Annotated in this window: 46 protein-coding genes and 1 other RNA gene (1 of these 47 running past the window's edge); 36 read left to right on the forward strand and 11 right to left on the reverse strand. The window is 67.2% G+C overall.

Translation table 11 applies throughout. The features are described 5' to 3' along the window. Window positions 1–331: 331 nt before the first annotated feature. The 5 genes from H8S61_RS15955 (at window position 332) to H8S61_RS15975 (ending at window position 5,998) form a co-directional block, all read left to right on the forward strand. On the forward strand, window positions 332–745 hold the full coding sequence (locus H8S61_RS15955) for a PadR family transcriptional regulator (protein WP_186939681.1): 414 nt from the start codon (window positions 332–334) through the stop codon (window positions 743–745). A 43-nt stretch (window positions 746–788) separates the two neighbouring features. Continuing rightward, window positions 789–1,169: a NifB/NifX family molybdenum-iron cluster-binding protein gene (locus tag H8S61_RS15960; protein WP_186939682.1), complete on the forward strand. Its 381-nt coding sequence runs from the start codon at window positions 789–791 to the stop codon at window positions 1,167–1,169. A gap of 114 nt (window positions 1,170–1,283) precedes the next feature. Further along, window positions 1,284–3,983: a hypothetical protein gene (locus tag H8S61_RS15965; RefSeq protein WP_186939683.1), complete on the forward strand. Its 2,700-nt coding sequence runs from the start codon at window positions 1,284–1,286 to the stop codon at window positions 3,981–3,983. Between the two features lie 66 nt (window positions 3,984–4,049). Next, entirely contained in the window at window positions 4,050–5,420 is a 1,371-nt protein-coding gene (gene hisS, locus H8S61_RS15970) for a histidine--tRNA ligase (RefSeq protein WP_186939684.1), read from the forward strand. An 8-nt stretch (window positions 5,421–5,428) separates the two neighbouring features. After that, the gene (locus tag H8S61_RS15975; RefSeq protein WP_186939685.1) at window positions 5,429–5,998 is read left to right on the forward strand and encodes a hypothetical protein; all 570 of its coding nucleotides are present in this window, start codon (window positions 5,429–5,431) and stop codon (window positions 5,996–5,998) included. Between the two features lie 78 nt (window positions 5,999–6,076). Here the strand turns inward: H8S61_RS15975 and H8S61_RS15980 are convergent, their stop codons facing one another. Beyond that, entirely contained in the window at window positions 6,077–7,849 is a 1,773-nt protein-coding gene (locus H8S61_RS15980) for an FAD-dependent oxidoreductase (RefSeq protein ID WP_186939686.1), read from the reverse strand. Between the two features lie 187 nt (window positions 7,850–8,036). Between H8S61_RS15980 and H8S61_RS15985 the strand changes: the two genes are divergently transcribed. Next, a complete protein-coding gene (locus H8S61_RS15985) occupies window positions 8,037–9,536 on the forward strand; it encodes a helix-turn-helix transcriptional regulator (protein ID WP_186939687.1) in 1,500 nt (499 codons plus the stop codon). Window positions 9,537–9,638: 102 nt separating this feature from the next. Here H8S61_RS15985 and H8S61_RS15990 read toward each other — a convergent pair whose 3' ends face one another. After that, a complete protein-coding gene (locus H8S61_RS15990) occupies window positions 9,639–11,378 on the reverse strand; it encodes an FAD-dependent oxidoreductase (RefSeq protein ID WP_160943470.1) in 1,740 nt (579 codons plus the stop codon). Window positions 11,379–11,655: 277 nt separating this feature from the next. Between H8S61_RS15990 and H8S61_RS17800 the strand changes: the two genes are divergently transcribed. The 6 genes from H8S61_RS17800 to H8S61_RS17290 all read left to right on the forward strand — a co-directional run bounded on the left by H8S61_RS17800 (window position 11,656) and on the right by H8S61_RS17290 (window position 18,410). Further along, on the forward strand, window positions 11,656–13,131 hold the full coding sequence (locus H8S61_RS17800; RefSeq protein ID WP_160943469.1) for a response regulator transcription factor: 1,476 nt from the start codon (window positions 11,656–11,658) through the stop codon (window positions 13,129–13,131). A gap of 85 nt (window positions 13,132–13,216) precedes the next feature. After that, window positions 13,217–13,603, forward strand: coding sequence for a ribbon-helix-helix domain-containing protein (locus H8S61_RS16000; RefSeq protein ID WP_186939688.1), 387 nt, complete (start codon window positions 13,217–13,219; stop codon window positions 13,601–13,603). Between the two features lies 1 nt (window position 13,604). Beyond that, window positions 13,605–14,015: a type II toxin-antitoxin system VapC family toxin gene (locus H8S61_RS16005; RefSeq protein WP_366458616.1), complete on the forward strand. Its 411-nt coding sequence runs from the start codon at window positions 13,605–13,607 to the stop codon at window positions 14,013–14,015. Between the two features lie 166 nt (window positions 14,016–14,181). Next, window positions 14,182–15,960, forward strand: coding sequence for an aspartate--tRNA ligase (gene aspS / locus H8S61_RS16010; protein ID WP_160943466.1), 1,779 nt, complete (start codon window positions 14,182–14,184; stop codon window positions 15,958–15,960). 260 nt (window positions 15,961–16,220) lie between these two features. After that, window positions 16,221–17,618 carry an MATE family efflux transporter gene (locus H8S61_RS16015; RefSeq protein ID WP_186939690.1) on the forward strand — a complete coding sequence of 466 codons (1,398 nt, stop codon included), beginning with the start codon at window positions 16,221–16,223 and terminating at the stop codon, window positions 17,616–17,618. Between the two features lie 81 nt (window positions 17,619–17,699). Further along, window positions 17,700–18,410: a MarR family winged helix-turn-helix transcriptional regulator gene (locus H8S61_RS17290; RefSeq protein ID WP_222617758.1), complete on the forward strand. Its 711-nt coding sequence runs from the start codon at window positions 17,700–17,702 to the stop codon at window positions 18,408–18,410. Window positions 18,411–18,421: 11 nt separating this feature from the next. On the opposite strand, the gene H8S61_RS17805 is transcribed toward H8S61_RS17290, so the two are convergent. Both H8S61_RS17805 and H8S61_RS16030 read right to left on the reverse strand, forming a co-directional pair. After that, window positions 18,422–19,573, reverse strand: a complete 1,152-nt coding sequence (locus H8S61_RS17805) for a serine hydrolase (protein ID WP_186939691.1) — start codon at window positions 19,571–19,573, stop codon at window positions 18,422–18,424. An 88-nt stretch (window positions 19,574–19,661) separates the two neighbouring features. Beyond that, complete coding sequence (locus H8S61_RS16030) at window positions 19,662–21,080, reverse strand: helix-turn-helix transcriptional regulator (protein WP_160943463.1); 1,419 nt, start codon at window positions 21,078–21,080, stop codon at window positions 19,662–19,664. Window positions 21,081–21,361: 281 nt separating this feature from the next. On the opposite strand from H8S61_RS16030, the gene H8S61_RS16035 reads away from it, so the two are divergent. Together H8S61_RS16035 and H8S61_RS16040 are read left to right on the forward strand one after the other, a co-directional pair. Beyond that, window positions 21,362–21,985 carry a cytochrome c3 family protein gene (locus H8S61_RS16035; RefSeq protein ID WP_222617759.1) on the forward strand — a complete coding sequence of 208 codons (624 nt, stop codon included), beginning with the start codon at window positions 21,362–21,364 and terminating at the stop codon, window positions 21,983–21,985. A 17-nt stretch (window positions 21,986–22,002) separates the two neighbouring features. Then, entirely contained in the window at window positions 22,003–23,697 is a 1,695-nt protein-coding gene (locus H8S61_RS16040; protein WP_186939692.1) for an FAD-binding protein, read from the forward strand. Window positions 23,698–23,805: 108 nt separating this feature from the next. Here the strand turns inward: H8S61_RS16040 and nrfD are convergent, their stop codons facing one another. The 4 genes from nrfD to H8S61_RS16060 are packed head-to-tail and all read right to left on the reverse strand — an operon-like array spanning window position 23,806 to window position 28,078. After that, window positions 23,806–24,690, reverse strand: coding sequence for an NrfD/PsrC family molybdoenzyme membrane anchor subunit (nrfD, locus tag H8S61_RS16045; RefSeq protein WP_186939693.1), 885 nt, complete (start codon window positions 24,688–24,690; stop codon window positions 23,806–23,808). Window positions 24,691–24,696: 6 nt separating this feature from the next. Beyond that, window positions 24,697–25,236 (reverse strand): 4Fe-4S dicluster domain-containing protein, encoded by a 540-nt coding sequence (locus H8S61_RS16050; protein WP_154334899.1) that lies wholly within the window; start codon window positions 25,234–25,236, stop codon window positions 24,697–24,699. After that, window positions 25,233–27,362 (reverse strand): molybdopterin-containing oxidoreductase family protein, encoded by a 2,130-nt coding sequence (locus H8S61_RS16055; protein ID WP_186939694.1) that lies wholly within the window; start codon window positions 27,360–27,362, stop codon window positions 25,233–25,235. Before H8S61_RS16055 ends, H8S61_RS16050 begins: the two co-directional genes overlap by 4 nt. A gap of 17 nt (window positions 27,363–27,379) precedes the next feature. Continuing rightward, the gene (locus H8S61_RS16060; protein WP_101721639.1) at window positions 27,380–28,078 is read right to left on the reverse strand and encodes a 4Fe-4S binding protein; all 699 of its coding nucleotides are present in this window, start codon (window positions 28,076–28,078) and stop codon (window positions 27,380–27,382) included. A 262-nt stretch (window positions 28,079–28,340) separates the two neighbouring features. Between H8S61_RS16060 and H8S61_RS16065 the strand changes: the two genes are divergently transcribed. Continuing rightward, on the forward strand, window positions 28,341–30,446 hold the full coding sequence (locus H8S61_RS16065) for an aldehyde ferredoxin oxidoreductase (RefSeq protein ID WP_101721640.1): 2,106 nt from the start codon (window positions 28,341–28,343) through the stop codon (window positions 30,444–30,446). Between the two features lie 61 nt (window positions 30,447–30,507). Here the strand turns inward: H8S61_RS16065 and H8S61_RS16070 are convergent, their stop codons facing one another. Together H8S61_RS16070 and H8S61_RS17810 are read right to left on the reverse strand one after the other, a co-directional pair. Then, complete coding sequence (locus H8S61_RS16070; protein WP_186939695.1) at window positions 30,508–31,215, reverse strand: YdhW C-terminal domain-containing protein; 708 nt, start codon at window positions 31,213–31,215, stop codon at window positions 30,508–30,510. A gap of 114 nt (window positions 31,216–31,329) precedes the next feature. Further along, complete coding sequence (locus H8S61_RS17810) at window positions 31,330–32,934, reverse strand: helix-turn-helix transcriptional regulator (protein WP_186939696.1); 1,605 nt, start codon at window positions 32,932–32,934, stop codon at window positions 31,330–31,332. Between the two features lie 184 nt (window positions 32,935–33,118). Here H8S61_RS17810 and ffs point away from each other — a divergent pair. From ffs to H8S61_RS16140, 13 genes are all read left to right on the forward strand, one after another. Next, window positions 33,119–33,212: signal recognition particle sRNA small type (gene ffs / locus H8S61_RS16080), an RNA gene on the forward strand. Between the two features lie 208 nt (window positions 33,213–33,420). Then, window positions 33,421–34,095, forward strand: a complete 675-nt coding sequence (locus tag H8S61_RS16085; protein WP_160943461.1) for a VTT domain-containing protein — start codon at window positions 33,421–33,423, stop codon at window positions 34,093–34,095. Window positions 34,096–34,151: 56 nt separating this feature from the next. Then, a complete protein-coding gene (gene dnaX / locus H8S61_RS16090; protein ID WP_186939697.1) occupies window positions 34,152–36,296 on the forward strand; it encodes a DNA polymerase III subunit gamma/tau in 2,145 nt (714 codons plus the stop codon). Between the two features lie 65 nt (window positions 36,297–36,361). Then, the gene (locus tag H8S61_RS16095) at window positions 36,362–36,706 is read left to right on the forward strand and encodes a YbaB/EbfC family nucleoid-associated protein (protein WP_154334907.1); all 345 of its coding nucleotides are present in this window, start codon (window positions 36,362–36,364) and stop codon (window positions 36,704–36,706) included. Window positions 36,707–36,728: 22 nt separating this feature from the next. Beyond that, window positions 36,729–37,325 (forward strand): recombination mediator RecR, encoded by a 597-nt coding sequence (recR, locus tag H8S61_RS16100; RefSeq protein WP_160943459.1) that lies wholly within the window; start codon window positions 36,729–36,731, stop codon window positions 37,323–37,325. 144 nt (window positions 37,326–37,469) lie between these two features. Further along, the gene (locus H8S61_RS16105; RefSeq protein WP_186939698.1) at window positions 37,470–38,993 is read left to right on the forward strand and encodes a helix-turn-helix transcriptional regulator; all 1,524 of its coding nucleotides are present in this window, start codon (window positions 37,470–37,472) and stop codon (window positions 38,991–38,993) included. A 207-nt stretch (window positions 38,994–39,200) separates the two neighbouring features. After that, window positions 39,201–41,930, forward strand: coding sequence for a molybdopterin-containing oxidoreductase family protein (locus tag H8S61_RS16110; protein WP_186939699.1), 2,730 nt, complete (start codon window positions 39,201–39,203; stop codon window positions 41,928–41,930). After that, window positions 41,930–42,517 (forward strand): 4Fe-4S dicluster domain-containing protein, encoded by a 588-nt coding sequence (locus H8S61_RS16115; RefSeq protein ID WP_160943456.1) that lies wholly within the window; start codon window positions 41,930–41,932, stop codon window positions 42,515–42,517. The genes H8S61_RS16110 and H8S61_RS16115 overlap by 1 nt, the downstream gene beginning before the upstream one ends. Continuing rightward, entirely contained in the window at window positions 42,514–43,329 is an 816-nt protein-coding gene (locus tag H8S61_RS16120; RefSeq protein WP_186939700.1) for a dimethyl sulfoxide reductase anchor subunit family protein, read from the forward strand. The genes H8S61_RS16115 and H8S61_RS16120 overlap by 4 nt, the downstream gene beginning before the upstream one ends. 60 nt (window positions 43,330–43,389) lie before the next feature. Beyond that, entirely contained in the window at window positions 43,390–44,019 is a 630-nt protein-coding gene (locus H8S61_RS16125) for a 4Fe-4S dicluster domain-containing protein (RefSeq protein WP_186939701.1), read from the forward strand. Then, window positions 44,016–44,876 carry a 4Fe-4S binding protein gene (locus H8S61_RS16130; protein ID WP_186939702.1) on the forward strand — a complete coding sequence of 287 codons (861 nt, stop codon included), beginning with the start codon at window positions 44,016–44,018 and terminating at the stop codon, window positions 44,874–44,876. Before H8S61_RS16125 ends, H8S61_RS16130 begins: the two co-directional genes overlap by 4 nt. Then, window positions 44,873–45,529 carry a hypothetical protein gene (locus tag H8S61_RS16135; RefSeq protein ID WP_186939703.1) on the forward strand — a complete coding sequence of 219 codons (657 nt, stop codon included), beginning with the start codon at window positions 44,873–44,875 and terminating at the stop codon, window positions 45,527–45,529. Before H8S61_RS16130 ends, H8S61_RS16135 begins: the two co-directional genes overlap by 4 nt. Beyond that, the gene (locus H8S61_RS16140) at window positions 45,526–46,206 is read left to right on the forward strand and encodes a TorD/DmsD family molecular chaperone (RefSeq protein ID WP_255466669.1); all 681 of its coding nucleotides are present in this window, start codon (window positions 45,526–45,528) and stop codon (window positions 46,204–46,206) included. Before H8S61_RS16135 ends, H8S61_RS16140 begins: the two co-directional genes overlap by 4 nt. 209 nt (window positions 46,207–46,415) lie before the next feature. Here the strand turns inward: H8S61_RS16140 and H8S61_RS16145 are convergent, their stop codons facing one another. Then, window positions 46,416–47,714, reverse strand: coding sequence for a helix-turn-helix transcriptional regulator (locus H8S61_RS16145; protein WP_255466670.1), 1,299 nt, complete (start codon window positions 47,712–47,714; stop codon window positions 46,416–46,418). A 401-nt stretch (window positions 47,715–48,115) separates the two neighbouring features. Here H8S61_RS16145 and H8S61_RS16150 point away from each other — a divergent pair, with 401 nt between their 5' ends. The 8 genes from H8S61_RS16150 to H8S61_RS16185 all read left to right on the forward strand — a co-directional run. Beyond that, complete coding sequence (locus tag H8S61_RS16150) at window positions 48,116–49,972, forward strand: FAD-binding protein (protein ID WP_154334909.1); 1,857 nt, start codon at window positions 48,116–48,118, stop codon at window positions 49,970–49,972. A gap of 139 nt (window positions 49,973–50,111) precedes the next feature. Continuing rightward, window positions 50,112–51,446, forward strand: coding sequence for a molybdopterin-guanine dinucleotide biosynthesis protein B (gene mobB / locus H8S61_RS16155; protein ID WP_186939704.1), 1,335 nt, complete (start codon window positions 50,112–50,114; stop codon window positions 51,444–51,446). 24 nt (window positions 51,447–51,470) lie between these two features. Then, window positions 51,471–52,616 (forward strand): 4Fe-4S binding protein, encoded by a 1,146-nt coding sequence (locus H8S61_RS16160; RefSeq protein WP_186939705.1) that lies wholly within the window; start codon window positions 51,471–51,473, stop codon window positions 52,614–52,616. Window positions 52,617–52,822: 206 nt separating this feature from the next. Beyond that, entirely contained in the window at window positions 52,823–53,287 is a 465-nt protein-coding gene (locus H8S61_RS16165) for an RrF2 family transcriptional regulator (RefSeq protein WP_160943433.1), read from the forward strand. Between the two features lie 9 nt (window positions 53,288–53,296). Next, a complete protein-coding gene (locus H8S61_RS16170; protein ID WP_186939706.1) occupies window positions 53,297–54,637 on the forward strand; it encodes a redoxin domain-containing protein in 1,341 nt (446 codons plus the stop codon). Window positions 54,638–54,845: 208 nt separating this feature from the next. Continuing rightward, complete coding sequence (locus H8S61_RS16175) at window positions 54,846–56,540, forward strand: FAD-dependent oxidoreductase (RefSeq protein ID WP_186939707.1); 1,695 nt, start codon at window positions 54,846–54,848, stop codon at window positions 56,538–56,540. 3 nt (window positions 56,541–56,543) lie between these two features. Then, on the forward strand, window positions 56,544–56,921 hold the full coding sequence (locus H8S61_RS16180; protein ID WP_186939708.1) for a cytochrome c3 family protein: 378 nt from the start codon (window positions 56,544–56,546) through the stop codon (window positions 56,919–56,921). Between the two features lie 145 nt (window positions 56,922–57,066). Beyond that, window positions 57,067–57,671: the 5' portion of a TetR/AcrR family transcriptional regulator gene (locus H8S61_RS16185; RefSeq protein ID WP_186939709.1), read on the forward strand. Its footprint extends 52 nt past the window's final position; only the first 605 of its 657 coding nucleotides appear in the window; it begins with the start codon at window positions 57,067–57,069; its stop codon lies off the right edge, out of view.

A 57,671-nucleotide genomic window follows, 5' to 3' on the forward strand; every position in this document is an offset into this window, starting at 1 on the left:
CCATTCCGAACCCGGCAGTTAAGCCTGCCATCGCCGAAAGTACTGCGGGGTCAGCCCGTGGGAGGACAGGACGTCGCGCTCGCCCAGGGCGTTTCCGTTTCCGCCGAGAGGCCCGAGGGGCCCCCGATCCTGGCCGGATCGGGGGCCCTTTTCCTTTGCCCCGGGCCCCTCAGGGGGCGCGCCGCGCCCGGAGGGCGCGGGCGGCGACCGACCGATGCGGTTCCACCTTCGGCACGATTCTTGTCTGATATATGTTGACAACATACATGCTAGAGGAGTATAGATGTTGTTAGCATATAGAGGTAGGCGATTGCGAAGGGACGTGAGGCCTATGCCGCGGGGCGATTGCGGCGGCGAGGGCGAGGCACGCCAACCGTGCTGTCGACGCCGCGGCGGCGGTGGCGGGGCGTTGGTGGAGCCGGCTGCGCTGGCGGCGCTGCTGTACGCGGGCGGGTACGGTTACGACATGCGCAAGACCATCCTCGACCGAACGGACGGCGAGGTGGACGTCGACGTGGGCGGATTGTACCGGTCGTTGCGGCGCCTCGAGGACGAAGGCGCGGTGGTCTCCCGCTGGTGCGACGAGGAATCGGGGCCGCGCCGTCGCGAGTACGAATTGACTCAGCAAGGTGTTGAACTGGCCGAACAGTGGCTCGACGCGCTTCGGGCACGCCGTCACCTCGATGACCTGCTGGTCGATCTGCTCGAAGGCGGCTTGGCTGAGCTGGAGCGGAACAACGCTTAGATGCGTAGGCAGAGAAAACGGACACGAGCGAAAGAAGGACGAGATGAGCGAAACGATGAAACTGGCGGTGCCGACGATGGGCGAAGCGGGCCTCGACTCCCAGCGTGCCGGACACTTCGGCCACTGCGACTGCTTCACCGTGGTGGAGATCACGGACGGCGAGATCGCGGGCACGAGCACGGTGGCGAACCCTCCGCACGAAGAGGGCGGCTGCCTGCGCCCGGTCGGGCTGCTGGCCGATGCCGGGGTGGATGCCATCGTGGCGGCGGGTATGGGCATGCGCCCGCTCATGGGCTTCAACCAGGCGGGCATCACGGTGTATTTCGAGAACCAGACGCCGATCGTGGGCGATGCGGCGAAGTTGGTGGCCGCTGGCAGCGTGCCGGTGATGAGCGCCGACAACGCATGCAACCATCATCACTGATCGCCGGATCGCAGGTGGTTAGCGAGCACTCCCGTGGCCTGGCCCGGGAGTGTTTTTCTTTGTTCGATCATGCGGTCATGCTATGCTGCAAGGAGACGACGGAAGGATGAAGCGGTGCAGCAACTCGATGAACAAGGCAGGTATCGTCTCGGCGCGGCGGAGTTGCTGCTGGGGGTGAAGCGCTGCGTGCTGGAAGGCGCGGTGCCCCCGATTTCCGGGAAGCAGGAGGGGCTTGCCGGCGCATACGGCTGGGTGGCCAAAGGGTTGCCGATGCCGGCTGCGGGCGGTTCGTACGTCGTCGAATTCATCGAGAAGAACGACCTCGTCATCTTGGCGTACGTCGATCCGTTCGGACGCGCATTCTCCCTCCGGGAGCCGTCTGCCGTGCCGCCTGCGCGCGTTCCCGACCTGTCGTTCGCGAAGCTGCCGAGCCAAACGACGGCGGGCGAGGAGCTGGGGTGCGTGTACGTGCGCGGAGGCGACGGGTCGCAGCGCGAGGTGGCGCAGTACCGGTGCGCGCGCGGGCGCTACGCCCTGTTCGATTCCTGGTACGATTTCGGGCCCTATGGCGCGAACCTTTCGTACGACGATGCGATGGCGCGGGCCTACTTGGCGTTCGTGCATCGGCCTTCGCTCGGCGCGTCGGAGGTGCCCGAGCGCGGTTTGGAGGGCGTGCACGAGCGGCTGCGCGGCGACAAGCCCCTCACGGCGATGCGGTCGATCGTGGCCGATGCGCGTTGCGCGGAGAACGATCCGGTGTGCCGTCCCCCGGCGCTCGTCAGCTGCTTGGCGCGCTGGTTGGCGGACGCGGGGTTGGACGAGCTAGCGGGGGTGAAGGACGAGGCGCTGCGTTTGGTGCGCACGGCTCGCTACGCCAACACGTACTACCTGGGCGTCGAGGACGAGGATGCCCCCCTCCCCGTCGAGACGGTTTGGGCGCTTGAAGCGGCGCTCAACCGGTTCCTTCTGGTGGGCGAGGCGTTCGGCGATCGCGCCTCGCTGGCAACCGAGGCGGACTGCGCCCGCTGGGACGCCTACTTGTTGGAGACGGTGGCCGCGCAGCATCCTGGTGCGGGCGACCTCGCGGATGCACCCGGGGCGACGGATGCGAGCGCGGGCGAATGGGACGTGCGCTGCGCATTGGGCGCGACGCTGGAGCGTCTGCGTCTTCCGGTGCGCATCGATGCGGCGATACGCTGCGATGCGGCGGCGGGCGCGGCGGCGGTCGAACTGACCGTGCCGGGCGCGTCGCTCATGCCTGTGCACTTGTGGCGAGAAGGAGCCGGCTGGGAGCGGGCGACGGACGAGGAGCGCGATGCTCAAGCGCATCGCTACGCGCTGCATCTGGGACTGGTGTTGGCTGCCGCGGCGTTCGACGCCTCGTCGGCGATGCGTCGCGTCGACGTTGCAGCGCGTCCGCAGGCGGGCGTGGCGGCTGCTTCGTCGAGCGAGAATGCGGGCGAGTTCCCGCAGGAATCGCGCGAGCGAGCGTTCGTGCAGGCGACGTTCAACAGGGAAACCTACGAGGCGTTCGGCCGTTTCGAAGAGGCGCGCGCGGGCGATCCAATGCCGCCGTACCTGGCGAGCGATGCGCGCTTCGACGTTGAAGAAGCGGAAGCGTTCTCGTTCGTGGAGGGGCTGGAGTCCTTCGAACTGCGGCGGCGCATGCCGGAGGTCGTGGACGGCGAGCTGGCGGAGGCCGCGCGGGTCGCGCTGGGCGCCGATCGCTGCAGGGACGTGCGCATCACGTTCGATGCCGCGCGGCGGCGCATGGCCGAGGAGCTGGCCGACCGCATCGTGCGCGCTTCGAGCGCGACGGATGCCATCCGCATCGTGCGCGCGGCGCAAGAGGAGGCGGCGGCGAAAGACGATGATCGGGCGGTTGCCGCTTGCACGCGGCTCATGGCGGCGCTCGCCGAGGGCGAGATCGACATGGGCGACCAGAACGCCGTGGTGGGACGCTTCCTCGGGGACGATCGCTGCCTGGTGGCGCTGGGCCGTGCGCGCACGCTGGCGACCAACGATCCGGAAGCGGCGGTGCAGGTGCTCATCGACGCCGTGGGCGAGGCGGCGGCGCTCGATGGGTTCGTGGACGGTGCGACCACCGTGTACCGCGCGTTCGATTCGTATGCGTCGCGCGTGCTGTACAACCGCGCGCGGCGCGGCGCGGGCGCTCCGGCGCGTGCGTCCGCGGACGTGGACAAGCGCGTTGAGCTGGTTCCCGATTCCTACTACCTGTGCCATCTGGAGATCACGCAGCTTCTGGAGCACTCGTTCGAGCGTACCGAGGAGGCGCTGCGGTTCGGGCAGCGGGCCATCGAGATAGGGCCGGCGACGGCTGCCGGGTACCGGCAGCTCGGGCGCGCGTACATGCTGGTGGGCGACATGGAGAATGCGGCCGAGGTGCTGCAGGAAGGGCTGCTGATCGCCGTGCAGCCGAACGACATCGCCATGGCCTACTACCAGCTGGCGTACGTGCTGTGGAAGGCGGGGCGACCTCAGGCGGGCGCGGCGTGCTACCTCAAATCGCTCATGACCTCGTCGTCGATGGCGTTGCAGGCCACGGCTGAGCTGCAGGAGCTCGTCGAGGAGACGGGTGTCGTGCTGCCGGGGAAGGAGATCGTCGACGAGGCGTTGGCGGAGCATGCGGTGCCGGTGGCGCCGACCGCCGAGGTGCTTGACACGCTGGGCTCGGACGCGGCGGCGGCCGTCGATGCCGGTCTGTTCCCCGTGGCCCGCAACCTGTTGGCGCTGCGTCTGCGTTACCGTCCGGACGACGCGCTCGTGAACGTGCTCCGTTCGTTGGGCGAGTGATGGCGGTCGCGTTGCAGTTTGCGCTACAATAGACCGATTCAGAACGCGCGAGACGAAGGATACGCCATGGCTTTGCAAGCTCCCGAAGGAACGAAAGACCTCCTGCCCGACGAGGCGAAATTCTGGGCGTATTTCAAGGCGACGGCAGCCGATTTGTTCGGCCGCTACGGATACGTGACCATCGAGACGCCCATCTTCGAGCAGACGGAGCTGTTCGTGCGCGGTATTGGCGAGGCGACCGACGTCGTGTCGAAGGAGATGTTCACGGCCATCTCGGGCGAGAACCTCAACAAGCTGGTGGCCGGCGGAACCATCAAGGGGAAGAGCCGCCTGTCGCTGCGCCCCGAAGGCACGGCCGGCGTGGTGCGCGCGGTCGCGCAGCACGACCTCGTGCCGCAGGGTGCGGCTCCTGCGAAGCTCATGTACGCCGGTCCGATGTTTCGTGCCGAGCGTCCTCAGAAGGGCCGCCAGCGTCAGTTCAACCAGGTGGGCATCGAGTGCCTGGGTGCTGAGGATCCCAGCGTGGACGCCGAGGGCATCATCATGCTCATGCGCTTCTTCGCGACCATCGGCATCCCCGTGGAATCCACGCGGCTGCTGGTGAACTCGATGGGGTGCGAGCAATGCCGCCCCGCCTACCGCGATGCGGTGAAGGCGTACATGGACGCGCACGCCGACGAGCTGTGCGACGAGTGCAAGCGCCGTGCCGAGATCAACCCCCTGCGTGCGTTCGACTGCAAGAACCCCGGATGCGCCGCGGTGATGGCCGATGCGCCGAAGATCACCGATCATCTGTGCGATGACTGCCGCGAGCACTACGAGACGGTGAAGGGGTACCTCGCGGGCGCCGATCTGGCGTTCGAGGAGGACCCGAAGCTCGTGCGCGGTTTGGACTACTACACGCGCACGGTGTTCGAGGTGCAGGTGACCGAGGGCATGGGCAGCCAGAACGCCATCGGCGGCGGCGGTCGCTACGACAAGCTGGTGGAGGAAGTGGGCGGCCGTCCCACGCCCGGCTTCGGCTTCGCGTTGGGCTACGAGCGCTGCGCGCTGGCGCTGCAGGCGACGGGCTACGAGTTCCCGACGGCGCATCGCTGCGATTTCTTCGTGGCGTGCGTCGACGACTCGGTGCGCGGCGAGGCGTTCTCGCTCATGCAGGCATCTCGCGACGCCGGCCTGATCTGCGAGATGGACCACCAACACCGCAGCTTGAAGAGCCAGTTCAAGCTGGCCGACAAGCTGGGGGTTTCCATCGTGGCGGTGTTGGGTCCCGACGAGCTGGCCGCCGGGCAGGTGAAGGTGCGCAACATGCGGACGCACGAGGAGCGCACGGCGGACATCGCTGCGGTGAAGACGTTGCTGGCGCATTTCGGCGGCGAGGCGTTCGGCGGCGCGGATGCGTTCGAGGCGGCGTTGGGTAAGCTGGACGCTGAATGAGGATGCCGATGATGCGCGGCGCGAGGGCGGCCGTACTGTCGGTCGCGCTCGTCGCGGCGCTGGGCCTTGCCGGCTGTGCGACGGGCGAGCCGGCGACGGATGCCGGCGAGGACGCGGAAGCGCCGGTTGAGCAGCCGACGGTTGAGCAGCCGGCAGTGGAGCAGCCGACGGAGGAGGACCGGTCGCTTGTCGAGCGCACCATTGACACGCCGTACTACACGGTGGTGGTGCCCGAATCGTGGCGCGGCGTGCTCGCGTACGACTACGATGACGCCTACACCATCGACGAGCAGAGCAAAGGTACCGACACCGAGCTGGGCGTAGGCTACACCACCACGGTCAGGAACACCGAGACGGATGAGGTGTTCGGCGTGACGATGTACACCGACGCATGGGGCCCGCAAGGGCACTTCATGTGCGAGAAAGCGGGCTCGTCAACGGTGATGCCCGGCAACTACGTCGCGGTGGTCAAGGGGCTGACGCAGCCGTTCGACGGCTGGGGTTCGATTCCTCAGGACGACAAAGATGCCATGACGGCGCAGATGGCGGAGTACGCAAGCTGGGTCGCCGTGAAGTAACCGCGCCGCGTGCGCAATGCGGCGGAAACCGACGAAGGCGGCCAAGGGGCCGCCTTCGTCGTAGGGGGAGGGAAGGTCCTACCAGGTTCCGTCGCTCAGGTTCTTGCCGAGCAGGTAGCCGAACGTGGTGCAGGCGCCGCCCAGGTTGATGCCGGGCACCTTGTAGTCGTACACGTCGCCGTACATGTCGCCCACGACCGTGCCCACGCCGTACAGGCCGGGGATGGGATCGTTGTTCGAATCGCACACGTGCATCTGGATGTCGGTGTTGAGACCTCCCGTGATGCACAGCGTGTAGGGCTCGTTCTTGATGCCGTAGAACGGCGGCTGCTTCACCGGCAGCAGGAAGCGCTTGTCCTTGTGGAACTCGTCGTCGAGGCCCGTCTCGCAGTACGAGTTGTACCGCTCCACCTGAGCGAGGAACTCCTCGCGGGGGAGGCCCAGACCGTCGGCCAGCTCCTCGAGCGTGTCGGCCTTGACGGCGTTCTCGGCCATGGTGGCGTCGAAGCCGGCGTACTCGTCGGTGGTGGTCCAATCGGTGTTCGGATCGAACAGCGCGGCGATGGCGTCGTAGACCTCTTGCGTGTCGCGCGCCTCACCGCCCACGCGGTCGCTCTGCCAGGGGGCGGAGTCGCGCACCCAGTTCTCGTCCCAGATGAGGAACGCGCATCCGTCGGGCTGCACGCGCTGCGGGTAGGGCATGTAGCCGTACGTGCAGTTCTCGTTGGAGTAGCGCACGCCCTTCTTGTTCACGAGCAGGCCGGGGAACGTGGTGAGCGCACCTTCCGCCCACCAGCGGCACGGGAGCACCTCGTCGCCCATCGTGGCCAGCATGGGGGCGTTCGGCGTGTACTTCTGCCAGGATGCGCCGATCCACAGCGCCAGCTTGAGGCCGCTGCCGTCGTAGACGCCGCCGTAGCCGAAGGGCAGCGCCATGGGGCAGTACTTCGCCACCATGTCTTTGTCCTGCGAGAAATCGCCCGTGGCCAGCACGACGCCCTTCGTTGCCGTGTAACGCGTGTACTCGCTGTTGTGCTTCGCGACGCAGCCGGTGACGCGTCCGGTGTTGTCGCCTTCGCGGTCGAGCTGCACGGCGGTGGTGCTGTAGAAGATCTGGCCGCCGCCTTTCTGGATCTCCTCGGCCAGGGCCTCGACGACGATCTGCTGCGACGCGCCGGCGGCCTGGGCGCCCTCGGCGACAAAGGAGTGCGACACGTTGAGCGTTTTGAGCGGACCGCCGTCCCACCAGTCGGTGCCGCCGTCGCGCTGGTTGTTCTCGATGACGGTGGAGATGCCGTAGGGTTCCATCTTGTCCATGAGCCAGTTCATGGCGTTGCCCGACTCGTCGTAGACGAGCCACCACTTCTCCTGGTCGAGGCGGAAGCTGTTCGACGCGAATATCTCCTGGAAGATGGGCTCGATTTGCTCGCGGGTGAAGTCGAGGCCCAGCTCGTGGGTCAGGCGCGTGTTGAAGGCCGCGTTGGAGCCGCCGCGCGACACAGGGCCGTCGCTCGAGGCGATGAGCACGACGTCGGCGCCTTCCTCGACGGCGGACGCGGCGGTGACGAGGCCGCCCACGCCGGCGCCGATGACGAGGATCTCGCACTCCACGGTGTTCGTGATCTTGCTCTCGTCCACGGGCTCGGGCGGGATCTCGAAGTTCCATTTCGCGCTCTGGAACTTCTCGGCATCGAGGACGAGGTCGCCCGACGCGGCGGCAACGCTTTCCTTATCCTGCGGCGCGCACCCGGCCAGGCCGAACGTGCCGGCTGCAGCGGCCGCTCCGGCCACCCCGGCCACTGTGGCGCCTTTGAGGAAGCTTCGACGGTCCATTGATCTTGCTGTTCCCATGGTTCCCTCCTTGATCGGTGGTTCGATGGGGACAGCTTAGGCGCAGGGGCGTCGGCGCGCGTCACTCAAAGTGTGGCATTGGGCTGGTCTGCGCCCAAGGGCTGCGGTATCACTCGAAATGCGTTATTTCTTCCTGGCCCCATCCTCTATACTGGGGCCACGGGATCGCGCCCATGGAAGGGGAGTCATGGATAAAGGGATTGCCGCTGACGAGGGGAGCCCGGTGCTCTTCGTGCGCCCGACGATACTCGACGTGGGTATCGGGGTGCTGTATTTCTTCACGTCGCATATGGTCATTCGGGCGCTGTACTTCATCGGGGTCGATCGCACCGCCGACGAGCTGTCGACGTTCTTTCTCGTGGTTATCGCGTCGACCATCCTGGCCCACTTGCTGGCCCGGCCGCTGCTGAAGGTGCGGCGGTTCGCGGAATCGGCGTTGGGCGTTCCGGCGGTCAGCGTGGCGGCGGCGCTGGGAGCGACGCTCGCGCTTGTGTCGATGCTGCCGGTGGTGGGCGTGCTGCTGTTCTACGTGGCGGGGGCGTTGCTGGGGTTGGCGTGCGGGTGGATCATCGTCATCTGGACGTCGACGATCCATGCATCGCGGCCCGAGGGAGATTCGTTCTACCTCGACCCTGCGTTGGCGGTGGCCGTCGTGTGCTACTTTGCCTTCCGGTGCGTCAGCTCGTTCTCCGAAACCATCAGCCAAGGCTTTCTGCTGGCGTTGCCGCTGGTGACCATCGCGTGCATCATCCGCGCCAGCCAGCCGACGGACGAGGGCGAGACGATGGGATTGGGCGAGGGCGCGCGTGCGTTGCAGGTGCTCGTGGTGGTGGCCGCCGCGTTCGCCATTGGGTGCGCCGCGTGCGTGTACCTGTCGGGCCGCGAGAACGACGTGCTGTCGTCGGGACTCAACTACATGGTGCTGTTCGAGGTGCTCGCGGTGATCCTCATGGTGTTCTGCTGCTGGCTCATGAGCCGGTTCGCTCAGCATCGCTCGACGCTGACGCCGCGCGGATCCGCCGTGCTCACGTTCTGCGTGTGCTATATCCCGCTGTTCTCCATCGGCCTCGTGATGGGAGGCGCCGCCATCCCCGCGAACGCGCCGGACGCGCTGTGGGAGAGCAACATGTGGGTGCTGCTCATCGCCATCTTCGCCTATGACATCCGCGAATCGGTGTACGCCATTCGCGGGCTGGCGGTGGGGCTCATGTTCGAGGCGATGTGCATCGGCCAGCTGATCGCGCGCGTGTCGACGCTCGGCCTTTCGTCGTACGCGATGGCGGCGGCGGGCGGGCTGACGGCGCTGTACTTCTTCAGCGTGGGGCGGCAGCTTGCCCGCTCGATGCCGAAGCGGAAGCCGAAGCGCGCCGAGGAGGCGAAGGACGAGGAGCCGAAGCGGGAGCTTGCCGAGGCGGGCGAGGATCGCGGCGGGGCGGGGAGCGAGGAGTTGCCCTCGGAGCTGCTGGCGTACTGCCAGAAGCTGGCGCTGGAGAACGGGCTGACGCCGCGGGAGGTGGAGATCTTGGGGCTCATCGCGATGGGGCGCAGCGCGAAGTACATCGCCGAGGAGCTGCTGATCTCGCACAACACGACGCGCACCCACATCAAGCACGTGTACGAGAAGCTCAACATCCACTCCAAGCAGGAGCTGCTCGACCTCGTGCTGTTCGGCTCGGGCATGATGTGAGACGCGCCCGCGTCGCCGGGGAGGGGGTGCGGCGACGCGGGCGCAGGGACATCGCCGGAACGCCCCGAGGGGGACTCGGGGCGTTCCGGGAGGGATGGCGGGTTAGCCGAGGAACGCGCCCACGGCTTTGCCGCATTCGCGGCCGAGCGTGATGGCGAGGCCCAGGCTGACGCCGGGGATGGGCGTGATGTACTCGTAGCCGAAGCGACGGCCGCAGTCGTTGCCCGACACGTACAGGCCGGGGATGGGTTCGAAGTTCTCATCGAGGGCGTTCTGGTCGCCGTCGGTGATGATGCCGCCGCAGGTGACCATCGTCTCGCCCAGCTCGGGCTCGAACGTGCAGGCGTAGTAGGGCGCCGTGTCGACGGGGAACAGCACGGCTTCGTCGCGGCCGAACTCCTGATCGGCGCCGGCGGCGCAGTAGCTGTTGTAGTTCTCGATGGTCTCGACGAAGGCGGTGACGGCGTCGCCTTCGAGCCCCATCTGCTTCGCGAGGCCCTCGAGCGTGTCGTCGGCGATGAACTCGATGGTGGTCACCGGTCCCATGCCGCCCTTGTCGTCCTCGGCCTTCGCGGGCTCCTCGTAGGTGCCCTTGAAGATGGCGTACGCCTTGTCGAGCGACTCCTGCAGCGAGGCGATGTTCTCGTCCGTGGCCGTGAAGCCGGCATGCTGCGGGATGGTGTACTGGCGGTACGTGGGGAAGTTCGCGTCGCATACGGCGTACTTCGCCTTGCGCGTCTTGTAGATGGTGGAGAGGCCGCGCTGCTCGGACGTGGGGTAGTACTCGTTGCAGAAGCGCTTGCCGTTCTCGTCGATCCACACGGCCTGGGGCAGGCAGTTCATCTTGCCCGGCACCGAGAGGCCCTTCATGTTCATGCCGGGGATGGGGCAGGTTTCCAGGTGCGCGCCGGCCCAGTGGGCCATCTGCACGCCGCGGCCGTCGTTCGCCGACATCGAGGAGAGCTGCTCGTCGCCCACGAGCGCGCCGGCCATGTCGGGGATGAGGTCGGCCATCATCTCGGGGTTGCCGCCGAAGCCGCCGCACGCGATGACCACGGCCTTGCAGGTGAACTTCAGGTTGCCGTCGCTGTTGGTGGCCACGAGGCCGGCCACCTTGCCGTCGTCCATGATGACGTACTGGGCCTCGGTGCCGAACAGGAACTCGGCTCCGGCGGCCTTCGCGGCGGCGCGGTTGTACTCGTGGATCTTCGTCTGGTTGCAGTCGCCGTAGAAGCTGCACACGCTGGGCCAGAACTTGATGGGGCCCAGGTGGTCCATCTGGTGCTCGGTGGGCGGGAAGAAGGCGGTGGTCATGGTGGCGAGGTCGTCGTCGGTGAGGTCCGAGAGGTACCAGTCCATGTTCGCGCCGGAGTTCTGCGCGTACTTCATGACGAGCTCCTGGTTCGGGTAGTTCCCCGTGATGGTCATCCAGTTCTGGAAGAACTCGACCGGGTCGATCTCGGGCACGCCGCGCTCTTTGAGGATGCTCGCGTTGAGCGTGCCGGCCTCGTTGCCCACGGCGGCGAAGGTGTCCTCGGGCTGCTTCTCGACGAGGATGACCTTCTTGCCCTCTTCGGCCAGCTCGCGGCAGGCGGTGATGCCCGCGAAGCCGTGGCCGCAGACGACGACGTCGCAGTCGTACTCCTTCGCGAAGTCGGTGATCTCGGCCGGCGGCGTCTTCCAGCTCGACGCGTTTGCGGCGGAGGCGTTCGCGGAGCCTTCTTCGGCTCCGGCGCTGCTTGCCTGCGGTGCGCAGCCGGCAAGCCCCGCTCCGGCGGCGACGGCGGCGGTGGCGCCGAGGCCCAAGAATGCGCGGCGCGATAGTCCGGTGGTGCTCTTCATGGTGGTTCCTCCCTTGCTCCTTGTGCGGTTCTCTTTGGTTCTTGGTTCGTTCCGCCCGGCCGGGTTCGTGCCGGGTGGATGTCGAGCATGCTAGGCGCTGCGGGCGACGGGCGTAATCGCGGCGTTGGGGGATTCCGTCTCGCGGCCCCTCGCGGAAATGGGGTATATGTGCAAACCCGCAGGTAGGAGGTTCGCTGTTGGGGACGGCTGAGGCGGGTGCTTGCGCTATACTTGAGCGAACGAAGGCATCGCACGACAGAGCGAAGGGAGGGCTCGAGTGCGTTTTTCGCAGGACTTCAAGCTGGAATCGCTGCTGTTCGTCGCGTTTTTCGCCACGCTGCCGCTCTATTCTCCGAACCTCGTGATGTTCCACGATCTGCTGAGCGGGTCGGAGGCGTTCATGCCGCCGTTCGTGAACACGATGATGGTGAGCGCGGTGGCGGCAGGGCTGGGCGTGGCCCTCGTCTCGACGCGTCGAGGCGTTGCGACGTTCGTGCGGTTTCCCGTCGTGCTGGCGAGCACGGTGTGCTATCTCGCGGGATTCGGCCTGTTCGCGCTCACGCTCGGCGTCGAGGGGCTCGGCTCCGAGGGGCTTGCCATGGCGGCCGGTATCGCGGTCTCGCTGGGCGTGGTGCCGCTGTGCGTGGCGTGGGGGACGTACTTGTCCGTGCTCGACCTGCGCCAGGCGCTGCTGTCGTTCTCGCTGATGATCGGCGTGGCGTCGCTGGCGGAGCTGTTGCTGTCGGCGGTGGAGATCCGCGTGGGGCTCGTGGCGTACGGCCTGCTGCTGGTGCTGGGATGCGTACTGCCGTGCTGGAAGGCGGCGCGCGGGTCGCTCGCGCGCGTGGCCGGCGGGGCGGGCGGCGAGGATCGCGAGCTCGAGCGCTTCGCCACCGAGGCTGCGGGGGCGATCGGCGGTCGCGAAGGGCTGTTGCGCGGCGTGCGCGGCATGGCGTCGGTGCTGGCGATGCCGTTCGCGGGGCTGCTCGTGTTCGCGTTCGTCATGGGCGTGCGCAAGTTCCTCGTGTTCGACCTGTTCTACGTCGAGGCGCTCGGCGGCATCGTGGCGGCGCTCGTGGTGCTGCCGCTGTGCCTGGTGAAGACGGAGCGGCCGCTGCTGTCGCTGATCTACCAGGTGCTGCTGCCGCTGTTCGCGCTCGTGCTCGTGGTGCTGAACAGCTTCCCGGTGGGCACGGTGTTCCAGTGGCTCGCGGCGACGTTCTCGTACGTGTTCTACGGCGTGGTGGGCATCCTGGCGCTGGCCAGCCTGTGCGCGATGGCCCATGCGCGCGAGTTCCCGCCGACGCTCATCTACGGGCTGACCGTGTCGGGCTTCGCGCTGGCGTCGCTCGGGGGCATCATGTGCGGGGCACTGCCTCCGTTCGAGGATCAGCAGGGCGGGCCCATCCTGCTGGTGGTGAGCACGATCTACTTCGCGGTGCTCGTGGCCGCGCCACTGCTGATGGCGTGGCGGCGCGAGGGGCGCGACGGCGGCGATGTCGTGCTGGGTCGGGCGGGCGAGGGTGCGCCGACGCAGCTGCAGCAACGATGCGAGCGGATCGCGGGTGATCGCGGCCTGTCGCCCCGGGAGACGGAGGTGCTGGCGTACCTGGGGCGCGGCCACGGCATCGTGTTCGTGGCGAGCACGCTGGTCATTTCCGAGAGCACCGTGCGCACGCACGTGAAGAGCATCTACCGCAAGCTCGAGGTCTCGTCGCGCGAGGAGCTGCTGCAGCTGATCGACGAGGGGTGAGCGGGGCGTCGGGGCGTGAGCGGTGGCGTTTCGACGCTGTTTCATGTATACTGCATGTAAAACGCAGGACATGAAAGGAGTCGCTATGCCCGCTTTGCAGGTACGAGATTTCCCCGACGAGCTGTACGAGCAGCTGAAAGCGTACGCCGCGAGCCAGCATCGCAGCGTGGCGCAGCAGACCATCGTGGCGGTCGAGCAGATGCTCGAGGCGGCCGACGCGCAGCACTATTGGGACGGCCGGGAGCTGCATCGCCTGGAACGCCGCCCGCGCTACCTCGATTTCGACACCGAGACCGAGCGAGCCGCCCGCATCGAGAAGCGCAAGGCGCTGTTCGCGGAGATTCGGCGATTCGAGTGGAGCGGGCCGAAGCAGACTGCGGACGAGATCGTCGAGTTCGTGCACGAAGGTCGTCGAGAGCGCGATCGCCAGATGAGCGATGTCCTCGGCTTGCCGTATGACGAGGAGGTGTGACGTGATCGTTCTCGACTGCAATGCCGCCATCAATATCGTGACCGAGACTCCTGACGGAAGGGGCCTAGAGGCGTTGCTGCTCAAGGGCGAGGGCGTTGTCTCCCCTGCGTTTTTTTGCGCGGAGATTACGCACGTGTTGGAAAAGCGAGTGCGTGGAGGCTACTCGAACGACAGGGAAGCTCAAGAAATGGGGCGCATGTGCTTGTCGCTCGTGGACGAGTTCGTTCCCGATACGGACTTGTGGGAAGAAGCGCTGTCGGAGTCTCTTCGTTTGCGGCATTCGTCATACGATTTGCTGTATCTCGTGCTCGCGCGACGCAATGCGGCTACGCTGTTCACGCTCGATCGCACGCTGCAGCAGCTGTGCCTGGACAACGGGGTGAACTGCGTGCTGACGGATACGGAGTTCTAGCGGGGCGTTCGCGCGCATTTTGCATGAAGGTAGCTGCTCGGATGCGTGCATCGCACGCACTTTGCACACGCGATGCAGTACAATGACTAGGTTTGAGTAACGTCTGCCGCGTCCTGGACGGACGGCAGATGCAGATAGCAGTGCTGAGGAGCAAGGAACCAACGTTATGACGGACTTCATGAACGAATACTGCATGCACACCGCCACGTGCGGCGAGCTGCGCAAGGGCGACGTCGGCCGCGAGGTCGTGCTGACGGGCTGGGCGTGGCACAACCGCGACCACGGCGGCCTCATCTTCATCGACCTGCGCGATCGCGCGGGCTACACGCAGGTGGTCGTCGACCCCGACTGCGTGAGCGCCGACGACTTCGCGAAGGCCGAGCACCTGGGTCGCGAGTACGTGCTGAAGATCGCGGGCACGGTGCGCGATCGCGGTGCGGAAGCCGTCAACCCGAACATGGCCACGGGTGAGATCGAGGTGCTGGCGAAGTCCGTCGAGGTCCTGAACACGAGCGTCACCCCGCCGTTCTCCATCGAAGACGGCATCGAGACGGACGAGATTACGCGCATGAAGTGGCGCTACCTCGACATCCGCCGTCCCGAGATGTTCGAGGCCCTGCACCTGCGCCACAAGGTGGCCCAGGCCATGCGCGGCGCGCTGAACGAGCGCGGTTTCCTCGAGGTGGAGACGCCCATCCTGGCGAACTCCACGCCCGAGGGCGCGCGCGACTACATCGTGCCGAGCCGTCCGAACCCGGGCCGCTTCTACGCGCTGCCGCAGAGCCCGCAGCAGTTCAAGCAGATGCTCATGGTGGGAGGCGTCGAGCGCTACTACCAGATCGCCCGGTGCTTCCGCGACGAGGACCTGCGCGCCGACCGTCAGCCCGAGTTCACGCAGGTGGACATCGAGATGGGCTTCGTGCAGGGCGAGGACGTGATGAACCTCATGGAGGACGTCATGGCCGAGACGCTGCAGGCCGTGGGCGTCGACCACGCGTTCCCGCTGCAGCGCATGCAGTACCGCGAGTCCATGGACCGCTTCGGCAACGACCGTCCCGACACGCGCTTCGGCATGGAGCTGAAGGACATCACCGACATCGTGAAGGACACGGGCTTCAAGGTGTTCTCGAGCGTGGCGCAGTCCGGCGGCGTGGTGAAGGCCATCAACGCGAAGGGCGCGGGCGACTGGAGCCGCGGCGACGTGGAGAAGCTGGCCGACATCGCGGCCGAGAACGGCGCAAAGGGCATGGCCTGGATCGCGTTCACGACCGACGGCAAGGAGAAGAGCCCCATCATCAAGTTCTTCAGCGATGAGGAGTTCGCCGCGCTCAAGGAGGCCATGGACGTGGAGCCGGGCGACCTGCTGCTGTTCGCCGCCGACACCTACGAGGTGGCGAGCGCCGTGCTGAGCGCGCTGCGCCTGCACATGGCCGAGGCGCTGAACGTGCCGCGCGAGGGCCATCAGCTGCTGTGGGTGGTGAACTTCCCCATGTTCAAGTACGACGAGGACGAGAAGAAGTACGCCGCCGAGCACCATCCGTTCACCCACGTGTTGGACGAGGACGTGGACAAGATCGAGAGCGACCCGCTGGCGTGCGGCAGCTACAGCTACGACCTCGTGATGGACGGCTTCGAAGTGGGCGGCGGCACCATCCGTATCCACAACGCCGACGAGCAGCGCGCCGTGCTGCGCACGTGCGGCCTGAGCGATGAGGAGATCGAGGAGAAGTTCGGCCACCTCATCCACGCGCTCGAGCTGGGCGCGCCGCCGCACGGCGGCATCGCGCTGGGCCTCGACCGCCTGGTCATGCTGCTGGGCGGCAAGGCGTCCATCCGCGACGTCATCGCCTTCCCGAAGACGAGCTCCGCGAGCGACCCGATGACGGGCGCCCCGAGCGCCGTGACGGGCCGCCAGCTCAAGGAAGTCAACCTGCGCACGCTGTAGGGGAGCGGCTTCGGCCAATCTGGAACGCATCGAAACGACCTGCCGAACGGCGGGTCGTTTTTTGTTCGGGGGCAGGCGACCGTCGCGCTCCATCGATGCGAAGCGGCGTCCGTGAAAAAATAAAGGCACCTGTGAAATAGGTCTTGCATTGATGTGAAGGTACCTGTATGATGCCAATCGACAGGTACCTTAGAAACTGCATCGACCTGAGAATCCAGCGCAGGGTTCTCAGGTCAAAGATCTCTCGACAGGAGCTTTGCATGAAACATGATAACGATTACTACTTGCGCGAAGCGGCGCCCGTGAGCGCCATCGCGCACATGTGCGTGCCGTTGCTGGCCGCGATGGGCGTGATGACGCTGGCCTCGCTCGTCGACGCGTTCTTCGTCGGCCAGCTGGGCGACACGGCGGCGCTCGCCGCGGTTGCGCTCGCGCTGCCGTTCACCACGGGCCTCATGGCGGTGGGCGATTTGCTGGGTACGGGCGGCAGCACGTTCATCGCGCGTTTGCTGGGAGCGGGTAAAGCAGGGGAGGCCAAGCGCGTATCGGCGACGAACCACGCGCTCGCCCTCGTCTTCGGCGTGATCGCCGCAGTGCTGAGCCTCGCGTTCCTCGAGCCGCTGGCGAACCTGCTGGGCGCGACGGGCGACACGCTCGCGCCGACGATGACGTACCTGGGCATCCTGGCCGCTGGCGCGCCGTTGGCGGTGCTGAGCTTCGTGCTCGATCAGGACGTGCGCGCCGAGGGCGCCGCGAAGGCGTCGATGATCGGCACCATCATCTCGGCGGTGGCGAACTTGGTGCTCGACCCGCTGTTCATATTCGCCTTCGGGTGGGGCGTGGCGGGCGCTGCGCTCGCCACGGTGGCCTCATGGCTGGTCAGCGCAACGTACCTCGTGGTGTACGTCAAGCGCGGCGGCACCCAGAGCATCTCGCCCAAAGACGCCCTGTTCACCGCTCCCGTGCTCAAGGAGATCCTGAGCGTCGGGTTCTCCGCGTTCGCCATGACGCTGCTCATGACCGTGTCGGCGTGGGTGCTCGACGTGCTGGCCGCCGGATACTCGGCTGCGACGGTGGCGGGCATCGGCATCGCGTTCCGCGTCTCGATGTTCGCGGGGCTGTTCACGGTTGCGGCCACGGTGGGCGTCGTGCCGCTCATCGGGTACGCGTACGCCGCTGGCAACCGAACGCGCATCAAGGAGCTCGTGAAGACGGTGGCGCTCATCCTGGCCGTGCTGCTGGCCGCTGCCGGCGCCGCGCTGCTCGTGTTCGGCCGTCCGCTGGTGGGCGTGTTCTCAAGCGATCCGGCCGTGATCGAAGTGGGGATGTTCGCGCTGATCGCGCTCGTGGCGGGCGTGTTCGTCTCAAGCGCGTCCGAGCTGATCTTGGGCATGCTGCAGGCGCTTGGCCGGGGCGTTCCCGCCTCGGTGGTGTCGGTGGCGCGTGGCGTGATCACCATCGCGCTGTACGTGGCGGGCAACGCGCTGTTCGCGTTCGCCGGGCTGATGCTGGCCGGGGTGGTGAGCGAGGCGCTGGCGCTCATCGTGGCGTTGGCCTTCGTGCCCTACCTCGTGAAGAAGGTGCGCGGCGCAGGCCGTGCCGACAAGGAAATCGAGACGACCGAGGCGATTCTGATCGCGCCGGCGCTCGAAGTGTAAAAAGGAACCTTTATAATGAATGCATGGAATGAAAACGACCTGTTTGGTTTCGACGGATTTGAAGAGGGAGACGGTTCTTCGATGGGCGATTCCGAAGACATGCGACTGTGGGGGCTGCTGAGCCGGCTGCAATGGCTCACGTCCCGCTACCTGATGAACGCCGGCCGGGACGATGCCGCCATCCGCGACGTCAGCCGCGGCCAGGGCAAGGTGCTCACGCTGCTGAAGCTCAAGCCCGAGATCAGCCAGAAGGACCTCACCGTCCTCATGGACATGCGCCAGCAGTCGCTGGGCGAGCTGCTCTCGAAGCTGGAGAAGAAGGGCCTCGTGGTGCGCGAACCCTCCGAAGAGGATCGGCGCAAGGTGATCGTGCGCATCACCGACGAGGGCCGCGCTGAGGCGGAGAAGCTGGGCGAGAGGCCCACGGTGGAGTTCGCGTTCTTCGACTGCCTCACCGACGAGGAGAAGGCGAACCTGCAGGACTACCTGGGGCGCATGGTCGCCGAACTCGAGTCCACGCTGGGAGACACCGACGACGGCAACGAGTTCGAGAGCCGGCGCCGCGAGCGGGAGCGTTTCTTCGACGGCTTGGGCGCGGGCGGCCCCGACGGGCGCGGTCGCGGCGGATGGCCCGGTTTCGGCGGCCCCGACGGGCGCGACAGGGGCGGTCTCGACCATGACGAGGCTATGGAGGTGTTCCGCTCGATGATCGACGGCGGGCGGCGCGGGCCTCAGCGCCGAGGCGATCGCGGTCCCGATTGGGGTCGCGGGCGGCGCTCCGACGAGCGCTAGGCCGGCGCGCATCACCCAAGATCGTCGCGGGCGTCGAAGGCGGCGGCCAGCAGGTTCTCGAGCAGCTCCTGGCCGTCCGCCGAAAACGGCGCGGTGCTCATGGCGCACACGAGGTAGTCGCGCCCGCCCGCGCTCACGATGCCCGCATCGCATACGCCGCAGAAAGCCGGGTCGTCGTCCGCGTACCACCCGGCTTTCCCGCGCACGGTCGCTTCCGGGGGAAGGGCGTTGCGCAGAAACGACGTCTCCGATTGCCCGAGCAGCTCGGACAGCCACGACGCCGACGCAGCGTCGCCGTCGAGGTACTGCGCCATGAGAAGCCAGAGCATGCCCGACGTGCGCGTGCTGTACGTGGGGAACCAGTCGTCGGTCAGGTTGGCCGGCAGCCCCCGGTCGGCGATCCATGCGGAAAACCCGGCCGCATCGTAGGACGCGCGCAGGATGCGGTAGGAGTCGTTGTCGGACTGGGTGACGCTGTCGGCGATGAGCGTCCCCAGCGGGTAGGAGGCCAGGCCGTCGTACAGGTACGTGCCGGTCGGGTCCATGAAGGCCGTCGCCGGGGCCTCGAAGCACGGCGTGTCGGGGGCGGCCAGCTCCGTGTCGAGCTGGGTTTCGCAGAGGTAGAGCGCGTACGGGGCTTTGAACGTGCTGGCGCCGTAGGCGGTCTCATCGAGGTTGCCCGCGAGGCCGCATCCCGTCTCGAGGTCGACCAGCAGGTACCCGGCGTCCCAGCCGCGGGCGGCGAACGCGTCGCGCGCTTCCTTGAAGCGGGCGGCGGACGTCTCCGAGAGGGACGGGGCGGCGTCGGCTCTGTCGGGGTCGAGGCAGAAGGCGAACGGGTCCGCCTGCCCGGGAAGCGCCGCGAGGTCGGCGAGCGCGGGGGCGTAGGACGCGCGCGTCGTGGACGGGGCATCGGCCTGCGGAAGCGACGGAGAAGGGGACGTTCGCGCGCGCTCGACGGCACAGGCGCTTCGCACGTCGTCGATGCCGGCCTGCAGGGCGGTTGCGAATGCGGGTGCGAGCCCACCGCAGGAGGCCGGCGCGGGCGCGCTCGACCACGCCGTCGCTGCGCCCGCGCCGATCGCGACGACGGCGACGACGGCCGCGCCTGCGACGATGGCGCGGCGGTGCGTCGGACGCGCATGTGCGGCATGCTGTGCCACGGTTCCTCCGATTCCTGGTTGAACGTACGGTTGATTCTACCAGAACCCGGAAACCGCGCGAAAGGCGAAAGGCGAGCGCGCATCGGCGTCAGACGTCGATGAGTTCCTGCAGCTCCTTCTTGCTGTGCACGTCGAGCTTGGCGTACAGGCGCCGCGCGTGGCCGCGCACCGTGTTCTCGGCGATGAACAGCGTTTCGGCGATGTAGGCCTTGCTGCGCCCCTTGCACAGCAGCTGCATGACTTCGATCTCCCGGACGGTGAGGTCGTGCTGCTTCCCGATGGCCGCGCAGCGCTCGTCGATGAGGGCGAAGTCGTGCGGCGCCGGGCTCGACTCGTCGAGGTCGGAGAAGATGCGCTGCATGGTGGGGTCGCGATAGTCCAGCAGCAGGCTGAGCGCGATCATGATGGCGAACAGCAGCACGAGGGCGAGCGTGGGGCTCATGGCCGGCGCGACGAGGCCGCTCGAGCCCAGCAGCCTCCCCAGGTAGTTCGGCAGCGTGTACGCGAGCCATCCCAGGCCGAACACGACGTAGGGGTGCAGGTTGCTGTGGTGGGCGATGTCCGAGAGCAGCAGCCAGAGGAACACCACCACCAGGTAGGATATGCTCGTGGAGCACATGGCTTGCAACCCGGCCGTGGGCTCGAACACGCTGAGCACGAGCATGGCGCCGATGAGCAGCATGATGCCGCGCCACAGCTGCGCGAAGCTGACCGAGCGACGTTTGACGACCACCCACCAGAGGATGAGCAGCGACACGGCCACTTCGATGACGTGGCCCAGCAGCGATGCGTTGGGCAGCGGGTTGTCGTACATGCTGGGCAGCCCGCCGATGAAGGTGTAGACGAACGCGTAGGCGGCCACGCAGGCGAACACCTTCCAGAGCGATCCGAACGTTTCCGCGGTGTAGCGGATGTCGGTGGTGGGAAGAGGCTGCTGCCGCTTGAACGAGCGGGACAAAAACATCGTCGACAGCAGCGGCAAGCAGCATGCGGCCGCGGTGCCGGCTTCGGCGGGCAGCGCCGTGATGATCGACTTCGCAACCGCTCCCAGGATGCAGGCGGCGAAAATGCAGCCGAGCGCGTTGCGCAGGGCCAAACCGCTGTAGAACACGCCCCACCGCAGGTAGCCCCATCCCAGGCAAACGCCGCCGAGGGCCACGACGGCTCCGCTCAGGAGCGGAGGGAACGCCACCGCGCTCGACCCGACGGCGTAGAGGGCCGTGGTGGCGCAGCCGATGGCGGTGAGCACGACGTCCGAGGCTTGCATGCGCGTGCGGTTCGGCTTCTCGGCCCGACGAAACGCGACGGCCATCACGATGAGGAACACGGACTGGGCCAGGTACAGGGAGAACCATGAGTCGCCGCTCCCCGACGGGTACGGCTTGTTCGAGTTGAGCCACAGTATCCACGTGTGCATGGTCCACAGCCCGAAGCACGGAAACGCCGCCGCGAGCAGCGACATCCGGGATCGGCTCTGCGACCGTTCGAGCATCGACGGTTCAGCCATGATCGTTCCCCTTACGCAACGCGTCGGATGCGCCCCTCTGCGCGATCCGCGAATCCCTCCCCTCGATTATAGGAGCGTTCTGCCGCCCGCTCGGCCCGTTCGGGCAAAACAACACCTTTCGTGCCTAGGGAAAAACCAACCTGCTCCCCTTCGTGCCCATCGGCGGGGAAAAGAGGACACGGTTCGTAGCTAGAACGCATGCGGCATCGCGGGCATAGTCGTCGTAGGCCGCAGGAGGCGGCCGGAGCAAGGAATGCGACGCGTAACGAGAGGAGGGACCAATGGGGATGAATCGCGGAACCGTGCAAGCGCGGAGCCGACGCGCCGCGATGGCGACGGCGGTGGCCGTGGCGGCGACGACCTTCGCCATCGCGGGGCTGTTGAGCGCATGCGCGCCGAAACAGCAGCAGGCGGACGCTTCGTCCGGCGAAGGCGCAGACGCGGCGATCACGGTGGCGTGGTCGGCGGACATAGCGTGCTCGTCGTGCCATGCGCACGAAGCGCAGACGGAGTCCGACACGGCCTGCCTGGCGAGCAAGCACGAGGCGGATTCGTGCGAAAGCTGCCATGGGGCGGCGGAGAGCCTTGCGGGCGCGCATGCGAACGCTTCGGCCGACGCATCCATGCCGACGAAGCTGAGCAAGGAGCATGCGGTAAGCGAGGAAGCATGCCTCGCCTGCCATGGAAGCTGGGACGAGCTGGCTGCGAAGAGCGTGGACGTGACGGTTCTCACCGATGCCGACGGCACGACGGTCAACCCGCACGCGATGGACCGAACGGGCGACCACGCCGCCATCACCTGCACGAGCTGCCATAGCGTGCACGAGGCCGAGACCGATCAGAAAGAGCTCTGCCTGAGCTGTCATCACGAGGACGTGTTCGAATGTCGAACGTGCCACGAATAGAAGGAAGGGGAACTACCATGGGGAAGAACAACGAGCATACGCTGGGACGCCGCGATTTTCTCAAGGGAGCCGCCGTTGCGGCAGCGGGCGCCGCGGTCATGGGCATGGCCGGGTGCTCGGAGGCGGGAAGCGCTTCCGCCGCGGCGGGCAAGCGGGCCGTCGAGCCCGAGGCGTGGGACGCGGAGACGGACGTCGTGGTGATGGGGTACGGATTCGCCGGCCAGGCGGCCGCCATCAGCGCCGCGGCGGCAGGGTCGCAGGTGGTCATCTTCGAGAAGGCGCCCGAGGAGCATGCGGGCGGCAACAGCGCGGTGTGCTGCGGGTTTCTCAACATCTGCTCGGGCGACGGCGCGGCCGAGGCCTGGAAGGCCATCACCGACGGCGGCGTGACCGACGCCGAATGCGAGGCGGTGGCGAAGGCGTCCACCGACATGCCGCAGTGGTTCAGCGACAACATCGTGGAAAGCGAAGTGGTGGTGAAGTCGGGTGCCGACGCCGTGCGCAAGCTGTGGGGCAAGGAGTACCCCGACGCGAACGCCGTCAACCTGACTATCGAAGGTAAGGGCCAGACGGGCGGCGGCGCGTACCTGCACCAGCTGTGCGCCGACGTCATCAAGGACCGCTACGCCGATTCGATTTCCATTCGCTACGAATCGCCGGTGACCGAGCTGGTGTACGACGCCGATGCGCGCGAAGTGCTGGGCGTGCAGTACGACGAGGGCGGCCAGGCGAAGTACTGCAAGGCGAAGAAGGCCGTCATCATGGCGTGCGGCGGCTACGAAGGCAACCCCCAGATGATCGAGGACTTCGTGCTGACGCATTACAAGCAGTACCCCATCGGCAGCCCCTACAACACGGGCGACGGCATCCGCATGGTGGCGGGCATCGGGGCGAAGCTGCGCCATATGGCCGCCGTCGAGTACGGCTCGCCCGCGTGCCTCGAGCTGTCGGAGAAGTACAACCAGGCCATCGCGTGCTACAACGGCGGCGACACCACGTCGATGATTTACGTCAGCCAGCACGGCGAGCGCTTCATGGCCGAGGACGGGAAGTGGCCGGCGCACGACAAGCGCTACCCGTACCCGTGCTTCGAGGAGAACAAGGACACGGCCGAAACGCCCAACTATCCCTGGTGGATGGTGTTCGACGAGACGCGCCGCACGAAGGGAACCCTGTTCGCGTGGTCGAACGCCGAGCGCAACGAGGGATGGGCCGCCGTCCACAACGTGTACCAGTGGTCCGACGACAACGTGAAGGAAGTCGAGGACGGCGTGGTGCTGAAGGCCGACAGCATCGAGGAGCTGGGCAAGCTCATGGGCTACGACGACGCTGATCTGGCCACGTTCACGGCGACGGTGGAGAAGTTCAACGCCGACGTTGCCGACGGGGGCACCGACAGCGCGTTCGGCCGTGCTCCCGCCGTCTCGAGCAAGGGCGACGTCACGCCGGTCAACCCGCTGAACAACCCGCCGTATTACGCGGTGCAGTGCTGCATCTCGTATCTCAACACGAACGGCGGCCCGGCGCGCAACGACAAGTGGCAGGCGCTCGACTGGAACGACGAGCCCATCGGCCGCCTGTACTCGGCGGGCGAGTTCGGCTCGGTGTTCTACCACTACTACTGGGGCGGCGGCAACGTGAACGAGTGCTTCGCGAGCGGCATGGTGGCCGGTCAAGAGGCGAACGCCCTCGACGCTTGGAGCGCCGCGTAAAGCATACCCGGAAGCCGATGCCGCATGCGAATCCCTCCCTCCCTCGCATGCGATCCGGCTCCCCTGATGAGGCGGCCCCGCCGATACGGCGGGGCCGCCTCGCGTGCTTTAGCTGACGAGCACGAGGGGGAGCGCGGCGACGATGAGGAGGTAGCGCAGCACCCAGCCTCCCACCAGCACGCCGATTTCCGACCCGGCTGCCGCGACGCGGCCTTGCGCGCTGCGCTCGAACGCGTCGGACGCCCCGAGCATCGACCAGGCTTCGATGGCGGCGGGCGCCACCAGGCCGACGGCCAGGAAGGCGATCCAGAAGGGGAGCGCGTAGTCTCCGACGAGCAGGCTGGAGACCGAGGCCGATCCCGCGCTGGAGTTGAAGCCGGTGATGAACAGCAGCGAAGCCACCAGCAGCAGCTCGATGAGCGGCAGCGCGAAGTGGGTTCGCTTCAGGGACTCCACGCGGGCGAACTCGTCAGGGCGCGCGAGGGCCCCGTACAGCATGACTGCGGCCATGCCCGTGGATAGCGCCGACACGAGGAAGAGGATGGGCAGCAGCGCGTTGTTCCAGAGCGGGAAGGTGTTCGCGACGCCGAGCAGCGCGCCGGTGTACACGGCCACGCACAGGCCCAGCGCGACGCCCGCGATCTCAAGCGCGTTCGGCACCGCCTTCTTCAGGATGTCGAGCAGCGCCACCGCCAAGGCGACGAGCGTGAATCCGGCCAGGAAGACCACGCCCCAGCTCATGACCGATCCGAAATTGGACAGCAGGAGGGCGAATCGCAGCGGATTGTGCAGGCCGGCCTCGGCGTCGAGCATGAGCAGCAGCAGGCCCGCGATGACCACGGCCGGGGCGATCAGGTGCCCGGCTCGTCGCATGTTGACGGCTTCGGGGTGCTTCCATCGCAGGTACGCCGACGCGACGAACGCTCCGCCGCCCAGTCCGGCCAGGAACAAGTACCACGCGATGATGCCGCCCCATACAGGTTCATAAGACATCGTCGTTCACCTCGCATAGAAAACTTTGGCCTTCGTCAGATCGCCCGCCAGGGGAACGGCGTTCGATGCAACGATGGCTTTGGACAATTCGCTTTCGGGATCGTCGAGATCGCCGAATATCCGAGCTTTGGTGGGGCATACTTCGACGCACGAGCTGATCGTCGCGCCGTCGAGGGCGCTGGCCGTGCAGAACCGGCATTTGTCGACGACGCCCGTCTCCTCGTTTTGGACGCGCACCTGGTAGGGGCACGCCGCCATGCAGTACTTGCAGCCGATGCAGCGGCCGTGATCGACGCTGACGATGCCGTTCTCGTTGATGCGCGAGGCGCCGGTGGGGCACACGCGCACGCAGGGCGCGTCGTCGCAGTGCATGCATTGGAGGGGAACCGTTTCGACGCGGGCGTGCGGGTACGAGCCTGCCTCACGCTGCTCGTACGTGACGAAGGCCTCCCGCTGCCCCAGGTTGTTCAGGCTTTGGCACGCGGTGCGGCAGGCGTAGCAGCTGATGCAGCGGTTCGTGTCGATGAGCATTCCAAAGCGGGTCATCGGGTGCCTCCTTTCGATATGAATACCAGCGTTTCGTCGCGCGCAGTCGTCCCGAATCCCGGCTCGGCGGCAAGCGACGTCGCGAAAGCGCTCGTGGGCGAGGGCAACATGACGGCTTTCGGGTGCATGCACGGGGTGGTGCGCATGATGCAGGTTTCCGAGGCTTCGGCCGCGGCGGTGGAGATCGTGACCGTGTCGCCGTCCTCGATCCCCAGATCTCGGGCCGCGGAAACGTTCATCCAGAGGCGATCCAGCCCGCATTCCCGCGAGATCGACTGGAGCTTCTCGGCCTGGGCGAGCTCTTCGACGAACGTCGCAGACTGGCAGTCGGTCAGAAGCCTGAACTCCCGCTGGTCCGGCGAGGGGGAGACGGCGGGCTCGATCCACCGGGCCGTTCGCCCGAGGCCCGCGCGCTCGAACTCGTCGCTGGCGAACGCGATCGACCCCGCCTGCAAGACGCTCGCTTGCGTGGGCAGCGGCACGAACGCGACGTGGGCGAAATCTTCCGGTTCGAGTCCGACGCTGGCGAGGCGCGCCGCGACGACGTCGTCGCAGGAGCACGCGAAACGCTCCCCGACGCCGCAGGCGGAAGCGAGGTCGCTCACGATCGCGTCGATCGTCCGGGCATCCGGGCAAACGGGGTCGACGGCCTGCGCGCGCAGCGAGGCGATCGCGACGGACCCGGACGCGAAGGAGGGAAAGCCGCGGCTTTCGAGCGGGGTCGGCTCGGGCAAAAGGTACCCGATGCCCGCGTCGTTCGCCGGTTTGACGGAGCCCACGAAAACGCACGTATCGAGCTGCGAGAAGCGCCCGTCGCCCGCCGCTCGCACCGAGGGATCGCCGAGGCACCCGTCGCCGAAGAGGAACAGGCTCTTGACGGTGCCGTCTTCGATGCCTCGGACGAGCATCGTGGACGCGCCCGCCTCGGAAACGAGGGGGTAGTCGGCATCGCCGAGGCGCGCGGCGGACGGGGCGGGAAGGTCGGGTAGGGCGTTGAAACCGGGGTCGGCGAAGGTCGCCTCGGGCGCCGCGAGGGCCCCTCCTTCCCGGTTCCAGCTTCCCAAGAGGGTGTTGAGCAGCGCGGTCGCGCGAATCGTCGCGCTCGCGTTCGCATAGCGTCCGGAAACGCCGTCCGCCACCACCGAGACGGCCGGGGCGGCCTCGGCCAGCTGGAGCGCGATGCGCGAGATGTCGCTTGCGGGTATGCCGGTGAGCGATTCCGCCCAGGCGGGGCGGTACTCGTTGAGCTCGGCCTTCCACGCCGCGAACCCCTCGTCGGACGCATCGAGGTAGCTGGTATCGTAGCGTCCCTCGTCGACGACGACCTGGCAGAGCGCGAGGACGAACGCCAGCTCGGTCCCCGCTGCGAGGGGCGTCCATTCGTCGAGCAGCGTGTCGGATGCCGAGCGATAGGGGCTGACGCGGCACAGCCGCCCGCCGTTTTCCTTCGCGGCGGCCTGGGTCGCGACGAGCGAGGGCCGCGTTCCGCCCAGAGGGTCTTGGCCGACGAACAGGATCATGGCGGTACGCGCGGCGTCGGGAACGTACCGGCTCGCGCCGATCGTCCGCTTCAAGACGTTCGCACATGCCTCCCGCCCCGTGCGATCGGCGGCGAACACGTTGGGCGAGCCGAGCGCGTGCATGAGCCGCTTCCCGTACGCGGCGGCGATCGCGCGCCCGTCGTGCAGCAGCGCGATGCTCTCGGCCCCTGCGGTGCCCGCCGCGGCGTCGAGCGCCGCGGCGATGTCGCCGATCGCCTCGTCCCAGCCGATCGGCTCCCACGAGCCGCTCGCGGTCCGCTTCATCGGTTCGGCGATGCGATCGCTTGCGTACGTCGCATCCCCGTATGCGTAACCGGCGGCGCAGAGCCTGCCCCGGCTGAAAGGATGGCCTCCGTCGCCGCGCAGGCCGGTAAGCGAGCCCTCCTTCACCAAGGCGGTGAGGCCGCATTGTTCCGGGCAAAGGCCGCAGACGGTGGGCACGGCGACGGCGTCGGCGCTCGTCGGGCTCGTCCATCCGTAGAGGCGTTCGTGGGACGCGCTTGCGCATCCCGTCAGAAGCGAAGCTGCGGCGAGCGCGCCTGCGCCGCCGACGAAGCTTCGCCTCGTAGGCAGATTGGTGTGCATGATGACCCCTTTCCGCGCTACGCGTCGACCGTCGAGACGAGGCCCTTGGCAAGCACTTCGTCGGCGATGTCTTTCCAGTCGATGAAGGTGATGGCCCCGTTCGGGCATTGGTCGGCGCATCTTCCGCACGAGATGCACTTCGTGGACACGCCGGTCAGCGGGTCCACGACGGGCATGTTCCAGGGGCAGGCCGAATGGCAGCCGCCGCATCCGATGCAGCGTTCGGCGTCGATGGCCCGCGCGCCCGTCTCCTCGTCGGTGTAGATGGCGTGGACGGGGCAGTACGCGGCGCAGCGCGGCTCGGCGCACTGCTTGCAGCTTTGGATGGTGTACTGGCAATCGCCGAATTGCCCGTCGGGCGAATCGGGGGATGGGCCGAAGTTGTAGTTCTCCCACACCCGCACGCGGGCGGTGTGCTGGGATACGTGGCCGTCGTTCTTCAGCGTGCACATCATCTCGCAGCGCTGGCATCCCGAACAGCGCCCGCGATCCGTGACGATCATCTTCGTCGGCGTGGTGCTGACCTCGATGCGCCCCGATGCGATGGCGCTTTCGGCGACGCCCCATCGTGAGAGCGCTCCGCCCAGTATCAAGCCCGCAACGCCGCACCCTGCCATGCCCAGGACCGTCCGGCGCGTGACGGCCGGCTTCCCCTTCGCGGGCGATGGCTGCTCGTGCTCGGTTGAGGCATCGTTGCATGAATCGTGTTCAACCATACTTCTCGTCTCCTTTGTTTCGGCGCGATGCTCCGAACCCCCTCGTTCCACATACCCATTCGCCGCTGCGCATGGGCACAGTATGGATCTCGCCCGGATGCCGACCTCCTCCCTTTGCAGTGAGAAGGGGCGGATTCGTCAAAAATCGTCTGAAAAAGAGGAGGCCGCCGCAAGCGGTTCTGGCATGATGGACGCGTTGTGGATCAACGAGCCTCCTGTTCGCCGAAGCTGCGCATCAGCCAGAATGAAAAGGAGACTTGCTATGACAGAGACGGTATCGTACGGCTGGGCGGGGAAGTTCCTCCGCGTCGACCTGACGACCGGGAGGGTCACGACCGATTCCACCGAGCCGTACAAGCAGTACATCGGCGGGATGGGCCTTGCCAACAAGATCATGTACGACGAGGTGCCCGCCGGCACCGACCCGTTTTCCCCCGAAAACAAGATCGTCTTCGCGGTGGGGCCGCTGACGGCCTCGGGCGTGCCCCTGGCCGGGCGCACCACCATCGGGACGCTTTCGCCCATCACCCAGGACCACCTGGTCATCGATGCGCATTGCGGCGGCATGATCGGCGCCCGCATCAAGCTCGCCGGTTACGACGCGATCGTCATCGAGGGGCAGAGTGCCACCCCATGCTACATCCACGTCGTCGACGACGTGGTGGAGATCAAGGACGCGTCCGACGTGTGGGGGCTCGGCACGCGGGCTACCACCGAGAAGCTCACGCGCCGCGAGGGCACGCGCGCCTGCGTGGCGTCCATCGGACCGGCCGGCGAGAACCTGCTTCCCTATTCGACGATCATGAACTCGCGCAACCACTCCGCAGGCGCAGGATCGGGCGCGGTCATGGGGTCGAAGCGCTGCAAGGCGCTGGTGGTGGAGGGCAACGGCCAGGTGAACGTCGCCGACCCCCAAGCGGTTTCGGATCTGAGCGACTACATGCTGAAAGAGCTGATCGGGTCCAACAACAACCACGTGGTTCCCTCCACGCAGCAGGAATGGGCCGAGTACTACGACGAGACGTCGCGCTGGACCGCGCAGAAGGGGCTGTTCTGGGGTGCGGCCGAGGGCGGTCCCATCGAGACGGGGGAGCCGAAGCCCGGCGAGCTGAACACCATCGGCTATCGCTGCATGAAGGCGACGAAGGACCTCGGCATCGAGGCCGAGCCGTACACGGTGAAGATGGGCGGCTGCCACGGGTGCCCCATCCACTGCCACGCCGACATGATATCCAAGGGGGCGGCCAACGTCACGGGCATGCAGACGGTGGGCAACACGTGCACGGCGATGTCGATCTACCGCCGGTTCGACTCGTTCTTGAAGACGGGGTTGAAGGACAAGGAAGACATCCTGGTATGGAACCTCGTCTTGGGATCGACGATGGACGACCTCGGCTTGTGGGAGGGCTACGGCCAGCTGTGGTACGACTTCGGGTGGACGTATGCCGAGGGCATCCTGGAGGAGGTCATGTCCCCCGAGGACTACGCGAAGGTGGATTGGTCGAAGTTCTACAGCAACGATCCGTCGGTTGCGGTCGACTTCCTGCGCACCATCGCGTCGAACGACTCCGAGCTGTCCTATTTGGCGCACGGCCCTCTCGTCTGGACCGAGCGTTGGGGTCATCCCGAGTGGCTCGAGAACGAGAAATGCCACAACATCAGCCCGCGCGGCTGGGCCGTCCATCACGGCAACGACGACTCCTATCAGGTGGGCGCCGTGTCGAACATGCTGTTCAACCGCGATCCGATGGCCCACTCGGCCACCAACTTCCTGCGCAACGGGTTGCCCTTGGAGCTGCAGAAGGAGATCGGCGCGGAGCTATGGGGCAGCCCCGACGCGGTCGACGGCCCCGACAACTTCACGCCGATGAACGAGTACAAGGCGCGGTTCTGCTGGTGGAACGTGGTGACCGACGTGCTGCACGACAGCCTGACCCTGTGCAACTGGGTGTGGCCGATGGCGGCGAGCCCGGTCAAGTCGCGCGGGTACCGCGGGGACCTCGACATGGAGGCCAAGTTCTACAAGGCGGTCACCGGCATCGACGCGACCACCGAGGACCTGTACCACGCCGCCGCGCGCATCATGACGCTGCAGCGCGCGAACACGATGCGGGGCATGGGGACGAACGACCTGCGTCGCGAGCATGACATCCTGTGCTCGTGGGTGTACGACGCCGACCCCGACATGGAGCCGTTCACCGAGGGCACGACGAAGATGGAGCGCAACGATTTCCAGACGGCGCTCGGCATGGTGTACCAGGAGTTCAAGTGGGATGAGGAGAAGGGCTGCCCCACGGCCGCGTCGCTCGATTACTACGACATGCCCGACGTGAAGGCGGAGCTGCAATCGCTCGGGCTGGTCGACTAGAGCGGCCGCGTTGTGAGGAAGGCCGGGCGATGCCCGGCCTTCCTCACGTTGGGGGGGGGGGCTACAGGTTCAGGAACCGCTTCACCGAATAGGTTTCGGCGAGGGAGCGCGCGTATCCCCGGCTCAGGTGGAGCGTGGAGAAGTAGTACACGTCGTCGTTGGAGGCGCGGACCGTTTCGAGGTCGGGGTAGGCGCCGGAGGCGACGGCCGCCTCGAACGCCCGCGCCACGCGCTCCTCGTCGAGGAAGAACGGCGCGTTGGCCAGCGATTGGGCCAGCAGGGGCCGCGGGTAGAGCTTCGACTCCTCGCGGGCGCAGGCGACGAGCGTCGCCACGTCGTCGTCTTCCTCGGCGAGGTGCGCCCACGTCGCGTAGGCGTCGGTCATGACGTCGGTCGAGTACAGGGAGGAGCCGGCCGAACCGTGCACCTCGGCGATGTCGTCGCACGCGAGGGGCGGCAGGCCCTCGTCCCGCGCCCCGTCTTCGTCCTCTTCGTCTTCCTCGCCGCCGGCCGTGCGGCCGGCGAGCTGCTCGGCCACGAGCTGAGCGAACGCTTCGTCGTCCAGGTGGTCGGGAACCTCGGCGAGCTGCGCCCAGAGGGGCTGGGGCGTGAGGTTGCCGTCGGACGAACGGTGCCGGACGCAGGAGAAGAGCCGTGCGAGCGCCGCGCGCTCGGCTTCGATGGTCGCGCGCCGCTCCTCGCGCTGTTCGGTCGCTGCGTCGACGATGTCGGCGCAGCGTTCGTCTTGCCGGTGTTCTCGTTCGTCCATGATGGCCTCCGCTCTCGTTGTGCTGCACTCCGAGTATACGGATGACGGGACGGGCCCCCTCGTCCCTAAGCGATGATTTTTCGCGTTCTGCGGGCGATCCCGCCCTTCCGCGCGTTACTTGCGCACGTACTCGGCCATGTAGTTGAGGATGTCCTGGCGCGAGTGGAGGTCGGTTTTCTGGTAGATGTTGCGGATGTGCGTGCGCACGGTGGTGCTGGCCACGCTGAGCTCTTCGGATATGTGGGCCTGCGTGTGGCCGAGCGCGTACAGCGTGAGCACCTCGACCTCGCGCTTCGACAGCATGAACTGGGCGCCCATCACGATCGCGTCGCGCCGCATCGAGGCCTCCGCGCCGCCTTCCGACGGATCGTCCGGCCCGACGCTTTGCAGCACGCGCTTCTCGAACAGCCTCAGCTCGTCGTCGTGCTGACGTTGGGCGAGGGCGAGATCGCGCCGCGCCTGGATGGTGGACTGGATGCTCTGCACGGCGAACAGGGCCACGCCGCCCACGAGCAGGACGCCCGCGACGATGTCGGTTTCCATGGCGAACACGGGGACGAACGAGGCGAGCCACAGGGGCAGGAGGTAGGCGATGTTGATGAGGAGCGCGTAGAAATACGGGTCCCGCTTGCCCAGGTGCATGAAGCGGATGATGATGAACCAGCGCAGGATGCGGTTGAAGTCGTCCAGCACCATGGTGAGCAGGTCGATGTGCGCGCCGAGGCCGGTGGTGGCCAGGTTGAGGAACATGATGGTGCTGGCCAGGACGAACACCATGAGCCAGCACACGGTGGTGGCCGCGAACGGCGCCTTCCAGATGGAGCCGAACAGGCACGCCATGAAGACGAAGGAGAACAGGACGCCCAGCGCCATGTTCGTGGGCGAGAACAGGGAGGAGAGGGATTCGTTCTCGAAGTTGAGGCGCAGCAGACTCAGGATGACGGAGAACAGCAGCAGGGTCGCGGTGTTCCCGATGACATACCAGTTCGGCGACTTCTTCTCGTCGGCGCGATCGCCGGCATGATCGACCGGCTCCTGCGCGACGTCGGTCGCGAGCCTGTTCAGGGACGACCGGCCGGTCCGGACGATCGCGATGAGGTACAGCTGCACGCCGGCCAGCGCGAACGACGCGGCGTATTCGGCCGCCGCTCCCAGCGAGGGCAGCACGTAGAGCAGCCCTTTGGACAGGAAGTAGGCGAGGAACACGTAGGCCATGGTCGCGCGGATGTTGAGATGGCGTGCGCAGCGAAGCCAGAAGAACAGCAGCCCGGTGATGGCGAGGGCGCCCACCATCGAGGCGGCGAGGGCGAGCGTTTCGCTCGGGTGTCCGAGCAGCGTCGAGACGAGGAGCGCGGCGCTTGCGGCGAGGCTGAGCGCCGTGCACGCGTACGCGATGCGCTTCACGACCCGTTTTTGCAGGTGGTCGCTTCGGAAGGCCAGGTAGATCAGACAGAGGGCGAACAGCCCCAGGCGCAGCACGTGGAACACGTCGTACACGATGGTTTGGGCGTCCCCGCCGAAGACGAGCGTCGTGGGGATGGTGATGTCGATGAGGCGGTGCGCCTGGGGCTGCAGGGTTCCCGAAAAGTTGAAGGGCGTGAGCACCGAGAACGAGACGCGCGCGAACGCCAGGCCCAGGATGCAGGGCACGAGCGCCCGGTAGCTGCGCGCGACGGCGCGGCTGGGCGCCTCCTTGGTTTCGGCCGATGAGGTTTTCACGAGATGTCAGCTTTCATGTGCGCTCCCCTCACAGCTGCTTCGCGTCTCTGGCATTCTAGCATAGACCGCACGCGTCGAGGCTCTGTGGACATTTGGTTGCTTCGGCAGGGGAGGGGGAGCGCGGCGGGCGCGCTTCGTCTATACTGATGCTTCGCATGCGCGAGCATGCTTTTATGAGTATCTCGGATGGGCCGGGGCGGCGCCATGTTCCGAACCTGGTCAGGTCCGGGAGGAAGCAGCCATAAGGGACCGCTGGCGAGCGCCCCTGCCTATCCGGGATACTCGGTTCCGCCGATCTGACGACCGACGGAACGGCTCGACGCTGCGGGGCGCCCTCTTGCCGAATCTCGCGGCGATGTCGACGACTCACGTACCGAAGTACGCTTCGCCGTCGCCATCCCCACGATCTTCGGTACGAGGGCGCCCCTCGCTGACTTGCGTGGAGATGCGCGGTGGTTTGACAACCTGTGGCACTGAAGGGCATTCATGGACATCATCAACTTCTTCGTCAACCTGCTCAGCGACCCGCGCGGGGCGATTGCCGGCTGGATCATCGCGTTGGGCCCCTTTTGGGTGTACTCGCCGCTGTTCCTCATCGTGTTCGTGGAGACGGGCCTCGTGTTCTTCCCCTTCCTGCCCGGCGATTCGCTGCTGTTCGCAGCCGGCGTGTTCTCGGCCGACGGCGGCGGGTTGAACATCTGGGCCACGCTCATCGTGTTCTACGTCGCGGCCATCCTGGGCAACACCTCGAACTACTGGATCGCCCGCTTCTTCGGCAAGCGCATCATCGACTCCGGCAAGGTGAAGGCGCTCACGCCCGAGCGCATGGCCAAGCTCGACCACTTCTTCGCGAAGTTCGGCGGCCTGACCATCGTCATCACGCGCTTCATGCCGTTCTTCCGCACGTTCGCCCCGTTCATCGCCGGTACCGGCCACATGAACTTCGGCAAGTTCACGCTGTTCAACTGCATCGGCGGCATCGCGTGGGTCAGCCTGTTCGTGCTGGTGGGCTACTTCTTCGGCGGCATTCCCGTGGTGCAGGAGCACTTCGAGGTCATCGTGCTGGGCATCGTGGCCGTGTCGGTGGCGCCGGCCATCGTCGGCGCCGTCAAAGCGGCGATGAGCGCTCGCAAGGCGAAGAAGGCCAACGCCGACGCATAAGGCGCGCGGCGTGCGCGATCAAGATGAAAGCAAACGCGAGATTGTGAGCATACACGATGGCAGAGGCACTCTATAGAAAATACCGCCCGCAGATCTTCGAAGACGTGGTGGGCCAGGAGCACATAGAACGCACGATCAAGAACGCGATCGAGCAGGACAAGGTGAGCCACGCCTACCTGTTCACGGGCCCGCGCGGTACCGGCAAGACCACCACCGCGCGCCTGCTGGCGAAAGCGCTGCTGTGCGAGCACGGCCCCACGCCCGAGCCCGACGGCACGTGCGACGACTGCGTGATGATCGCGAACGGCGAGCACCCCGACGTGTACGAGCTGGACGCCGCGTCGCGCACCGGCGTGGAGAACGTGCGCGAGGAGATCATCGGGCGCGTGCAGTTCGCCCCCACGCGCGGGCGCTACAAGATCTATATCATCGACGAGGTCCACATGCTGTCGACGGCGGCGTTCAACGCGCTGCTGAAGACGCTCGAGGAGCCGCCGAGCCACGTCGTGTTCATCCTGGCCACCACCGATCCGCAGAAGGTGCCCGAGACCATCCACTCGCGCTGCCAGCGCTTCGACTTCCGCCGCATCTCGGCCGAGTCCATCGTGTCGCGCCTCGGCGCCATCTGCGTGTCCGAGGACGTGGAGTTCGAGGGCGAGGCGCTCGACCTCATCGCGCATCGCGCCGAAGGCGGCATGCGCAACGCGCTGACCTCGCTCGAGCAGCTCATCGCGTTCGGCGAGGGCAAGGTGACGATGGAGGTGGCCGAACGGCTGCTGGGATCCATCGACACGAACGACCTCGCCGAGATCGTGCGGGCCATCGGCACGCGCGACGTGGCGTCGTGCTTCCGCTGGACGGCCGAGTACGTGGAGACGGGCGCCGATCTCGCGCAGTTCACGCGCGACCTGGCCGAGCACATCCGCAACATGTACGTGCTGTCGCTGGCGGGCGCCGACGTGGCGCTCGACGTGGGCGAGACCGTGCGCCGCGAGCTGGCGAGCGAGCTGCCGCTGTTCGGGCCCGACCGGCTGGCGCGGCTGCTGGGCGTGCTGGGCGATCTGTCGGCCGAGCTGAAGACGTCGACGAACCCGCGCCTGTCGTTCGAGATCGCGCTCACCCGCATGGTGCGTCCCGATTCGGATCTGACGCTGGAAGCGCTCGCCGAGCGCGTCGAGGTGCTGGAGAGCGGGCATTCCGCGGTGGCGCACGTGACCGGCGGCGGGGCTGCCGCGGCGGCGAGCGCTGCACCGGCGCAGGCGCCGGCTGCGGCGGCGCCTGCGCCCCAACCGGTCGCAGCGGCCCCCGCCCCCAGCCATGTGCCGACGGAGAATCATGCCGTGACGGCCGGCGTTGCGCCGACGCAATCGGCACCGACCCCGCAGGTCGTTCCGCCGTCGCAAGGGGCGGGGGGAGCGCCGGCGCAGCCTGCGCCTGCTGCGCAAGTCGCTTCGCCGTCGCAGGCGAGCGGGCCTGCTCCTGCCCCGGCCGGCGCCCCCACGGACCAGCTGAAGGCGAGCTTGCAGAACCCCGCCGCGTTGCAGCGGGTGTGGCAGGCGGCGCTGGCGACGCTCAAGAAGAACAAGGCCGCCTACGGCGTGCTGTTCCTCAACACGAAGGCGGTGTACGACGCGGACAAGGGGACGCTGATCATCGAGTTCCCGGCTGAGAACTCGTTTGCGTTCAAGGCGGTGCAGAAACCCGACGTGCAGGAGGCCGTGTCGGTGGCGCTCACGCAGGCATGCGGCGAGTCGCTGCACTTCGCCTACGCGCAGGGCGGCGCGGTTGCCACGGCTTCGGCATCGGCGGCGGTTCCCGCGTCGGCTCCGCGTCCCGCGCCCGCGCCGCGCCCGCAGGTGCAGCAGGCGGCCCCGGCTCCGCGTCCCGCGCCGGCTTCTGTTCCCGCGTCCGCCCCCCGGCCGGCCGCGGTTCCCGACTACGACATTCCCCCGTACGAGGACGAAGTGGTTCCGTACGACGACGGCTTCGTCTCGTCCTCTCCGGCCCCGGCTCCCGCCGCGACCCCCGCGCCCGCGCCCGCGCCGGCTGCGACCCCCGCGCCGACGCCCGGGCCCGCGCCGGTCGATGCGCACTCGTCGGCGACGCCGACGCCTGCGGACGCCAAGTCGCCCGAGGAGCTGCAGGCCATCCTGGCCGCCGGCTTCGGCGATGGCGTGCGCGTCGAAGAAGTGAGAGAATAACGCGACAGATATTCCGCCGCACGCATGCGGCATGTGCAAACGACCCTGAAAGATAGGAGACGACGATGTCCAAACGAGGCGGTTTTCCCGGCGGTGGCGGCGGCAACATGGGCGCCATGATGAAGCAGGCGCAGAAGATGCAGGCCGAGCTGGCGAAGGCTCAGGACGAGATCAAGGACATGACGTTCGAGGCCACGGCCGGCGGCGGCATGGTGAAGGTCGTGGCAACCGGCGACATGGCCGTGCAGAGCATCGTCATCGACCCCGAGGCCGTGGATCCCGAGGACGTCGAAATGCTGCAGGATATGGTGGCAGCCGCCGTGAACGAGGCGCTGCGCGGCGTGTCCGAGCTGAGCTCCCAGCGCCTGAATGCCGCCACGGGCGGCATGAACATCCCGGGCCTCATGTAGCCCGGTCCGGAAGAATACGATCGTGTACGCTGCGCCGTCCATCCAGAAGCTGCTCGACGAGCTGGAACGCTTGCCGGGCGTCGGGCCGAAGTCGGCGCAGCGTATCGCGTACTGGATCCTCAACACCGACAAGGCGACGGCGCTGCGCCTGTCCGAGGCCATCGCCGAGGTGAAGGAAACCGTGCGCTTCTGCTCGCGCTGCTTCAACTACGCCGAGGGCGAGCTGTGCGAGATATGCCAGTCGTCCAAGCGCGACGCGAGCATCATCTGCGTGGTCAGCGAGCCGCGCGACATCCCGCCCATCGAGCGCACCGCCGTCTACAACGGCGTGTACCACGTGTTGGGTGGGGCGCTTTCGCCCATGGAGGGCGTCGGCCCCGACGAGCTTCATATCGCCGAGCTCATGAAGCGCCTCGCGTCCGACGAGGTGCGCGAGGTGGTGCTGGCCACGAACCCCAACGTGGAAGGCGAGACCACGGCGACCTACCTCGCCCGGCTCATCAAACCGCTCGGCATCGCCGTCACCCGTCCCGCCAGCGGCCTGCCCGTCGGCGGCGACCTCGAGTTCGCCGACGAGGTGACCCTCGGCCGCGCCATCGAAGCCAGGCGGCCGCTGTAGGGCAAGCGAGGGGAGTTTACTCCTTGCGCGTGCGAGTTTAATCCCGGCGGGGGGCCTCCCTTGCGACCTGATGAAGTAGTATAGAATGCAAGGCGGCGGCATCGAAACGGGTGATGGGGCCTGCCGATGGGGCAAGGGGGACGCATGAGGGCGTGGCCGGCGGCGAAATACTTGACGTACTGTTTCTGGCGCTCGTGGATATTGGTGGTATACACCGCGCCTATCTGGAGCTATGTGGCGGCTGGAACAGGGGCGGCGTCCTGCTCGTTCTCCATGTACGCCTGGTCGACCGTGGCGTTCGCCGCGGTTGCGGCGCTGTTGGCGCTGTTCCATGGACAAGCCTCCCGCCTGCTTTCGCGCAAGGGCGTCATGTGCGCGGCGGGCATCGTTTCGTCGGTCGGCATGCTGATGGAGTACGCGGGCGCGTTCCTGTTCGGCGGCGGCGGGAACCCGCTGTTCGTGATCGGCGCGCTGCTCACGGGTGTCGGGACCGCGTTCATCGCCGTGCGCGCCGGCCAGATCTACGCTGCGACGCGTCCGGTGGTGGCCGTGACGAACACCGCGCTTTCCGAGCTGGCTTCCGGGCTCGTCTTCTTCTTCGTGGTGGGCACCGTGCCCCAGATCGCCTTGCTGGTAGCGGCGCTGCTTCCCCTGGCCGCCGCGCTCATGACCCTGTTCGAGCCCGATGCGGACGAGGCCCGGATGCCGGCGCGCCATCGGGCCGCCGAACTCGATGCGTCGACGCGGCGGGCGAGCGTGTCCGCGTTCGTCCGCTTCCTCGTGGTGGTGTTCCTGCTCACGTTCATGGCGAACCTGTCGAAAGGGGCGTTCGCGCTGCAGGATGCCGATGCCTCTCTGGCCAGCGGCACGGTGGGCGTTTCGCTGGTCATCTTGGTAAGCTTCGTGCTGGTGCTGGTCAGCAGCTTGCTCAAGTCGTTCGACTTCGGCGTGGCGTACTACCCGCTCGTGCTCATGCTGGTGCTGGCGGTGGTCGTGGTGTTCTCGTCCGACGCGGGCAACATGGCTGCGGCGTCGGTGATCGTGCTGGTGTACTGCCTGTTCTCGTTGTTCATGTGGTGCTTGCTCGCGTATCTGGCGCGCAGCGACTACTGGAGTCCCATCCAGGTGTTCGGTTGGGGCCGCTCCGTGTTCGCGCTCGGCTCCTTTGCGGGGCTCGTGGTGGGGCAGGGCTATCCCGCTTTGGGGCTGGGCGAGTCGCAGTCGTTCGTGATCGGCCTGGTGCTGGCGTTCTTGCTGGTGGCCGCGTCCATGCTCATCTTTCGCGAAAGCGACGTGCGCAAGATCACGAGCGCCGGTTGGCTGGCCGTCGAGGCGGTGGCGGCGACGCCGAGCCGGGGCGACGTCGGCGAAGCCGTCGGCCCGGTCGACGCGACGATGCGCGGGGATGCGCGCGATGCCGGCACCGGCGGGGCCGTCGGGACCGTCTTCGGCCTCGATGCCGAGACGTTCGCGGCCGACCACAACCTCACCGTGCGCGAGCGCGAGGTGTTCGACCTCATGCTGCGCGGGCGCGATGCGAAATCCATCGGCGAGGCGCTCGTCATCTCCGACAACACGGCCAAAGCGCACATCCGCAGCATCTACGCCAAGACCGGCGTTCACACGCGCCAGGAGTTCATCGACGCCACCGAGCACGTGGCTCGCTGATTCGAATACGGCTCCCGTTCTTTTGGAAGCGGCCGCTATGCGGCCGTTTTGCCCGTTGGGGCTCGAGTTTACTCATCTCGTTCCCCGGTTTAGGCTTTCCAGGCGATAGGCGCGCAGGCTCGCGCCGCGCACAATCTCTCTCGTGAAGGTCGCCGCGGCGCAACGTCGCGAACGACCATGAGGAGACGAGAGAGAAAGGCGATGTGTATGAGTCAGCTCAACATGTCGAGGCGCGGGTTCGTGAAAGCCGCTGCCGCCACCGGCGCGCTTGCCGCGTTCGGGACGGCGACTGTCGGCACTGCGTTCCGCGAAGCGCATGCCGACGAGACGACCTCGCAGACGAAGAAGGTCTACACCTCCTGCCAGGCGTGCATCTGCAGCTGCGCCGTCATCGCGACGGTGCGCGACGGGCGCGTCATCCGGCTCGAGGGCAATCCGGAAAGCCCCATCAGCCGCGGAGGCCTGTGCGCGAAGGGGCTGTCGGGCATCCAGGCGCTGTACAACCCCTGCCGCAACAAGTACCCCATGAAGCGCGTGGGGGAGCGCGGCACGAACAGCTTCGAGCGCATCAGCTGGGACCAGGCCATCGAGGAGATCGCGCAGAAGCTTACGCAGGATTTCTTCAAGTACGGCGGTGAGTCGCTGGTCACCTCCACGGGAGGCGGCGGCAACCCGCACTTCAGCTCGCCGTGCCGGTTCACGCAGGCGCTCGGGTCGCCGAACATCTTCGAACCGGGCTGCGCGCAGTGCTTCCTGCCGCGCATGGCCACGTTCTCGCTCATGTACGGCGGCAGCAAATCGGGCACCACGTCGATGGCCGACTCGAAGTACGGCGGCTGCGCGTCGCTCTACTTCCCGGAGGACAACCCCATCCAGACGCTCGTCATGTGGGGCACGTGCACCAGCTACCACGCCCCCTCCGGTTCGGGTCGCGCCATCGCCGAGTTGCGCGCTCGCGACCAGGGCCTCGATATGGTGGTGGTCGATCCGCGGTTCACGCCGGACGCCGCCATGGCGGACGTGTGGCTGCCCATCCGCCCCGGCACGGACGTGGCGCTCATGATGACGTGGATCCGCTACATCATCGAGAACGAGCTGTACGACGAGGACTTCTGCAAGCGCTGGACCAACTTGCCGTACCTTATCGACACCGAGACGAAGAAGATGCTGCGCGCCTGGGAGGTGGGCTTGGGCGATGCCGACGCGGTCGACGCCGACGACACGTTCGTGGTGTGGGATCGGGCGACGAACTCCGCGAAGCCGCTGCCGTGGCCCTACGACGAGGCGCTCGACCCCGCGTTCTTCGGCACGTACGAGATCGACGGAACGCAGTATCCCACGGCGTTCACGCTGCTGCAGGAGCGCGTGGACGAGTGGACGCTGGAGCGCGGCTGCGAGGTGTGTTGCCTCGATGAGGACCAGGTGGAGAAGGCCATCCGCATCTACGCCGAGAACGCCCCGTCGGGCCTCATCCTGGGCGTGGCCACCGATATGAGCCCGCAGTCGGCCCAGGGCACCGAGGGCGCGTGCATCCTGGAGTTTTTGCTGGGCAACGTGGAGAAGCCGGGCGCGCTTTTGCAGCGCTTCCCCGACCCGCCGAACAAGGTGGACCTCGGCACCATGAACACGCTGGTCACCGGCGAGATGCTGGAGAAGCGCCTGGGGTATCGCGAGCACAAGGGCCTCGGCATCTGGTCGCACGCGCACATCCCCACCGTGTTCAAGGCCATCACCACGGGCGAGCCGTACCAGCCGCGCAACTGGATGGAGCGCTCGGGCAACAAGCATGCCATGATCGGCAACGCGGGCCAGCTCACCGAGATCATCGACAAGATGGAGATGATCTGCCACCTGTACATGTACCCCACGGCGTTCACCATCGAGGCGGCCGACTACGTGCTGCCCACGCAGGAGTGGCTGGAGAGCTACTTCACCATCGCGCACGCGAACAAGATCATCATCCGTCAGCCGGTGGTGCACCTGTACGAAACGGTGAACGAAGGCGTCATCTGGTCCGAGATCGCGCATCGTTGCGCCGAGCTGGGCAATCCGTTCGCGCAGAAGGCCTTCGACAAGGAGTACCTGGCAACGCTGGGCACCGATCTCGTGTACTGGCGCGGCCAGCAGGAGATGATGGACTTCCACATGGGCACCCTGCCCATGAGCTGGGACGAGCTGGCCGAGCTGGGCACGTACGAGTGGATATCCAAGGAGGACTACCTCACGTACTACACCTACAAGACCATCGACCCGAAGACGGGGAAGGAGAAGGGCTGGAGCACGCCGTCCAAGAAGGTGGAGCCGTACTCCGAGGCGACGCTCATGCTGGGCCGCACCGGCGAGCCGTGGGCCATGGCCGAAGGCAAATCCTATACGATGCCAGCAGCCGATGAGGACTACGATCCCTTGATCTACTATCTGGAGCCCGAGGAGACGAACCTGACCGATACCGAGTATCCCATCATGCTCACCCAGGGCCGCATCCCGCACTACCATCACGGCACGCTGCGCAACATCCCCTACCTGCGCGAGCTGTACCCGGTACCCCTCGTCAGCATCCATCCCGAGACGGCCGCCGCATGCGGCGTGGAAGACGGGCAGTGGGTGTGGGTCGAGAGCCGCCGCGGCAAGGTGCGCGGCAAAGCCTGCGTGACCCTGGGCATCGCCAAGGGCACCGTGCACATGGAACGGTTCTGGAACCCCGAGTACCTGGACACCGACACGCCGAGCAAGGCGTGGACCGAGATGAACGTGAACATGCTCACCAAGACCGACGGGCGTTTCAGCCCCGAGCACGGCACGTACACGCTGCGCGGCTTCACCGTGAAGGTGTACCCCGCTCCCGAGGGCGCTCCCGAGGGCGCCTGGATCGATCCGACCGACTTCGAGCCGTGGATGCCTGCGTTCAGCGAATCCACTGAGGTGGTGTTCAAATAATGGCCCAGTACGCAATCGTCGTCGACCTCGACCGCTGCATCGGCTGTCACGGATGCGAGGTCGCCTGCAAGAACGAGAACAACATCGCGTTGGGGGAGTATTGGAACAAGGTGGTGGATCGCGGCCCCTTCGGCGAGTACCCCGACCTGGAGATGTACTTCCTGCCCACCATGTGCCAGCAATGCCAGGACGCACCCTGCGCGAACGTGTGCCCCACCGGGGCGAGCTACCGCGATGCCGACGGCATGGTGCTGGTGGACAAGGAGAAGTGCATCGGCTGCAAGTACTGCATGATGGCCTGCCCCTACGGCGTGCGATCGTGGAACGTCGCCGAGAGCGTGGTGGAGAAGTGCACCTTGTGCGCCCATCTGACCAAGAACGGCGAGCTGCCCCTGTGCGTGCGCACGTGCTCGGCCGGCGCGCGCTTCTTCGGCGACCTGGACGATCCCTCGTCCGATGCGGCGAAGGCGCTGGCGGCGGCCGACCCCGCCAGCGTCCACACGCTCGTCGACGTGGGGAACCGCCCGGCGACGCACTATATCCTGTCACCTCAGCGCGCGGCTTGGAAGGAAGGTGAGCGGGCATGACGATCCAATGGTCTTTGGTGCTGTTCACGGTGTTGTCCGGATGCGGCGCTTGGCTGTTCGCCTGCACGGCCGCCGACGAGTTCCGGGGTGGCGCGGCGAAACGGGTTCGCATTCCGGCCTGCATCGGCGCGATCGCGCTGCTGGTGGTGGGCGGAATCGCCTCGGCCACGCACCTCTCGCACGTCGATCGCATGATGGCGGTGCTCGCGCACCCCACGGCGGGCATCTTCCTGGAGGCGCTGCTGCTGGGCCTGCTGGCCGTGTGCATCGCGGCGTACGCGCTGCTGGTGAAGCGCGAGGCGTCGCCGACGGCGCGCAAGGTGCTGGCGGCGACGGGCATCGTTTTGGCGGCGGCGTTCTCGTTCGCGTGCGGCGTGTCCTACATGATGTCGTCGCGTCCGGTGTGGAACACGGTTGCGCTGCCGCTGGCGTACCTGGGCACGGCGATGGCTTCGGGCACGGCGCTCTACCTCATGCTGTGCGCGGCCTTCAAAGTGGATGACGGCGACATGAGGGGCGCTGCCCGCTACGCCGCCGTCGGAGGAGCGGTTGCGCTCGTGCTGGGCCTTGCGTACGGCGTGGCGAGCGGGATCGCGTTCGGCGAGCAGGCGGCCCTGTTCTGGGCGGCCGTGGTGCTGTGCGGCTCGGCGGCGCCGACGGCGTGCGGCGCGCTGGCGGCGCGGAAGCCGGGCAGCGCGTTGGCGCTCGGCGCGGTGGGGCTGGCGGGCGCGCTGGTGGGCTCCATCGCCCTGCGCGCGGCGATGTGGCTCGTGGGCGTCGCGGTGGCCAACTATTTCGGATTCGCGCTCTAGGGTTCGCGTCCCGGGCGACGCGTGCGCCGCCCGGGACGATGGAAGAAAGCAAGGCGAGATATGGCTGATTACACGAGGCGGGCGTTTTTGGGATTCGCCGCCGCCACGGCCGCATGCGCCGGCGTGGGCGGAGCGGCGAAGGCGTTCGCCGGCGACGGCGACCTGCTGCGCCCGCCGGGCGGTCAGGACGAGGGCGCGCTGTGGGCGGCATGCGTGAAATGCGATCGCTGCCGCAGCGCGTGCCCGACGAACGTGGTGGGGGTCGCGCATGTGGAGGACGGGCTGCTGCAAGCTCGCACGCCCGTGCTCGATTTCCATCGAGGGTACTGCGATTTCTGCGGGAAGTGCCAGGAGTGCTGCCCGACCGGGGCGCTGGGCCCGTTCGACCCCGAACGCGACGAGCTGGGCGTGGCCGTCGTGCAGAAGGACCGCTGCATCGCGTACTTCGAGGGGTGCGTCGAATGCGAGAAGGCGTGCCCGTACGAGGCGATCGCGCTTGACGAGGCCGGGCACCCGGTGGTCGATGCGGCGGCGTGCAACGGCTGCGGCGTGTGCGAAAACGTGTGCCCGGCGCTCGTGTACCGCTCGTTCGCGGGCGGCACGCGGCGCGGCATCGTGGTGGTTTCGCCCGCGCGCTACGAGCGCCTGGGCACGACGGTGGCGAACGATGAGAGCGAGATGATGGCATGAGGAAGCCCCCGGCGTCCACCTTGCGGATATTGAGCGCGCTCGGCGTGGCGGCGCTCGTGTGTGCGGGCCTGGCGTTCCATACGGGCACGGGCACGCCCAGCTCGTTCGGGATCGCCGACATCGCGGCGTTGTGCCCGCTGGGAGGCTTGGAGGCGGCCATCGCGTCGAGGACGGTGGTGCCGCCGATGCTCATCGGGCTGGCCGTCGTCGTGGTGATCACGCTGCTTCTGGGCCGCGCGTTCTGCGCTTGGGGTTGCCCCGTGCCCCTGCTGAAGCGGGCGTTTCGCGGGAAGAAGGCGAGCGTGCCCGCGCCCGCGAAGCGGGAGGCGGGCGTGGCGGGCGACTCGCGTATGTGGGTGCTCGGCGGGGCGCTGCTCTCCACTGCGGCGCTCGGCTTTCCGGTGTTCTGCCTCGTGTGCCCGGTGGGGCTGACGTTCGGCACGCTCGTCGTGGTGTGGCGGGTGTTCCAGTTCAACGAGGTCACCTGGTCGTTGGCGGTGTTTCCGGCGCTGCTCGTTTTGGAGCTGGCGGTAGCGCGGAAATGGTGCCATCGGTTCTGCCCGTTGGGGGCGCTGCTGTCGCTGATCTCGCGCGGCAACCGGACGTTCCGTCCGAGCGCCGCCGCGAAAGCGTGCCTGCACGCCGCGCACGGGGAGGGATGCCGTCGCTGCGCCGAGGCGTGCCCCGAGGGCATCGACCTGCACGACTCGGCGGCCTCTGCCCCGCTGAACGAGTGCGTGAAATGCCGCGCATGCGCCGATGCGTGCCCGGCGCATGCCATAACGTTCCCGTTCTTGCCCAAGAAGCCCGCGCTCGGGTCGTCTGCGGCCGAGCTTGATTTGAAGGAGGAGCAATGAGAGTCGAAGAGGTGTTCAAAGCGGCACCCGGATGCCAGAAGGTGCTGATGGCCGCGCTGGAAGCGTGCCGCGTGCCGCGCACGCCCGGCGAGCTGGATGCGGTCATGGGCGAGGTGCTGCGGTGCAACCGCTCGGTCTACCGCCCGGTGGAATTGCGCGCGCTGCTGGAGCGGTACGGCGCCTTGGCGTACGAGCCCAGCGAGGAGGAGCTTGCGGCGGAGGCCGCGCGCGCTGCGGGCGAGGAGCCGGAGGTTCCCGTCGACGAGGACGGCAACCTCGTGGCGGTCGATCCGGCCGAGGGCACGTGGTCGCTCACGGAGGAGGGCGCGGCCTATCTCGACGCCGACCCTCTAGGCGCGAAGGCGGAGGCGCTGTTGGCCAAAGACGCGGTCTACGTGCCGGTGTACCGCGCGCTGCTGGAGCTGGCAGCCGAGCGCCCGCGGTCGAAAAGCGCTATCGACGAGGCGATCGATCCCCATCCGCTCGCGCAGAGCCCGCGTTTGTTCGCCGGCTATTTCCTGGGCGAGCTGGAGCGGGTCGATGCGATGGAGTGGGCCGATGCCTGGCGCATCACCCCGCGCGGCCGCAACCTGCTGGAAGCGCTGCGCGATAAGGAGCACGACGAGAGCGGCGTTGCCGCGAAGGAGGCATGATGACGAACGAGGGAACGAGCGCTCTTGTGGAGGCGCTCCGCCAGCAGAATGCGGCATACGGGTTTTGCTCCCGCTTGCTGCGCACCGAGGTCGACGACGATGCGCTTGCGCGCTTGCGGGCGATGAAACTTCCCGCCGATACGGGCAACGGCCACCTTGATGCGGGCTACCGCGGCCTGTGCGCTGCCGTGAGCGCGGGCGGCGAGCGCATGCGCGGCGATTTGGCGGTGGACTTCCTGCACACGTTCATCGGCGTGACGCAGGAGATCGAGCACGTGGCGTTTCCGTACGAATCGGTGTACACGTCGCCCGAGCGTTTGCTGATGCAGGATGCGCGCGACGAGGTGCTGGCGGCGTACCGCGCGGCGAAGGTGGTGCTGGTGGACGAGGCGTGCGAGCCGGAGGACCACCTGGCGTTCGAGCTGGAGTTCATGCAGCTGCTGGGCGAGCGCGCCGCCGACGCCTTCGATGCGGGGGACGAAGGGGCGTGCGCGCGCCTGTTGGAAACTCGCCGCGCGTTCCTCGAGGAGCATCTGCTGAACTGGGTGCCTGCGTTCGCCGCCGACGTGCAGCGCATCGCGCGCACGGGCTTCTACCGCGCGCTCGCGGACATCGTGCTGGGCGTGCTCGAAACCGACCGTGCGTTTCTCGCCGACGTGCTGGACGATGCGGCGTAGCGTCGGAACGCGGGCATAAAAAATGGGACGCGAACGTCCCAAAGAAAGACAAAGGGTTCTGCCCCCTCCAAAAAACAGAACCCTTATCTTTACCGAAGCATCAAAGCCTCTGTAAATGCACGGATGATTATACCACCCCTCTCCACGAAATCACAACATATATTTTCGGCGAACACCGTTCAACCTTGCGACCTGCGGAAACGGGAGCATCAAACGGTGGTTGCGGACTTCGTCAGGCGCAGGATGTCCTCGCGCGACGACACGTCGAGCTTGCGGTAGATGTTGTGGATGTGGGTGCGCACCGTGTTCGGCGAGATGAACAGGACGTCGGAGATGTAGGCGCCGCTGTGCCCCTCGGCGAGGTAGGCGAGGATCTCCTGCTCGCGCGCCGTGAGGTTGTGCGCGGCGGCCAGCTGGGCGCAGCGATCGAGCGACCGGGCGGGCGTCGCCTCGTCCTCGATGCGTTCGGCGGCGCGCGGCTCGTCGCGGGCGTCGCGCGTGCGGCGCACGTACGACGACAGCACCATGACGAACGCGTACAGCGTGGTGGTCACCGTCACCGCCACGTGGACGAGGTCGTCGTCGAGCACGCTCGCGAAGCTCTGGCCGGCGAACGAGGCGGCGCAGAACAACAGCACGGCGGTGGAGAACACGAGGTCGGCCGAGAACTCGCCCGCGTTCGCGATGGCGCACAGCGTGGCCAGCGTGAGGATGGCGGCGAGCGCGTACAGCGCGTAGGTTAAAAACGACACGAGCGCCGATCCGCTGCCGACGGACGCGGAGATGCTCGTGGCGGCCAGCAGCACCATGGCCATGAGCGGCAGGAACGTCTGGTGCATGCCGCCGCGCAGCGCGAAGCGCTTCTTGCGCAGGGCCGTGTAGGCCAGCAGCGCCGCCGCGTCGAGCGCGAGCGCGGCCAGGTAGGCGTCCTGGCTCTCGTTGAACGCGGTGCGCATGACCGCCATCGCGAATGCGAACACGAGCAGCCCCAGCCCCGGCGCGACGATGACGTCGGCCAGCGAGGCGATGGTGGCGCTTGCCGTGCGGCCCTCGGGACGCTCGGGCGCCGCCTCGTCGCCGTCGTGCGCCATCCCCGAGAACGCGAGGGGGACGATGACGGCCACGATGGAGCTCAGCACGAACAGCACCGTCACGCCCGGCAGCGGCAGGACGGCGTACAGGAAGCAGATGCCCGCCGACAGCATGCTGGCGAGCGAGACCGCGACGAGCGCGCGCTTGATCTTGAAGCGCGCGCAGATGCGCCCCCAGGCGAGCGCCAGGCACGCGTCGCCGAGGGCCGCGGCCGTGGACAGCGCGATGATCGGCGCGTCGTCCGGGCTGCCGAACCAGGAGAAGTACGCGAACGCGAGCGCGCAGCACAGGTACAGGATGCCGCCTCCCGCGCCGAGCAGCATGAAGGGGAGGCGCTTGCCCGTCAGCGACAGCCCCACGAACAGCGCTCCGAACAGCGTGGCGGCCAGCAGCGTGGTTTCCGCGAACGTGCCCATGAACAGCTCGGCGTGCTCGAAGCGCAGAAACGAGATGACGGTGCCCGAGTAGATGAGCAGCGTGGAGAACAGGCAGGCGACCCCGACGATCAGCGCAGCCGTCGCGGGCGGTGAAATCTCGCCGTCCGTCCGCGCGCTGCCAAGCTCTTTCGTGCTGTTGCGTTGTGCCTCGATGGTCGCTCCCTTCCCGCCGTGTGCGTCGCATTATACCATTCACGCACTTCACCTGCGCAAACGACCAGCGTTGAGACGGTCTACGTAAAACTGTTGAGATGACCGTCCCATCTGCGGAAACGGAAATCAACGTTTTTTCGGATGGAAGCGCGCGCCGTCGGAGGCAAAGATGGGGGCGCAGAGTTCAAGGCACAACGCAGAAGCACAACGCAAAGGAGATGGGGAACATGGAGCTTTCTCGCAGGAACTTCTTGGTGGGCGCGGCGAGCGCGGGCATCGTCGGCGCGATGGCGGGGCTGACCGGATGCGCGCCGCAGACGTCGGCCGCATCGGCGAAGGGCGGCGACGCGTCGTCCGCCGAGGGCGCGGCGGCGCGCCCGACCTATTACATGTGCGACGAGGATTGGCTGGGCAGCGCGCCCGAGATCGCCGACGCCGACATCGCGGAGACGAAGAGCTTCGACGTCGTGGTGGTGGGCGGCGGCCATGCCGGCACGCAGGCGGCGCTCGCGGCGGCGCAGGAGGGTGCGAAGGTGGCCGTCATCGAGAAGCACAACGACGGCGAGATCGTCTACCGCGGCGACGACATCTGCTCGTACAACTCCCAGATGCTCGAGGCGTGGGGCTTCGGCCCGTACGACCTCGACGAGATCGTCAACGAGTACGTGCGCCGCGCCAACGGCCGGTGCAACACCGAGGTCATCCGCTCGTTCGTGTACAACTCCGGCGAGATGATGGACAACCTGGCCTCGCTCATCCCCGAGACGTCGGACGTGTTCGACTACGAGGGCGGGCAGTGCATCGTGCAGATCGCCTACGACAAGCCCAGCGGCGCCGATTACCCCGTGGAGGTGTCGGGCTACAAGATGTGGGCCTCCACCGTGCAGACGGTGGGCACGAAGAACGAGCAGCCCGTGGGCAAGAAGCAGAAGACGGGCATCTCGCGCCTGGCCGAGATCGAGGAGTACTGCCGCGATGCGGCCGAGGACCTGGGCGCGGAGTGGTTCTGCGGGCAGACCGCGGCACGCTGCGTGCAGGACGCCGACGGAGCCGTGACCGGCGTCATCGCCGAGGACGCCGACGGAAACTACGTGAAGTACGAGGCGTCCAAGGGCGTCATCCTGGCCACGGGCGACTTCGGCGGCAACACCGACATGGTGTGGGAGCTGTGCTCCGAATGCGCCGAGAACGCCGAGCGCCACGGCGTGGATCGCGGCGAGCTCATGGGCATGACCGACTGCGACGGCTCCGGCCACAAGATCGGATGCTGGGCGGGCGGTGCCATCGAGAGCCATCCGCGCCCGGTGGCGGGCGACGCGCCCTCCATCTCGTTCGGCCCCTGGGGCTCCACGCCGTGCCTGTGGATGAACTGCAACGGCCAGCGCTTCATGAACGAGTCGTTCGCCGGCCTCGTGCTGGCGCAGTCGGCGCGCCAGCCCATCGACCTGGACGCCAAGATGGTGGGCAACTTCGCCATCATGGACAGCAAGTACATGCAGTACATCCAGGCGGGCGGCCTCGATCACGGCGCTCCCAACTGGGGCTTCCCCGAGGGCATCGAGGAGTTCCAGGCGAACATGGAGGCGGCCGACCCCGCCGTCGGCACCGCCGAGGTGCGCGGCCTGGAGATCGCGAACCGCACGAGCCCGTTCGTGAACGAGATCTTCGTGGGCGCCACCGTCGAGGAGGTGCTGAAGAACGCGGGCCTCGAGGGCGAGGCGCTCGAGAACGCCAAGGCCAGCGTCGAGCGCTACAACGAGCTGTGCGCGGCGGGCAAGGACACCGACTTCGGCAAGCCGGAGAACCTGCTGATCCCCATCGACGAGGGCCCGTTCTACCTGGCCGTGCAGGGTACGAACAAGCTGTACGGTCCCGGCCTCAACACGCTGGCGGGCCTGTGCGTGAACGGCAACTACCAGGTGCTGACCGCGTCGAAGAACGCGGTGATCGACGGCCTGTACGCCGTGGGCAACACGATGGGCGAGCGCTACGGCAACGCCTACAACTGCCCCTCGGCCGGCAACAACATGGGCAACGCCATGACGAGCGGCCGCGTGGCCGGCAAGCACGCCGCCACCGCGTAGCCCCTTTCCGACGACATCCCTCCCTCCCAGCGATGCCGCGCCCCTCAGGGCGCGGCATCGTCGCCTTCAGCGACGGTCGCCTTCAGCGGCGCACGCGGCGCTTCATGCTATACTGGTGCGCCGAAAGGACGCGTGGAACATGGTAAACATTCCCAGCCCCGCCTTGGCTATTGTCGGGCGGCACAATTCAGGTAAGACGACGCTCATCGAGCAGCTCATCGCCGAGCTGGTGCGACGCGGTCGCGATGTGGGCAGCGTGAAGCACCACAGCCACGTGGGCTTCGATATCGACTACCCCGGGAAGGACTCGTATCGCCACCGCGCCGCCGGCGCGCGCGAGACGGTGATCGCCGCGCCCGGGCAGATGGCGCGCATCAAGACGGTGGAGGGCGAGGTGGAGTGCTCGGACATCGTGCGCAGCATGCCGGGCCACGACATCGTGGTGGTGGAGGGGTACCGCAAAAGCGGGCTGCCCACCATCGAGATCATGCGCTCGGGCAACGACGCCGACGCGCGGGTGGCCGACGTGTTCGCCGAGGGCGCGCGCAGCGGGTGGCCGCTGGGCACCGACTTCGCCCAGTTCACGCGCGGCACCGTGCCGCCGGCCGACGACGAGGCGCGCGAGCAGCTGCGCCGCGCCGCGCAGCAGGCCGAGGACGCGTCGGGCGACCATTTCAAGACGCAGCATCCCGACTACGCCGACATCTCGAACAAGCTGCCGACGTCGGACACGGTGGCCGTCGTCACCGACATCGATCAGGCGCGCCACGCGGCCGAGCTGTACCACGTGCCGGCGTTCGCGCTCGACGACATCGCGGGCCTCGCCGATTTCGTGGAGCAGCGCTTCGTGCGCCCGCGCGTCACCGTGGTCATCCAGGCCGGCGGCGAGAGCCGGCGCATGGGGCAGAGCAAGGCCACCGTGCCGTTCGCGGGCCGTCCGCTGATCTGCCGGCTGGTGGAGCGCCTCGGGCCGGTGGCGGACGACCTCGTCATCACGACGAACGAGCCGGAGAAGCTGGCCTTCCTGCACATCGAGTTCCCGCAGTACCGCATCCAGCTGGTGTGCGACGCGTTCAACGTGCGCGGTGCGCTGCCGGGCCTGTACACGGCGCTGCAGGCCGCGCGCAACCCGTACGTGGCCGTGGTGGCGTGCGACATGGTGTTCGCCTCCGCGTCGCTCGTGGTGGCCGAGGCGCTGGCGATGAACGAGACGGGCGCCGACGTGGTGGTGCCGGTGAACAAGCACGGGTTCGAGCCGTTCCACGCGATGTACCGTCGCATGGGCTGCCTGCCCGCCGTGCGCGCCGCGCTCGATCGCGGCGAGAAGCGCGCCCAGGGGTTCTTCGCGGACGTGCAGGTGTGCGAGTTTCCGCAGGAGCGCGTGCTGGAGGCCGAGCCGATGGGCGGCTGCTTCATCAACGCGAACACGCCCGAGGAGCTGCACGCCATCGAGGAGACGTTCCTCGAGAAGTAGGGGAAGACGAGACGAGGGATTGGCATGCCGAACCTGGTAGACATAGTGGAAGTGGCCGAGGCGCTGGAGTCGAGGGCCGTGTACCTGGCGAGCGATCGCTGCGTGGTGGTGCGCAACCGCCACGCGTCGTGCGCGAAGTGCTCCGACGCGTGCCCGACGGGCTCGGTGTTCGCGGCCGACAACGTGCTGGAGCTCGACGCGGAAGGGTGCGTCGCGTGCGGCGCCTGCACCACGGTGTGCCCGGTCGAGGCGCTCATCCCGCTGCGCCCGCTCGACGAGGATCTGGCGTCGAGCGTGGCCGCCGGCGTGGCGGCGACCGACGGGCAGGCGGTGTTCGCGTGCGCGCGCATCGCGTCGAAGCGCCTGGCCGACCCTGCGAAGTTCGCGGAGGTCCCGTGCCTCGCGCGCATGGAGGAGAGCGTGCTGCTGGGGCTCGCCGCGCGCGGCGTGAGCGACATCGTGCTGGTGGACGGCACGTGCGCCACGTGCAAGTTCCGCGCGAACGTGCCGGGCATCGACGCCACGGTGGCCTCGGCGAACGAGCTGGCGGCCGCGCAGGGCTCGGACATTCGCGTGACGCGCGCGTCGGCGTTTCCCGACGAGGTGCTGCTGGAGGACAAGCGCACGCTGCTGGGCGAGTCGCGACGCGGCTTCTTCACGAGCGCGCGCACGAGGGCGAAGGATGCCGCGGGCAAGACGGCCGAGGTGATGGTGTTCAAGAACGACAACGCGGCCCCGTCGCTGCGCGAGCGTCTGCGCATGTCCGATGCGGGCACGCTGCCGCAGTTCAACCCGCAACGGCGCATGCTCGTGCTGGACGCGATGGATCGCCTGGGATCCCCGGTGGTGCCCGAGATCGACACGCGGCTGTTCGGCTCGGTGTCCATCGACACCGACGCGTGCAGCTCGTGCAACATGTGCACGGTGTTCTGCCCCACGGGCGCGCTGCGCAAGAGCGAGCTCGTTCCCGAGGAGGGGGAGGGCAGCTTCCTCGAGTTCTCGGCGGCCGATTGCGTGCAGTGCAACCTGTGCGCCGACGCGTGCCTCAAGAACTGCCTGACGGTGAGCTCGACCGTGTCCACCGCGGAGCTGTTCGACTTCGAGCCGCGGCTGATCCACCTTCCGAACCCGCCCGCGCGGCCCGGCATCTTGTCGAGCTTGAAGCGATAGAGTCTTCCGGCGTGGGGATGCACTGTCGGCCCGAGCACACGGTTTTCGTCTGAATTCCGTGTTTTTGGGCTGACAGTGCCGTTCGGGCGACGCGGTGCTGCCTGGCATCGGAGATTCGCAGCTTTTCGCCAACTGTACCTTTCTTTTGTACAAAAGTTACTGTATAAAGAAAGTGAACAGTTGATAGTCGGAGACGGAGCAATACCATGAACAGCGATTTCATCGTAGCGGTGCACGCACTCGTGTACCTGAACCACCGAGCGGACATCGTCTCAAGCGAGGCCCTGGCCGAGAACATCTGCACGAACGCCGCCCGCGTGCGCAAGGTGATGGCGCCGCTCAAGCGGGCGGGCTTCGTGACCACGCGCGAGGGCAACGTCGGCGGCTATCGGTTCGCGGGCGACGCCTCGACGCTCAACCTGCGCATGGTGGCGGAGGCGCTGGACATCCGGTTCGTGCAATCGAGCTGGCACAGCGGCGGCGTGGACATGGAGTGCCTCGTGGCCTCCGGCATGGAGGGCATCATGGACGACCTATTCCTCGACCTGGACGAGCGCTGCCGTGAACGCCTCGCGCAGATCACGATCGCCAATATCGACCACCGCATCTTCGGCCCCTGCGGGGTCGTGTCGCTCGACGGCGAGCTCGCGTCCGTCGGCACGGGAAGCTAGGAGACGGCCATGGGCTTTTCCCTCGAATCGAGCATCCCTGCGCTCACCGTGTTCGTCCAAGGCCTGCTGAGCTTCTTCTCGCCGTGCGTGCTGCCGCTGATCCCGCTGTACGTGGGCTATTTGGCCGGCGGTGCGGCGAAGACGAACGACGACGGCACCATCGAGTACCCGCGCAAGAAAGTGTTCGTGAACACGTTGTTCTTCGTCGTGGGCGTGAGCTTCGCGTTCTTCCTGCTGGGCTTCGGCTTCACGGCGCTCGGCCAGTTCTTCACGGGCAACCAGCGCGTGTTCTCAGTTATCGCCGGCGTCATCATGGTGGCGTTCGGCCTGTACATGCTGGGCGTGTTCGGCAAGACGAAGCTCGTCGAGAAGGAGCATCGCCTGCCGTTCCAGCTGGGCCGCTTCGCCATGAACCCCCTCGTGGCGCTCGTGCTGGGCTTCACGTTCAGCTTCGCGTGGACGCCGTGCGTGGGCCCCGTGCTGGCCAGCGTGCTGCTGATGGCGTCGTCGAGCGCGTCGGCTGCGGCGGGCTTCGGGCTGGTGGCCGTGTACACGGTCGGCTTCGTGCTGCCGTTTTTGGCGGTGGGCCTGTTCACCGGCGAGGTGCTGCGGTTCTTCCGCACGCACGGCAACGTGGTGAAGTACACGGTGAAGGTGGGCGGCGCGCTGCTCATCGTGATGGGCGTCATGACCGTGACCGGGTGGATGAACGGCGTGACCAGCTACCTGTCGTCGTTCGGCGGCGTGCCGGCCGCGCAGGAGCAGCCCGCCAACCAGGGCGCGGACGGCGCGTCGAAGGGCGGCAACGATGCCGACAGCGGCAGCGCCGGCTCCTCCGATGCCGGCAAGAACGACGCTTCCGGCAGCGCAGCGAGCGATGCCGACGTGCAAGCGGCGCCCCTCGCCGACCTCAAGCTGGTCGACCAGAACGGCGAGGAGCACTCGCTGGACGAGTATCGCGGCAAGACGGTGTTCCTCAACTTCTGGGCCACCTGGTGCGGGCCGTGCCAGCGCGAGATCCCCGACATCGAGGCGCTGTACAAGGATCGCGGCGAGAACGAGGGCGACCTCGTGGTGCTGGGCGTGGCGAACCCCAAAACCGACAGCCATCCCAACAACAGCGACGTGAGCGTGGACGAGGTCAAGGCGTTCATCGACGAGCAGGGCATCACGTACCCGGTGCTCATGGACACCGAAGGCACGATGTTCAGCGGCTACCGCATCATGTCGTTCCCCACGACGTTCATGATCGACAAGGACGGCAACATCTTCGGCTACATCAGCGGCATGCTCACCCCCGACATGATGAACAGCATCGTCGAGCAGACGATGACCGGCGTGCGGAAGTAGCGCCCCGCCCGCGCCGCTTCGCGCGGCACCTGTCGAGCATCGGTGTTTCACGTGAAACATTCGTTCGTGAAAGGGATCCCGCCGGGGGTCCCTTTTCGCGTCCCCTTCCTCTTTCCGCAGCGCATTCGCATGCGTTGATGCTTTACAACGTAAAGAAAACGCGCTACCATTCGATTTACGCTGTAAAGTAATCGAACAAGGAGGAGCTATGGGAGGATACGACGTGTCGCGTCGCTCGTTCCTGAAGGGGATCGGCCTGGCCGGCTTGTCTGCCGGCGCGCTGGGCGCGTTGGGCGCAACGGGCGTCGCCTTCGGCGACGAAGCAGCCGCCGGCGAGGACGCTGCGGACGCGAGGTACCGATCCGCGTGGTCGAACCAGGCGAAAGCGACCTGTCCCGGGCCGCGCGGCCCGATCGCCTACGAAGAACGCGAGATCGCCGCAAGCGAGATCGCGACGTCCGAGGAGTGCGAGGTGCTGGTGATCGGCGCGGGCATCGCGGGGCTCACGGCGGCGCTCAAGGCGGCCGACGAGGGGGCGAAGACGCTGTGCCTCGAGAAGATGACGAAGGGCCGCGGCTGCTTCGAGTGTTTCGGCGCCTACAACGCGCAAAGCCAGAAGGACGCCGGCATCGAGATCGACCCGGCGCAGCTGCTCGACGAGATCTACCGCTCGGCCTACTGGCGCACGCGTCCCGAGCCGGCGAACACGTACGTGTACCGATCGGGCGAGGCGACCGATTTCTGGCAGAAGATGCTCGACAAGGGCGAGAACGGGTTCGTCATCACGCCGGTGGAGGAGGCGCCCAGCACGAACGGCATGCCGACGATCCCTTCGGAGCTGGGATTCTACGACAGCCCGTCGCTGCCGCCCGACGCGGGCGTGCGCTCGGGCTATTCGGGCATCTACGTGTGCCTGGAGATGGCCGAGGTTGCCAACACGTACGATAACCTGGACGTGCGCTATCGCACGCCGGCCGTGCAGCTGGTTCGCGAGGACGGCGGCCGCGTGGCGGGCGCCATCGTGCGCACCGATGACGGATACGCGCGCATCGACGCCAGCAAGGGCGTGATCCTGGCCACCGGCGGCTACGACGCGAACCCCGAGATGATGGAGGCGTGGGTGCGCCCGGAGGACTACGCGTCGTCGAGCTGGTGGAATCCGGGTTGGGGCACCACGGGCGACGGCCATATGATGGGCCTGGCCGTGGGCGCGCAGATGGACTCGCTGCCGCAGCCGGTCATGAACTTCCGCTGGGGCAACCCCGACTCGTTCTTCGACGCGCGCGTGTGGACGCCCATCTGGCTGGCGATCAACGTGAACGCCCAGGGCAAGCGCTACGTGAACGAGGATCTTCCCTTCCAGGCCGTGTCGAACGCGCAGAACGCGCAGCCCGCGTACGGCGCGAACTGCTGGCAGGTGTTCGACGACGGCATGCTGGGGGCGTCCGACGAGGAGGTTGCCGGCGCGCGGGAGGCGTTGGCCGAGTTCGAGGAGAGGGGGTGGGCGTTTTCCGCCGCCAGCCCGCGCGAGCTCGCCGAGAAATGCGGCATCGACGCCGACGGCCTCGAGCAGACCGTCGCCGCGTGGAACGGTTACTGCGAGAGCAAGAAGGACCTCGAGTTCAACCGTTTCATGGAAAGCGTCGCCCCGTTCGCCGGCACCACGTACTACGCGCTGACCACGAACAGCTGCGTGCTTGCCACGGTGGGCGGTCTCACCATCGACGGCTCGTGCCGCGTGCTCGATGTCGACGATCGGCCGATCGAGGGCCTGTACGCCGTCGGCAACGCGTCGGGCAACTTCTTCGCCGGCAACTACCCTCGTCATATTCCCGGAACGTCCATCGGACGCGCCGTCACGTTCGGCTATGTGGCCGCCGAGCATGCGGTGAAAGGAGCGTAAGCCATGTTGAACGTCAAACGATCCACGCTCGGCGTGCTGTCGACGGTCGTGCTCGTCCTGGCCCTGGCCCTGGGGCTGGCGGCGTGCGCGCCCCAGGCGGCCGACTCCGGCGCCGATGCCGAGGGTTCCTCGGCGAAGACGGCGCAGGCTGCCGCGGGCGACGGCACCGGCGCCTACGTGTCCGACGAGCAGTGCCTGAGCTGCCACGGCGGCTCGTACGAGGCGCTGGCCGAAACCACCTCGTCGTACGGCCAGAGCAATCCGCACGATTCCATCCACGGCGGCTACAGCTCGTGTGTGAACTGCCACGCGCGCGACAAGGAAGTCACCGACAACCAGTGCCTGCACTGCCACGATTGGCCGCATGATCCCCAGGCGTAAGGTGGGGCGCGCTTGAGGAGGAGGGCCGAAGCCGATGCGCTTCGGCCCTCCTGGTTTTTCGCGGACGATGGCTTCGAGGGGGCGCGGGGCGGGCGGCAGTCGTGCTATGCTGGGCGAAAAGCGGTGCTGGCAGGAGGGACGCGACGTGGATGCGGGAACCGGGAAAAGGCGCAAGAGCGGGTTGACGCGGGACGGCATCGTCGATGCGGCGTACCGCATGATCGACCGCGACGGCATGGGTGCGTTCACGATGCGCGCGCTCGGCGCGGAGCTGGGCGTGTCGGCCATGGCGTTCTACGCGCACTTCTCCTCGCGCGAGGAGGTGCTCGTGGCGGTGCTCACGCGTTTCATGGAAACGCTCGACACCGACCCGGTGCCGGGCGAGCGGTGGGACGACACGCTGCGCCGCACCATGACGTCGATCCATCGGGAATACTGCGCGCACCCCCACATGAACGACATCGACCTCGACCCGCGCATCGCGTACGAGGGCCTGGCGGCGCACACCGAGAAGATCGTATCGCTCCATTTGGACCAGGGGATGCCCGAACCGGTGCTCACGAAGGCGTGGGCGATGATCGATGCGTTCCTCACCGGTTTCAACGGCAGCGCGATCGCCGCGGCGCAGCGTCGGCAGGCCGACGAGGAAGCGGGTGCCGCGGTGGACGACGCTCCCGTGTGGCAGCAAATCGTGGACGCGGCGTATTCGGAGGAGTCGTTCGCCAACGGCGTGGAGATGATCATCATGGG

The sequence above is a fragment of the Eggerthella hominis genome (assembly GCF_014287365.1).
In the GTDB taxonomy this organism is placed as follows: domain Bacteria; phylum Actinomycetota; class Coriobacteriia; order Coriobacteriales; family Eggerthellaceae; genus Eggerthella; species Eggerthella guodeyinii.

Coding starts and splice junctions, on each gene's coding strand:
- H8S61_RS15955 (WP_186939681.1), top strand. CDS start 332: ATGCCGCGGGGCGATTGCGGCGGCGAGGGCGAGGCACGCCAACCGTGC.
- H8S61_RS15960 (WP_186939682.1), top strand. CDS start 789: ATGAGCGAAACGATGAAACTGGCGGTGCCGACGATGGGCGAAGCGGGC.
- hisS (WP_186939684.1), top strand. CDS start 4,050: ATGGCTTTGCAAGCTCCCGAAGGAACGAAAGACCTCCTGCCCGACGAG.
- H8S61_RS15975 (WP_186939685.1), top strand. CDS start 5,429: ATGATGCGCGGCGCGAGGGCGGCCGTACTGTCGGTCGCGCTCGTCGCG.
- H8S61_RS15980 (WP_186939686.1), bottom strand. CDS start 7,849: ATGGGAACAGCAAGATCAATGGACCGTCGAAGCTTCCTCAAAGGCGCC.
- H8S61_RS15985 (WP_186939687.1), top strand. CDS start 8,037: ATGGATAAAGGGATTGCCGCTGACGAGGGGAGCCCGGTGCTCTTCGTG.
- H8S61_RS15990 (WP_160943470.1), bottom strand. CDS start 11,378: ATGAAGAGCACCACCGGACTATCGCGCCGCGCATTCTTGGGCCTCGGC.
- H8S61_RS16000 (WP_186939688.1), top strand. CDS start 13,217: ATGCCCGCTTTGCAGGTACGAGATTTCCCCGACGAGCTGTACGAGCAG.
- aspS (WP_160943466.1), top strand. CDS start 14,182: ATGACGGACTTCATGAACGAATACTGCATGCACACCGCCACGTGCGGC.
- H8S61_RS16015 (WP_186939690.1), top strand. CDS start 16,221: ATGAAACATGATAACGATTACTACTTGCGCGAAGCGGCGCCCGTGAGC.
- H8S61_RS17290 (WP_222617758.1), top strand. CDS start 17,700: ATGGGCGATTCCGAAGACATGCGACTGTGGGGGCTGCTGAGCCGGCTG.
- H8S61_RS16030 (WP_160943463.1), bottom strand. CDS start 21,080: ATGGCTGAACCGTCGATGCTCGAACGGTCGCAGAGCCGATCCCGGATG.
- H8S61_RS16035 (WP_222617759.1), top strand. CDS start 21,362: ATGGGGATGAATCGCGGAACCGTGCAAGCGCGGAGCCGACGCGCCGCG.
- H8S61_RS16040 (WP_186939692.1), top strand. CDS start 22,003: ATGGGGAAGAACAACGAGCATACGCTGGGACGCCGCGATTTTCTCAAG.
- nrfD (WP_186939693.1), bottom strand. CDS start 24,690: ATGTCTTATGAACCTGTATGGGGCGGCATCATCGCGTGGTACTTGTTC.
- H8S61_RS16050 (WP_154334899.1), bottom strand. CDS start 25,236: ATGACCCGCTTTGGAATGCTCATCGACACGAACCGCTGCATCAGCTGC.
- H8S61_RS16055 (WP_186939694.1), bottom strand. CDS start 27,362: ATGCACACCAATCTGCCTACGAGGCGAAGCTTCGTCGGCGGCGCAGGC.
- H8S61_RS16060 (WP_101721639.1), bottom strand. CDS start 28,078: ATGGTTGAACACGATTCATGCAACGATGCCTCAACCGAGCACGAGCAG.
- H8S61_RS16065 (WP_101721640.1), top strand. CDS start 28,341: ATGACAGAGACGGTATCGTACGGCTGGGCGGGGAAGTTCCTCCGCGTC.
- H8S61_RS16070 (WP_186939695.1), bottom strand. CDS start 31,215: ATGGACGAACGAGAACACCGGCAAGACGAACGCTGCGCCGACATCGTC.
- H8S61_RS16085 (WP_160943461.1), top strand. CDS start 33,421: ATGGACATCATCAACTTCTTCGTCAACCTGCTCAGCGACCCGCGCGGG.
- dnaX (WP_186939697.1), top strand. CDS start 34,152: ATGGCAGAGGCACTCTATAGAAAATACCGCCCGCAGATCTTCGAAGAC.
- H8S61_RS16095 (WP_154334907.1), top strand. CDS start 36,362: ATGTCCAAACGAGGCGGTTTTCCCGGCGGTGGCGGCGGCAACATGGGC.
- H8S61_RS16105 (WP_186939698.1), top strand. CDS start 37,470: ATGAGGGCGTGGCCGGCGGCGAAATACTTGACGTACTGTTTCTGGCGC.
- H8S61_RS16110 (WP_186939699.1), top strand. CDS start 39,201: ATGAGTCAGCTCAACATGTCGAGGCGCGGGTTCGTGAAAGCCGCTGCC.
- H8S61_RS16115 (WP_160943456.1), top strand. CDS start 41,930: ATGGCCCAGTACGCAATCGTCGTCGACCTCGACCGCTGCATCGGCTGT.
- H8S61_RS16120 (WP_186939700.1), top strand. CDS start 42,514: ATGACGATCCAATGGTCTTTGGTGCTGTTCACGGTGTTGTCCGGATGC.
- H8S61_RS16125 (WP_186939701.1), top strand. CDS start 43,390: ATGGCTGATTACACGAGGCGGGCGTTTTTGGGATTCGCCGCCGCCACG.
- H8S61_RS16130 (WP_186939702.1), top strand. CDS start 44,016: ATGAGGAAGCCCCCGGCGTCCACCTTGCGGATATTGAGCGCGCTCGGC.
- H8S61_RS16135 (WP_186939703.1), top strand. CDS start 44,873: ATGAGAGTCGAAGAGGTGTTCAAAGCGGCACCCGGATGCCAGAAGGTG.
- H8S61_RS16140 (WP_255466669.1), top strand. CDS start 45,526: ATGATGACGAACGAGGGAACGAGCGCTCTTGTGGAGGCGCTCCGCCAG.
- H8S61_RS16145 (WP_255466670.1), bottom strand. CDS start 47,714: ATGGGCACGTTCGCGGAAACCACGCTGCTGGCCGCCACGCTGTTCGGA.
- H8S61_RS16150 (WP_154334909.1), top strand. CDS start 48,116: ATGGAGCTTTCTCGCAGGAACTTCTTGGTGGGCGCGGCGAGCGCGGGC.
- mobB (WP_186939704.1), top strand. CDS start 50,112: ATGGTAAACATTCCCAGCCCCGCCTTGGCTATTGTCGGGCGGCACAAT.
- H8S61_RS16160 (WP_186939705.1), top strand. CDS start 51,471: ATGCCGAACCTGGTAGACATAGTGGAAGTGGCCGAGGCGCTGGAGTCG.
- H8S61_RS16165 (WP_160943433.1), top strand. CDS start 52,823: ATGAACAGCGATTTCATCGTAGCGGTGCACGCACTCGTGTACCTGAAC.
- H8S61_RS16170 (WP_186939706.1), top strand. CDS start 53,297: ATGGGCTTTTCCCTCGAATCGAGCATCCCTGCGCTCACCGTGTTCGTC.
- H8S61_RS16175 (WP_186939707.1), top strand. CDS start 54,846: ATGGGAGGATACGACGTGTCGCGTCGCTCGTTCCTGAAGGGGATCGGC.
- H8S61_RS16180 (WP_186939708.1), top strand. CDS start 56,544: ATGTTGAACGTCAAACGATCCACGCTCGGCGTGCTGTCGACGGTCGTG.